This window comes from Streptomyces sp. NPDC056373, assembly GCF_042262425.1.
Classification (GTDB): Bacteria; Actinomycetota; Actinomycetes; order Streptomycetales; family Streptomycetaceae; genus Streptomyces.
Window position 1 is genome coordinate 1 of the sequence record NZ_JBHJPX010000002.1, and the last position, 57,671, is coordinate 57,671.

The 57,671-nt window shown below is 71.7% G+C and carries 43 protein-coding genes and 1 pseudogene (1 of these 44 running past the window's edge); 14 read left to right on the top strand and 30 right to left on the bottom strand.

The genetic code is table 11. The annotated features are described in order from the left end of the window. Positions 1 to 134: 134 nt before the first annotated feature. The 5 genes from ACFCXS_RS04005 to rpsO form a co-directional block, all read right to left on the bottom strand. Complete coding sequence (locus ACFCXS_RS04005) at positions 135 to 590, bottom strand: hypothetical protein (RefSeq protein WP_376641525.1); 456 nt, start codon at positions 588 to 590, stop codon at positions 135 to 137. 13 nt (positions 591 to 603) lie between these two features. After that, positions 604 to 1,356: a 4-hydroxy-tetrahydrodipicolinate reductase gene (dapB, locus tag ACFCXS_RS04010; RefSeq protein ID WP_376641980.1), complete on the bottom strand. Its 753-nt coding sequence runs from the start codon at positions 1,354 to 1,356 to the stop codon at positions 604 to 606. A 28-nt stretch (positions 1,357 to 1,384) separates the two neighbouring features. Continuing rightward, on the bottom strand, positions 1,385 to 2,764 hold the full coding sequence (locus tag ACFCXS_RS04015; RefSeq protein ID WP_376641526.1) for a M16 family metallopeptidase: 1,380 nt from the start codon (positions 2,762 to 2,764) through the stop codon (positions 1,385 to 1,387). Continuing rightward, positions 2,761 to 4,977 carry a polyribonucleotide nucleotidyltransferase gene (locus tag ACFCXS_RS04020; RefSeq protein WP_376641527.1) on the bottom strand — a complete coding sequence of 739 codons (2,217 nt, stop codon included), beginning with the start codon at positions 4,975 to 4,977 and terminating at the stop codon, positions 2,761 to 2,763. Before ACFCXS_RS04020 ends, ACFCXS_RS04015 begins: the two co-directional genes overlap by 4 nt. Before the next feature lie 291 nt (positions 4,978 to 5,268). Continuing rightward, a complete protein-coding gene (gene rpsO / locus ACFCXS_RS04025) occupies positions 5,269 to 5,556 on the bottom strand; it encodes a 30S ribosomal protein S15 (RefSeq protein ID WP_003993372.1) in 288 nt (95 codons plus the stop codon). Positions 5,557 to 5,824: 268 nt separating this feature from the next. Between rpsO and ACFCXS_RS04030 the strand changes: the two genes are divergently transcribed. Then, positions 5,825 to 6,121, top strand: coding sequence for a DUF397 domain-containing protein (locus tag ACFCXS_RS04030; protein ID WP_376641528.1), 297 nt, complete (start codon positions 5,825 to 5,827; stop codon positions 6,119 to 6,121). 433 nt (positions 6,122 to 6,554) lie between these two features. Continuing rightward, positions 6,555 to 6,668: pseudogene (locus ACFCXS_RS04035) on the top strand (hypothetical protein); the annotation flags it as partial. Positions 6,669 to 6,691: 23 nt separating this feature from the next. On the opposite strand, the gene ACFCXS_RS04040 reads toward ACFCXS_RS04035, so the two are convergent. Continuing rightward, on the bottom strand, positions 6,692 to 6,832 hold the full coding sequence (locus ACFCXS_RS04040; RefSeq protein ID WP_376642000.1) for a hypothetical protein: 141 nt from the start codon (positions 6,830 to 6,832) through the stop codon (positions 6,692 to 6,694). Between the two features lie 631 nt (positions 6,833 to 7,463). Between ACFCXS_RS04040 and ACFCXS_RS04045 the strand changes: the two genes are divergently transcribed. The 6 genes from ACFCXS_RS04045 (at position 7,464) to ACFCXS_RS04070 (ending at position 16,870) form a co-directional block, all read left to right on the top strand. Next, positions 7,464 to 10,649: an AAA family ATPase gene (locus ACFCXS_RS04045; protein WP_376641981.1), complete on the top strand. Its 3,186-nt coding sequence runs from the start codon at positions 7,464 to 7,466 to the stop codon at positions 10,647 to 10,649. Between the two features lie 296 nt (positions 10,650 to 10,945). Further along, positions 10,946 to 12,799, top strand: a complete 1,854-nt coding sequence (locus ACFCXS_RS04050) for an ABC transporter substrate-binding protein (protein ID WP_376641529.1) — start codon at positions 10,946 to 10,948, stop codon at positions 12,797 to 12,799. Between the two features lie 18 nt (positions 12,800 to 12,817). Then, positions 12,818 to 13,867 (top strand): ABC transporter permease, encoded by a 1,050-nt coding sequence (locus ACFCXS_RS04055; RefSeq protein ID WP_376641530.1) that lies wholly within the window; start codon positions 12,818 to 12,820, stop codon positions 13,865 to 13,867. Then, positions 13,864 to 14,775 carry an ABC transporter permease gene (locus ACFCXS_RS04060; RefSeq protein WP_376641531.1) on the top strand — a complete coding sequence of 304 codons (912 nt, stop codon included), beginning with the start codon at positions 13,864 to 13,866 and terminating at the stop codon, positions 14,773 to 14,775. The genes ACFCXS_RS04055 and ACFCXS_RS04060 overlap by 4 nt, the downstream gene beginning before the upstream one ends. Further along, entirely contained in the window at positions 14,772 to 15,863 is a 1,092-nt protein-coding gene (locus ACFCXS_RS04065; RefSeq protein WP_376641532.1) for an ABC transporter ATP-binding protein, read from the top strand. The genes ACFCXS_RS04060 and ACFCXS_RS04065 overlap by 4 nt, the downstream gene beginning before the upstream one ends. Further along, entirely contained in the window at positions 15,860 to 16,870 is a 1,011-nt protein-coding gene (locus tag ACFCXS_RS04070) for an ABC transporter ATP-binding protein (RefSeq protein ID WP_376641533.1), read from the top strand. Before ACFCXS_RS04065 ends, ACFCXS_RS04070 begins: the two co-directional genes overlap by 4 nt. A gap of 58 nt (positions 16,871 to 16,928) precedes the next feature. Here ACFCXS_RS04070 and ACFCXS_RS04075 read toward each other — a convergent pair whose 3' ends face one another. The 9 genes from ACFCXS_RS04075 to rimP form a co-directional block, all read right to left on the bottom strand. Next, the gene (locus ACFCXS_RS04075; RefSeq protein WP_376641534.1) at positions 16,929 to 17,882 is read right to left on the bottom strand and encodes a bifunctional riboflavin kinase/FAD synthetase; all 954 of its coding nucleotides are present in this window, start codon (positions 17,880 to 17,882) and stop codon (positions 16,929 to 16,931) included. Between the two features lie 170 nt (positions 17,883 to 18,052). After that, positions 18,053 to 21,694 (bottom strand): trypsin-like peptidase domain-containing protein, encoded by a 3,642-nt coding sequence (locus tag ACFCXS_RS04080; RefSeq protein WP_376641535.1) that lies wholly within the window; start codon positions 21,692 to 21,694, stop codon positions 18,053 to 18,055. Between the two features lie 255 nt (positions 21,695 to 21,949). After that, the gene (gene truB, locus ACFCXS_RS04085; protein WP_376641536.1) at positions 21,950 to 22,855 is read right to left on the bottom strand and encodes a tRNA pseudouridine(55) synthase TruB; all 906 of its coding nucleotides are present in this window, start codon (positions 22,853 to 22,855) and stop codon (positions 21,950 to 21,952) included. Continuing rightward, positions 22,852 to 23,304, bottom strand: a complete 453-nt coding sequence (gene rbfA / locus ACFCXS_RS04090; protein ID WP_376641537.1) for a 30S ribosome-binding factor RbfA — start codon at positions 23,302 to 23,304, stop codon at positions 22,852 to 22,854. The genes truB and rbfA overlap by 4 nt, the downstream gene beginning before the upstream one ends. 32 nt (positions 23,305 to 23,336) lie before the next feature. Continuing rightward, positions 23,337 to 23,630: a DUF503 domain-containing protein gene (locus ACFCXS_RS04095; protein ID WP_362246655.1), complete on the bottom strand. Its 294-nt coding sequence runs from the start codon at positions 23,628 to 23,630 to the stop codon at positions 23,337 to 23,339. Positions 23,631 to 23,763: 133 nt separating this feature from the next. Next, on the bottom strand, positions 23,764 to 26,883 hold the full coding sequence (gene infB / locus ACFCXS_RS04100) for a translation initiation factor IF-2 (RefSeq protein ID WP_376641538.1): 3,120 nt from the start codon (positions 26,881 to 26,883) through the stop codon (positions 23,764 to 23,766). Between the two features lie 145 nt (positions 26,884 to 27,028). Further along, positions 27,029 to 27,325, bottom strand: coding sequence for a YlxR family protein (locus tag ACFCXS_RS04105; RefSeq protein WP_078955822.1), 297 nt, complete (start codon positions 27,323 to 27,325; stop codon positions 27,029 to 27,031). Between the two features lie 102 nt (positions 27,326 to 27,427). Beyond that, positions 27,428 to 28,426 carry a transcription termination factor NusA gene (nusA, locus tag ACFCXS_RS04110; protein WP_376641539.1) on the bottom strand — a complete coding sequence of 333 codons (999 nt, stop codon included), beginning with the start codon at positions 28,424 to 28,426 and terminating at the stop codon, positions 27,428 to 27,430. Positions 28,427 to 28,428: 2 nt separating this feature from the next. Next, on the bottom strand, positions 28,429 to 28,926 hold the full coding sequence (gene rimP, locus ACFCXS_RS04115; protein ID WP_376641540.1) for a ribosome maturation factor RimP: 498 nt from the start codon (positions 28,924 to 28,926) through the stop codon (positions 28,429 to 28,431). 228 nt (positions 28,927 to 29,154) lie between these two features. Between rimP and ACFCXS_RS04120 the strand changes: the two genes are divergently transcribed. The 3 genes from ACFCXS_RS04120 to ACFCXS_RS04130 are packed head-to-tail and all read left to right on the top strand — an operon-like array spanning position 29,155 to position 31,097. Then, positions 29,155 to 29,688: a hypothetical protein gene (locus ACFCXS_RS04120; protein WP_376641541.1), complete on the top strand. Its 534-nt coding sequence runs from the start codon at positions 29,155 to 29,157 to the stop codon at positions 29,686 to 29,688. Beyond that, positions 29,685 to 30,149: a ferritin-like domain-containing protein gene (locus ACFCXS_RS04125; RefSeq protein ID WP_376641542.1), complete on the top strand. Its 465-nt coding sequence runs from the start codon at positions 29,685 to 29,687 to the stop codon at positions 30,147 to 30,149. Before ACFCXS_RS04120 ends, ACFCXS_RS04125 begins: the two co-directional genes overlap by 4 nt. 48 nt (positions 30,150 to 30,197) lie before the next feature. Then, positions 30,198 to 31,097 (top strand): aminoglycoside phosphotransferase family protein, encoded by a 900-nt coding sequence (locus tag ACFCXS_RS04130; protein WP_376641543.1) that lies wholly within the window; start codon positions 30,198 to 30,200, stop codon positions 31,095 to 31,097. Between the two features lie 347 nt (positions 31,098 to 31,444). Here ACFCXS_RS04130 and ACFCXS_RS04135 read toward each other — a convergent pair whose 3' ends face one another. From ACFCXS_RS04135 to ACFCXS_RS04165, 7 genes are all read right to left on the bottom strand, one after another. Continuing rightward, positions 31,445 to 33,145, bottom strand: coding sequence for a proline--tRNA ligase (locus ACFCXS_RS04135; protein WP_376641544.1), 1,701 nt, complete (start codon positions 33,143 to 33,145; stop codon positions 31,445 to 31,447). Positions 33,146 to 33,251: 106 nt separating this feature from the next. Continuing rightward, on the bottom strand, positions 33,252 to 33,782 hold the full coding sequence (locus ACFCXS_RS04140) for a GNAT family N-acetyltransferase (RefSeq protein ID WP_376641545.1): 531 nt from the start codon (positions 33,780 to 33,782) through the stop codon (positions 33,252 to 33,254). A 92-nt stretch (positions 33,783 to 33,874) separates the two neighbouring features. Then, positions 33,875 to 34,723, bottom strand: coding sequence for a GNAT family N-acetyltransferase (locus ACFCXS_RS04145; RefSeq protein WP_376641546.1), 849 nt, complete (start codon positions 34,721 to 34,723; stop codon positions 33,875 to 33,877). A gap of 177 nt (positions 34,724 to 34,900) precedes the next feature. Beyond that, positions 34,901 to 36,058: a flavodoxin-dependent (E)-4-hydroxy-3-methylbut-2-enyl-diphosphate synthase gene (gene ispG / locus ACFCXS_RS04150; protein WP_376641547.1), complete on the bottom strand. Its 1,158-nt coding sequence runs from the start codon at positions 36,056 to 36,058 to the stop codon at positions 34,901 to 34,903. A 168-nt stretch (positions 36,059 to 36,226) separates the two neighbouring features. Continuing rightward, complete coding sequence (locus ACFCXS_RS04155) at positions 36,227 to 37,519, bottom strand: RIP metalloprotease (RefSeq protein ID WP_376641982.1); 1,293 nt, start codon at positions 37,517 to 37,519, stop codon at positions 36,227 to 36,229. 8 nt (positions 37,520 to 37,527) lie between these two features. Then, entirely contained in the window at positions 37,528 to 38,784 is a 1,257-nt protein-coding gene (gene dxr / locus ACFCXS_RS04160) for a 1-deoxy-D-xylulose-5-phosphate reductoisomerase (protein WP_376641548.1), read from the bottom strand. Positions 38,785 to 38,880: 96 nt separating this feature from the next. Further along, complete coding sequence (locus tag ACFCXS_RS04165) at positions 38,881 to 40,821, bottom strand: acyl-CoA dehydrogenase family protein (RefSeq protein ID WP_376641549.1); 1,941 nt, start codon at positions 40,819 to 40,821, stop codon at positions 38,881 to 38,883. A gap of 350 nt (positions 40,822 to 41,171) precedes the next feature. Between ACFCXS_RS04165 and ACFCXS_RS04170 the strand changes: the two genes are divergently transcribed. Continuing rightward, the gene (locus tag ACFCXS_RS04170) at positions 41,172 to 42,194 is read left to right on the top strand and encodes a LacI family DNA-binding transcriptional regulator (protein ID WP_376641983.1); all 1,023 of its coding nucleotides are present in this window, start codon (positions 41,172 to 41,174) and stop codon (positions 42,192 to 42,194) included. A 192-nt stretch (positions 42,195 to 42,386) separates the two neighbouring features. Continuing rightward, the gene (locus ACFCXS_RS04175) at positions 42,387 to 44,429 is read left to right on the top strand and encodes a TIM-barrel domain-containing protein (protein ID WP_376641550.1); all 2,043 of its coding nucleotides are present in this window, start codon (positions 42,387 to 42,389) and stop codon (positions 44,427 to 44,429) included. A 56-nt stretch (positions 44,430 to 44,485) separates the two neighbouring features. Here ACFCXS_RS04175 and ACFCXS_RS04180 read toward each other — a convergent pair whose 3' ends face one another. The 8 genes from ACFCXS_RS04180 to ACFCXS_RS04215 form a co-directional block, all read right to left on the bottom strand. Further along, positions 44,486 to 45,100, bottom strand: coding sequence for a chorismate mutase (locus ACFCXS_RS04180; RefSeq protein ID WP_376641551.1), 615 nt, complete (start codon positions 45,098 to 45,100; stop codon positions 44,486 to 44,488). A 35-nt stretch (positions 45,101 to 45,135) separates the two neighbouring features. Continuing rightward, positions 45,136 to 45,849 carry a hypothetical protein gene (locus tag ACFCXS_RS04185; RefSeq protein WP_376641552.1) on the bottom strand — a complete coding sequence of 238 codons (714 nt, stop codon included), beginning with the start codon at positions 45,847 to 45,849 and terminating at the stop codon, positions 45,136 to 45,138. A gap of 34 nt (positions 45,850 to 45,883) precedes the next feature. Beyond that, positions 45,884 to 48,076 (bottom strand): glycoside hydrolase N-terminal domain-containing protein, encoded by a 2,193-nt coding sequence (locus tag ACFCXS_RS04190; RefSeq protein WP_376641553.1) that lies wholly within the window; start codon positions 48,074 to 48,076, stop codon positions 45,884 to 45,886. Beyond that, positions 48,073 to 50,052, bottom strand: a complete 1,980-nt coding sequence (locus ACFCXS_RS04195) for a beta-galactosidase (protein WP_376641554.1) — start codon at positions 50,050 to 50,052, stop codon at positions 48,073 to 48,075. Before ACFCXS_RS04195 ends, ACFCXS_RS04190 begins: the two co-directional genes overlap by 4 nt. Further along, positions 50,049 to 52,256 carry a WD40/YVTN/BNR-like repeat-containing protein gene (locus ACFCXS_RS04200; protein ID WP_376641555.1) on the bottom strand — a complete coding sequence of 736 codons (2,208 nt, stop codon included), beginning with the start codon at positions 52,254 to 52,256 and terminating at the stop codon, positions 50,049 to 50,051. The genes ACFCXS_RS04195 and ACFCXS_RS04200 overlap by 4 nt, the downstream gene beginning before the upstream one ends. Positions 52,257 to 52,389: 133 nt before the next feature. Then, positions 52,390 to 53,325 carry a carbohydrate ABC transporter permease gene (locus tag ACFCXS_RS04205; RefSeq protein WP_376641556.1) on the bottom strand — a complete coding sequence of 312 codons (936 nt, stop codon included), beginning with the start codon at positions 53,323 to 53,325 and terminating at the stop codon, positions 52,390 to 52,392. Further along, positions 53,322 to 54,365, bottom strand: coding sequence for an ABC transporter permease (locus ACFCXS_RS04210; RefSeq protein ID WP_376641557.1), 1,044 nt, complete (start codon positions 54,363 to 54,365; stop codon positions 53,322 to 53,324). The genes ACFCXS_RS04205 and ACFCXS_RS04210 overlap by 4 nt, the downstream gene beginning before the upstream one ends. A gap of 26 nt (positions 54,366 to 54,391) precedes the next feature. After that, positions 54,392 to 56,083 (bottom strand): extracellular solute-binding protein, encoded by a 1,692-nt coding sequence (locus tag ACFCXS_RS04215; protein ID WP_376641558.1) that lies wholly within the window; start codon positions 56,081 to 56,083, stop codon positions 54,392 to 54,394. Between the two features lie 322 nt (positions 56,084 to 56,405). Between ACFCXS_RS04215 and ACFCXS_RS04220 the strand changes: the two genes are divergently transcribed. After that, a protein-coding gene (locus tag ACFCXS_RS04220; protein WP_376641559.1) for a glycoside hydrolase family 3 C-terminal domain-containing protein crosses the window boundary here: on the top strand, positions 56,406 to 57,671 show its 5' portion. Its footprint extends 1,572 nt past the window's final position; only the first 1,266 of its 2,838 coding nucleotides appear in the window; it begins with the start codon at positions 56,406 to 56,408; its stop codon lies off the right edge, out of view.

Sequence of the window (57,671 nt, forward strand, 5' to 3'; positions counted from 1 at the left end):
TACTTTTTTCGCTTGTTTTATTTTGGTTTGTCCCTTTTTTGGATCTGGCGGGGGGGGCGGTCGGTTTTTCACGGTCCGGCCCCTCCGTCATGAGTGGGCAGCCCTACCAGCCGCTGTCATGGGCGGGCAGAGGTTCAAGCTGCTTCCGGCTGCTTGCCGTCGTGCAGGGCGATGGCGCGCTGCATCGCCTTGCGGGCGCGCGGGGTGTCACGGGCGTCGTGGTAGGCGACGGCGAGGCGGAACCAGGTGCGCCAGTCGTCGGGGGCGTCCTCCGTCTCGGCCTTGCGCCTGGCGAAGACCTCGTCGGCCGAGTCGCGGTCGATGCGCCCGCTGGGGGTGCGCCGCAGTTCGTCGACGGGCAGACCGCCCTCGGCGTCGAGTTCGGCGGCGAGTTGATCGGCCCTGCGGGCGAACTGCGTGTTCTTCCACAGGAACCACATGCCGATGACCGGCAGGATCAGCACGGCGACACCGAAGGTGACGGTGAGGGGCGTGCCGATCTCGATGAGCAGGACGCCGCGGCTGCCGACCAGGACGAAGTAGACGACCAGGACGGCGGCGGTGAGGGCGTAGGTGAGCTTCGCGCGCATGACGGTCAGGGGCTCAGTTCAGGTCCAGGAAGTGTTCCAGGCCGAACGTCAGGCCCGGGGTGCTCACCACGCGGCGGGCGCCGAGCAGGATGCCCGGCATGAAGCTGCTGTGGTGGAGCGAGTCGTGCCGGACGGTGAGGGTCTCGCCCTCGGCGCCGAGCAGGACCTCCTGGTGGGCCAGCAGGCCGCGCAGCCGGACGGAGTGCACGGGGATGCCGTCGACGTCCGCGCCCCGCGCTCCGTCGAGGGCCGTCTCCGTGGCGTCGGGCGCCGGGGCCGCACCCGCCTCGGCACGAGCCGACGCGATGAGCTGGGCCGTGCGCGTGGCGGTGCCCGACGGGGCGTCGACCTTCTTCGGGTGGTGGAGCTCGATGACCTCCACCGACTCGAAGTACGGTGCCGCGATCTGCGCGAACTTCATGGTGAGGACGGCGCCGATGGAGAAGTTCGGCGCGATGAGCACGCCCGTCTCCGGGGAGGCGGACAGCCAGCCGTTCAGCTGTGCGAGGCGCTCGTCGGTCCAGCCGGTCGTGCCGACGACCGCGTGGATGCCGTGACCCACGCAGAAGTCGAGGTTGGCCATGACCGAGTCGGGCGTGGTCAGTTCGACCGCGACCTGGGCGCCGGATTCGGTCAGCGTCTCCAGCTCGTCGCCCCGGCCGAGGGCGGCGACCAGTTCCATGTCCTCGGCGGCTTCGACGGCCCGGACGGCTTCCGAGCCGATCCGGCCCTTGGCGCCGAGGATCGCCACGCGCAGCTTGCTCATCTCTTGTGCTTCCTTCACCAGGGGATTGTCAGGCGACGGCGTCGTTGAGGCGGGTCGCCTGTTTGTCCTTCAGCGGGCCGATGACCGACAGGGAGGGCCGCCGTCCCAGGATCTCGCGGGCGACCTCGCGGACGTCGTCCGGGGTGACCGAAGCGATCCGGGAGAGCATGTCGTCGACGGACATCTGCTCGCCCCAGCACAGCTCGCTCTTGCCGATACGGTTCATCAGCGCGCCGGTGTCCTCCAGGCCGAGGACCGTGGACCCCTGGAGCTGACCGATCGCACGCCCTATCTCGTCGTCCGAGAGGCCGTGCCGGGCGACCTGGTCGAGCTCGTCGCGGCAGATCTTCAGCACGTCGTGCACCTGCGAGGGCCGGCAGCCGGCGTAGACGCCGAACAGGCCGCAGTCGGCGAAGCCGGAGGTGTACGAGTACACGCTGTAGGCCAGGCCGCGCTTCTCGCGGACCTCCTGGAAGAGGCGGGAGGACATGCCGCCGCCGAGGGCGGTGTTCAGCACGCCCAGGGCCCAGCGGCGCTCGTCCGTGCGGGACAGGCCCGGCATGCCGAGCACGACGTGCGCCTGCTCGGTCTTGCGGTCGATCAGCTCGACGCGGCCCGCGGTGCGCAGGGCGCGCGTGCCGCTGCGCGGAGCGACCGGGTCGGCGGCCGGCTCCTTGAAGGCACCCGCCTTCTCGAAGGCGCTGCGGACCTGCCGTACGACCTTGGCGTGGTCGATGTTGCCGGCGCAGGCGACGACCAGGTGGGTCGGGTCGTAGTGCTTCTTGTAGAAGCGGCGGATGCGGTCGGCGGTGAGGGCGTTGACCGTGTCGACCGTGCCGAGGACCGGGCGGCCGAGGGGGTTGTCACCGAACATCGTGTGCGCGAACAGGTCGTGCACGCAGTCGCCCGGGTCGTCCTCGGTCATGGCGATCTCTTCGAGGATCGCGCCCCGCTCGACGTCGACGTCGTCCTCGCGGATGAGCGAGCCGGTCAGCATGTCGCACACGACGTCGATGGCCAGCGGCAGGTCGTTGTCGAGCACCCGTGCGTAGTAGCACGTGTACTCCTTGGCCGTGAAGGCGTTCATCTCGCCGCCGACCGCGTCGAGCGCGGCGGAGATGTCGAGGGCCGACCGGCGGCCGGTGCCCTTGAAGAGCAGGTGCTCCAGGTAGTGCGTGGCGCCGTTCAGGGCGGGCGTCTCGTCGCGGGAGCCGACGTGCGCCCAGATGCCGAAGGTCGCGGAGCGGACCGAGGGCTGGGTCTCGGTGACGATGCGCAGACCGCCGGGGAGGGTGGTCTTGCGGACCGTGCCGATGCCGTTCTCACCCTTGATCAGGGTTTGGGTACGGGCGACGGCCCGCGCCTCCGAGGAGGTGCGGGCCGTCGCCTGGAAGCCGCGGGACGTCACTTGTCGCCGTCGTCCTTCTTCTCGTCGCCGTCTTCGCCCTCGATGACCGGGATCAGGGAGAGCTTGCCGCGGGAGTCGATCTCGGCGATCTCGACCTGGACCTTGGCGCCCACGCCGAGCACGTCCTCGACGTTCTCCACGCGCTTGCCGCCGGCGAGCTTGCGGATCTGCGAGATGTGCAGCAGGCCGTCCTTGCCGGGCAGCAGGGAGACGAAGGCGCCGAAGGTGGTCGTCTTCACGACCGTGCCCAGGTAGCGCTCGCCGACCTCGGGCATCGTCGGGTTGGCGATGCCGTTGATCGTGGAGCGGGCGGCCTCGGCGGCCGGGCCGTCGGCGGCACCGATGTAGATGGTGCCGTCGTCCTCGATCGTGATCTCGGCGCCGGTGTCCTCCTGGATCTGGTTGATCATCTTGCCCTTGGGGCCGATGACCTCGCCGATCTTGTCCACGGGGATCTTGACGGTGATGATCCGCGGGGCGTTCGGGGACATCTCGTCCGGCGTGTCGATCGCTTCCATCATCACGTCGAGGATGTGGAGGCGGGCGTCACGGGCCTGCTTGAGGGCCGCGGCCAGGACGGAGGCCGGGATGCCGTCCAGCTTGGTGTCGAGCTGGAGGGCGGTCACGAAGTCCTTCGTGCCGGCGACCTTGAAGTCCATGTCGCCGAAGGCGTCCTCCGCACCGAGGATGTCGGTGAGGGTGACGTAGTGCGTCTCGCCCTCGATCTCCTGGGAGATCAGGCCCATGGCGATACCGGCGACGGGGGCCTTCAGCGGCACACCGGCGTTCAGCAGCGACATGGTGGAGGCGCAGACCGAGCCCATGGACGTCGAGCCGTTGGAGCTCAGCGCCTCGGAGACCTGGCGGATCGCGTAGGGGAACTCCTCGCGCGTCGGCAGGACCGGCACGAGAGCGCGCTCGGCGAGGGCGCCGTGGCCGATCTCGCGGCGCTTCGGGGAGCCGACGCGGCCGGTCTCGCCGGTGGAGTACGGCGGGAAGTTGTAGTTGTGCATGTAGCGCTTGCGGGTCACCGGGGAGAGGGTGTCCAGCTGCTGCTCCATGCGGAGCATGTTCAGGGTGGTGACGCCCAGGATCTGGGTCTCGCCACGCTCGAACACCGCGGAGCCGTGGACCCGCGGGATGGCCTCGACCTCGGCGGCAAGGGTGCGGATGTCGGTGACACCGCGGCCGTCGATGCGCTTCTTCTCCTTGATGACGCGCTCACGGACCAGGGTCTTGGTCAGCGAGCGGTACGCGGCGGAGATCTCCTTCTCGCGGCCCTCGAACTCCGGCAGGAGCTTCTCGGCGGCGAGACCCTTGACGCGGTCGAGCTCGGCCTCGCGCTCCTGCTTGCCGGCGATGGTCAGCGCGGAGGCGAGCTCCGGGCGGACGGCGGCGGTGAGCGCCTCCAGGACGTCGTCCTGGTGGTCGAGGAAGATCGGGAACTCGCCGGTGGGCTTGGCGGCCTTGGCGGCGAGGTCCGACTGGGCCTTGCAGAGGACCTTGATGAAGGGCTTCGCGGCCTCGAGACCGGCGGCGACGACCTCCTCGGTCGGCGCCTCGGCGCCGCCCTCGACCAGCTTGATGGTCTTCTCGGTGGCCTCGGCCTCGACCATCATGATCGCGACGTCGCCGTCCTCCAGGACGCGGCCCGCGACGACCATGTCGAACGCGGCGTCCTCGAGCTCGGTGTGCGTCGGGAAGGCCACCCACTGGCCGCGGATCAGCGCGACGCGGACGCCGCCGATCGGGCCGGAGAAGGGCAGGCCGGCCAGCTGCGTGGACGCGGACGCGGCGTTGATCGCGACGACGTCGTACAGGTGGTCGGGGTTGAGCGCCATGATCGTGGCGACGACCTGGATCTCGTTGCGCAGGCCCTTCTTGAAGGAGGGGCGCAGCGGGCGGTCGATCAGGCGGCACGTGAGGATGGCGTCCTCGGAGGGACGGCCCTCACGGCGGAAGAAGCTGCCGGGGATCTTGCCGGCGGCGTACATCCGCTCCTCGACGTCCACCGTGAGGGGGAAGAAGTCGAGCTGGTCCTTGGGGTTCTTGGAGGCGGTGGTGGCCGACAGCACCATGGTGTCGTCGTCCAGGTACGCCACGGCGGAGCCGGCGGCCTGCTTGGCCAGGCGGCCCGTCTCGAAGCGGATGGTGCGGGTACCGAAGGCGCCGTTGTCGATGACGGCCTCGGCGTAGTGGGTCTCGTTCTCCACTAGCGTTATCTCCTCGTCTTCGTCCCGTCGCTGCCCGTGTGGCAGGGGGACGGTCGCGGAGAAGCGCTCCGGGCTGTGCGGGCCGGTCTTCGATCGAAGCACCCGGGATTCACTTCCCCCGGGGGCCACTACCGAGGACCGGCGGCGGCTAGGTGCGCCTCTCCTCTTCTTGTTGTGCTGTGTCGTCCGTATTGCGTTGTGCTACCACACTACAAAGCAGTGGTGACACTCCGCACGTACAGCAAAGGGAGCGGTCCCCTTTCCTTCGGGAACCGCTCCCCTCACGGCGTCTTACTTGGCGCCCGCCGCACCGCGGCGGATGCCGAGGCGGTCGACCAGCGCACGGAAGCGCTGGATGTCCTTCTTCGCCAGGTACTGGAGAAGGCGGCGACGCTGACCCACGAGGATCAGCAGACCACGGCGGGAGTGGTGGTCGTGCTTGTGGGTCTTGAGGTGCTCGGTCAGGTCCGAGATGCGGCGCGAGAGCATGGCGACCTGGACCTCGGGGGAGCCGGTGTCGCCCTCCTTCTGGCCGAACTCGGTGATGATCTGCTTCTTCGTAGCGGCGTCGAGCGGCACGCGTACTCCTCGTAGTCTGTGGTGGCCACCGAGTGCCCCCGGTCTGTGTCTCGGGGGAGCTTCCATGACTCGGAAGGCGGGGATCCGCTGAGCGCGGCCTCCAGAGCGCTGGGCTCCGGGGGTGCGTACACAAACGGCCGTCGACCAGGGTACCAGGCGAGCGGGGTCCCCTTTGCCCTGGTCTCGCGAACCTCCGGGCCGGAGCGGAGGGGGCCACTAGGGTGAGCAGATTCGGATCGTTCGTACGTCGGGAAGGGGTCGCTGCGGCATGGCGGAGACGGCTGAGGAGATCAAGGCACGCAAGGAGCGGGAGCGGGACGAGCTCTACGCCCTCGACATCTCCGGTGTCGAGTGGCACAGCGCGCCGGGCACCGAGGCGCACGAGGAGCGGGTCGAGATCGCCTACCTGCCCGAGGGGGCCGTGGCGATGCGGTCCTCGCTCGACCCGGACACGGTGCTGCGCTACACGGAGGCGGAGTGGCGGGCGTTCGTGCTGGGGGCTCGGGACGGGGAGTTCGATCTGGAGCCGGGGGCGCACACCGGGGGGCTCGAAGCCGGGCGGTAGGGATCGTGGTGGACGAAGAGGGGCGCGCCGGCGAACGGCCGCCCCTCTTCTCATGTCTCCCGCGCGTCAAGGAGACCGCGTTCTCGTGACCTCAAGGCGGCCGCTGCGCAAGGTGGTTCACGACTCTTCACATGCATCGCCCTTTTTCTTCACCGAAGTGCGTGCCGTATACGTCACTTCCGGGCACCTTCTGGGCAGGTTGTGACGCGACGGACAGCTGCTCGGGGGCGGACGGGCCTGCCGGGGCGGGCCTTGTGGTGATTAGGCTGGGAGAGGGCGCGCCGTCAGAACCCGTGGTAGGCGTCGGCGTCCCAGGGGGAAGGCGGGGGAGCCTGTGGAGCGGACGACCTCGGACGACCCTCGATACGCCGCAAACGACGTCGCACGACTGCGTACGACGTCGGACGACAAGCAAGGGTCGCCCCAGCACGGCATGAGGGTGCTCGACCACACCAGGAGGAACACTGTGAGCAGCGATCGGGACGGGATCCGCGGGGGCTGGGCGACACCCGGCGATGACCAGCCCGACGCGGAGTCCGCATCGGAGATGACGGGCGAGTTCACCATCGACTACGCCCCGCCCGCCTGGTACACGCAGAACGCCTCGGGGAGTTCGTCCTCGGGGCAGGGGGCGGGGGCGTCCGAGGACTCCAGCGCCTCGGGGGCGCCCGGTTCCGGGCCGGGGGCTTCCGGTGTGCCTGGTGGTCCCACCGGGCCGAAGGGGCCCGTGCCGCCGCTGCCCGGGCTGACCCGGCCGGCGCACGCCAATCCTGGCGGTGGGCCTTCGTCCCTGCCGACCTCGCTGCCGGGGCAGAACTCTGCACCGGCTCCGGCGCCCGGGGCGCCCTTCACTCCTCCCGCGCCGGCTCCCACTCCGGGCGCCCCGTTCACGCCTCCCGCGCCCGCGCCGGGTGCGCCTTTCGCGCCTCCGGCGCCGCCCGCGCCTTCTTCGGGGGGGCCTTCGGCCGTGCCCAGGCTTCCGATGGGGAGCGGGTTCGAGCCGCAGGGGCCGTCGCACGAGGACCGGTCTTCGGGGCAGGCCGAGGCGCCCGCGGGAGATCCCGCGCCGGACGCTGCCTCCCCTACGGCCGTGCCGCACATCCCCGTCGGCGGGTACCGGTCGCAGTGGACGCCGCCGGCGTCGCCGCAGGCCCCGGCCGTTCCCGAGACCCCGGCGACTCCGCCTGCTGCTCCCGCGACTCCGCCCTTCGCTCCGGCACCTTCGGCCACTCCCGAGGCTTCGAGTGCTCCCCAGGCTGCGAGTACCCCCGAAGCTTCGGCTGCGGCGGCTTCCGGTGATGCCGCGGAGCCGGAGAACGGCGATCTGGAGAGCGGTGCGACCATGCGCTTCTCCGCCGTCGCGCTGAAGCGGGAGATCGAGGAGCGTGCCGCTGCGGAGGCGGCCTCCACGCCCGACGCTCCGGAAGGGCCCGAAGACACCGACGCCCCCGACATCACCGAGGCGAAGGACGCCGGCGAAGCCGGTGACGGTGTTCGTGCCGAGGGCGCGGAGGACGGCACGCCCGGTGTGCAGGTGGACGACTCCGCCGTGGTTTCGGATTACGCGCTGGACGTGGACTCCTTCACCGACGTGCCGCCCGTCGACGAGGCCGAGTCGGAGAACACGCGGGCGGAAGCGGAGGATGCAGCCCCTGACGAGGCCTTGGAGCCGCAGGTCGCAGCGCCCGCAGTCGCTGAGGCCGAGGACACCGAGCCCCAGGACGCCGCCGAGTGGGAAGACGCGGAGTCCTCGGACGCCGACGCCGGCCAAACCGAGGCCGAACAGGCACAGACCGAGGACGGGCAGCGCGCGGACACCGAGTCCGAGGACCCGAAGTCCGAGGACGCGCAGCCGGAAGACGCACAGCCCGAGCCCGCCATGCCCAGCTTCGACGAGCCTGTGGACGCGGTACCGGCGGCCGGGGCCGCGCACGAGGACGAGGACTCGGTGGCGCCCGTTGCCGAGCCGGCCGACGCGCCCCCCGCCGACCACGCGCCCGCACAGAGTGAGCCCGCGGACGCCGTACCGGCCGCCCCGGCAGCCCCCGACGTCCCCCACAGCACGCCGTCCGACGTCACTCCCCCGCCCCCGCCGGGCATGCCGCCGCTGCCGCCGTCGTACCAGCCGGCCGCTCCGGCCCCGGCGAGCGAGTGGCCCGCCCAGCCGCAGCAGCCGACGCAGCCCTCGGACCCGAACGCGCCCGCCCAGCCGCAGCCGGCGGCCGCACAGGGACAGCCCCAAGTGCCGCAGCAGCCCTCCGCACAGCAGCCGCCGTTCCAGCCGCAGGCGCCGCAGCCCGCGCCCGCCGCGTGGCACCAGCCTGCCGCGCCGACGCCGCCCGACCAGCAGCCCGCGCAGCCCACACCGCAGCCCGGCGGCTACGGCTTCCCGCAGCAGGGCACCCCGCCCACTGCCCCGCCCGCTCCGCAAGGCGCCTACGGCTTCCCGCACCCCGGCGCGCCCACCCCGGCCGCACCCGGCCCCCAGGGCGGCTACGGCTTCCCCCAGCAAGGCACTCCGCCCACCACCCCGCCCGCTCCGCAAGGCGGTTACGGCTTCCCGCAGCCGGGCGCTCCGGCCCCGGGCCCCCAGCAGCCTCCGGTTCAGCAGCCCCAGAGCGCGCCGGCCCCCACGCCCGCTCCGCAGGGCTCCTACGGCTTCCCGCACCCCGGCGCACCGACCCCGGCCGTACCCAATCCCCAGGGCAGCTACGGCTTCCCCCAACAGGGCACCCCTCCCACCCCCGAGAGCGCCTACGGCTTCCCGCACCCCGGTGCCCAGCCGCCGCACCAGCAGGACCCGCCGCAGCCTCACATTCCCCCGCAGGCCCAGCCCCAGCCCCAGCCCCAGCCCGAAGGCCACTCCCCGCAGCCCGACGCGTCGGGGCAGCCGCAGCAGCCCGTCGACCCTCGTACCGGCGCCGCCTGGCCGCAGCCCATGCAGCACGACCAGCGGCAGCCGACCAACCCCGGGGCCGCGCCGCTCGGTTACACCGCTGCCGTGGAGCTGTCGTCCGACCGGCTGCTCAACAGCAAGAAGCAGAAGGCTAAGAGCAGCCGTCCGGCGGCCGGTGGCGGGCGGTTCAAGATCGGCGGCAAGAAGGAGGAGGCCGAGCGGCAGCGCAAGCTCGACCTGATCCGTACGCCCGTGCTGTCCTGCTACCGGATCGCGGTGATCAGCCTCAAGGGCGGTGTCGGCAAGACGACCACGACCACCGCGCTCGGCTCCACGCTCGCCACCGAGCGGCAGGACAAGATCCTCGCGATCGACGCCAACCCGGACGCGGGCACCCTCGGGCGCCGGGTACGGCGGGAGACCGGGGCCACCATCCGTGACCTCGTCCAGGCGATCCCGTACCTCAACTCGTACATGGACATCCGCCGGTTCACGTCGCAGGCGCCCTCCGGCCTGGAGATCATCGCCAACGACGTCGACCCCGCCGTGTCCACGACCTTCAACGACGAGGACTACCGGCGCGCGATCGACGTGCTGGGCAAGCAGTACCCGGTGATCCTCACCGACTCCGGTACCGGTCTGCTGTACAGCGCCATGCGCGGTGTGCTGGACCTCGCCGACCAGCTCATCATCATCTCGACGCCGTCCGTGGACGGTGCGAGCAGCGCGAGCACGACGCTGGACTGGCTGTCCGCGCACGGGTACGCCGACCTCGTCTCACGGTCCCTCACCGTCATCTCCGGGGTCCGCGAGACCGGCAAGATGATCAAGGTCGAGGACATCGTGTCGCACTTCGAGACGCGCTGCCGGGGTGTCGTCGTCGTGCCCTTCGACGAGCATCTGGCCGCCGGTGCCGAGGTCGATCTCGACATGATGCGGCCGAAGGTGCGGGAGGCGTACTTCAACCTCGCCGCGATGATCGCCGAGGATTTCGTCCGCCACCAGCAGGCGCACGGTCTGTGGACCTCCGACGGCAACCCGCCGCCGGTCGCGGCGCCGCCGCTGCCCGGTCAGGCCGTGCCGGGTCAGCCCTACGCCCAGCCGGGACAGCCTCCCTACCCCGGTCAGCAGCAGCCGGCTCCCGGCCAGCCGGGCCCGTACCCGCAGCAGCCGCAGCCCGGGCAGCCCTCTCCCCAGCCGGGTCAGCCTCCGTACTCCGGCCAGCAAATCCCCGGCCAGCCAGGCGCGTACCCGCCCCAGCCGCCGCAGCCGCAGCCCGGGCAGCCGTACGCCCAGCCAGGGCAGCCGTACCCGCAGCCCGGCCAGCCCTATGCCCAGCCCGGGCAGCCCCCGGCCCAGCCCGGGCAGCCGTACCCGCAGGCAGCCGGCCAGCCGCCCTACCCGCACCCCGGGCAGCCGGGACAGCCTGAGCAGCCCGGGCAGCCGGCGGCCCACCCCGGCCAGCCGTACCCCCAGCCCGGTCAGCCCCCGGCCGCTCCCCCGCAGCCGGGCTACGGCTACCCCCAGGCCGGGCAGCCTGGCTACGGCTACCCCCAGCCGGGGCAGCCCGGGCAGCCGGGCCACCCGGCCCAGCCGGACGGGCAGACCCCGCCGCCGCCTCCGACGCAGTAGTCGCCTCACCCGATCGGCCCCTTCTCAGGGGCCGATCGCCATTTCGGCCCGCGCCGCTTCTCCCCGGCGCGGGCCTCGGCGCGTTCAGGGACGAATTCCGTTGCCAGGCCCTGGCCAGGGGCGCGTCAGTGGTCTCGACCAATGGGTGCGGAAAGCTCGCCAATTCGTTATTTCCGCAGGCCACAAGGGGTGAATGCGCCGTTGACGGTGAAGAGGGCCGCTGGTACACACACATCACGCATCTGACAGCTGATCAACCCGTCCTTCCCGTCCGAGCGATGACGCGAGGTCCGACCATGGGCACGAACGATCAGAAACGCAGCCTCCCGAACGGCCTCCGGCTCGTCGCCCTGGCCGGGGCGGCCGCGCTCACCCTCACCGCCGGTCTCGCGACCCCGCTCGCCCCGGCGCCCCAGCAGGCCCGGGCGGCCGACGACGGCAAGAAGGTGCTGACCGTCGCCGTGGCGCAGAGCGTGGACTCGCTCAGCCCGTTCCTGGCGGTCCGGCTGCTCAGTACGAGCATCCACCGGCTCATGTACGAGTACCTGACGAACTACGACCCCAAGGACAACCGCGCCATCGCGGGCCTGGCCACCAAGTGGGAGCCGTCGCCGGACAAGCTGACCTGGACCTACACGATCCGCGACAACTCCACGTGGTCGGACGGCGAGCAGGCCACCGCCGAGGACGCGGCGTGGACGTTCAACAAGATGATGACCGACACCGGCGCGGCCACGGCGAACGGCAGCTACGTCGGCAACTTCAGGAAGGTGACCGCGCCCAGCCCCACCAAGCTGGTCATCGAGCTGAAGAAGCCGCAGGCCACGATGGCCGCGCTGGACGTGCCGATCGTGCCCAAGCACGTGTGGGAGAAGGTCTCGGACTTCTCCGAGTTCAACAACGACAAGACCTTCCCCGTAGTGGGGAACGGGCCGTTCGTGCTGAGCGGCTACAAGGCCGACAGCTACGTCCGGCTCAAGGCGAACAAGAGCTTCTGGCGCGGGTCGCCGAAGTTCGACGAGCTGGTCTTCCGCTACTACAAGGACCAGGACGCGGCCGTGTCGGCGCTGCGCAAGGGCGAGGTGTCCTTCGTCGCCGGGTCCCCGTCCCTGACGCCCGCTCAGGCGGAGTCGCTGAAGGGCGCGGACGACATCCAGGTCAACGACGCTCCCGGCCGCCGTTTCTACGCCCTCGCCACCAACCCGGGCGCGAGGGCCAAGAACGGCGAGAAGTTCGGCGACGGCCACCCCTCCCTGCTGGATCAGCGGGTGCGCAACGCGCTGTTCCGGGCCGTGGACCGCGAGGCCATCATCGACAAGGTGTTCCGGGGCCACGCCGTCGAGGGTGAGGGCTACATCCCGCCGCGCTTCCAGGACTACTTCTGGAAGCCCTCCGCGGACCGGAAGCTGGCGTACGACCCGGCCGAGGCGGCGCGGCTGCTCGACCAGGCCGGGTACAAGAAGAACGGCGACGGCAAGCGCGTCGGCAAGGACGGCAAGCCCATCACCTACCGCGTGCTGTGCCACGCCACCGACCCCAACGACAAGGCGGTCGGCAAGTACCTCCAGGAGTGGTGGGGCGAGCTCGGCATCGGCGTCCGGCTCGACTGCCTGGACAACGTGACCGACCCGTGGCTGGCCGGCAAGTACGACCTGGCGTTCGACGGCTGGTCGGTGAACCCGGACCCGGACTTCGTGCTGTCCATCCACACCTGTGGTGCGCTGCCGGCGACCCCGAAGGACACGGGCGCGACGGACAACTTCATCTGCGACAAGAAGTACGACGAGCTCTACGCCCGGCAGCTCACCGAGTACGACCCCGCCAAACGGGCGGACATCGTCAAGCAGATGGAGTCGCGGCTGTACGACCTCGGGTACATGAACGTCATGGCGTATCCGAACGCGGTCGAGGCCTTCCGGACGGACCAGATCAAGTCGATCACGACCATGCCGGCGAAGGCGGGCAACATCTACGGCCAGGACGGCTACTGGAGCTGGTGGTCGGCGGTCCCCGCGGACTCCGGCGGCTCCTCCGACACCGCGTCCTCGACGGGTGTCGTGGTCGGGATCGTCGCGGGTGTCGTGGTCCTCGGCGGGCTCGGCGTCTTCGCGGCGATGCGGCGGCGGGCCACCGCCGAGGAGCGCGAGTGAAGCGGCGAGCGGGTACTCATGACCGCTGACGCGACCCCCGCGCTGGTCGAGGACGAGCAGCGGACGGCGGCAGGCCCACGGGTGCGCAAGAGCTCCGCGTACCCGCGGTACCTGGCGGGCAAGCTGGCCGGTGCCGCCGTGTCGCTGCTGGCCGTCCTCGTGACCAGCTTCTTCCTCTTCCGGCTGATCCCCGGCGACCCGGTGAAGACCATGACGGGCGGCCGTCAGGTGTCGGCGGAGCAGCTGGCCGCCTATCGCGAGGAGTTCGGGCTCGATCTGCCGTTGTGGCAGCAGTTCACCGACTACTGCGGCAAGGCGCTCACGGGTGACTTCGGGACGTCGTACCAGTTCCGGGCCCCCGTCATCGACAAGATCACCGAGGCACTGCCGAACACCCTGCTGCTCACGGGGACGGCCTTCGTCCTCTACACGGCACTGGGCATCTTCCTCGGCACCCGCTCCGCGTGGCGGCACGGCAGGCTGGGCGACCGCCTCAACACGGGCCTCGCGCTGACGCTGTACTCCATCCCGTCCTTCTGGCTGGGGCTGCTGCTGATCATCGTGCTGTCGGTGGGCATCGGCCCGCTGCCCGGCATGTTCCCGACCGGCGGCATGGAGTCGGGCGGCGAGCAGGGTTTCGCCCACGTCCTGGACGTGGCGCACCATCTGGTGCTGCCGGTGGTGACGCTGGTGGCGGTGGAGTACGGGCAGACGCTGCTGGTCACGCGGTCGGCGCTGCTGGACGAGATGGGCAGCGACTATCTGACGACCGCGCGGGCCAAGGGGCTGCGCGACGACCTCGTACGCCGTCGGCACGCCGTGCCGAACGCGCTGCTGCCGACCGTGACCCTGATCTTCATCAACCTCGGCCGGACGGTGGCGGGCGTGATCCTCGTGGAGACGGTGTTCTCCTGGCCGGGGCTCGGCGGGCTGTTCTACCAGGCGCTGAGCGTGCCCGATCTGCCCTTGGTGCAGGGCCTGTTCTTCGTGTTCGCCGCCGCGGTGATCCTGATGAACACCCTCGCCGACCTGGTCTATCCGCTGCTGGACCCCCGGGTGGCCCGATGACGACGACCGAGACGGCCCCGAGCCCGCGCGCCCTGGCCCGGCAGCGACGCAGGGCCTCCGTGTCCCGCTTCTGGCGGCAGTACCGCTCCGAGCGCGCGGGGCTGTACGGGCTGACCGCGCTGTCGCTGTGCGCGCTGCTGGCGCTGTTCGCGCCGCTGTTCGTCGGCTCCGACGTGAGCAGCGTGACCGACGCTCCGGGGCGTCCGATGCAGAGCCCGAGCACCGAGTTCCCGCTCGGCACCGACCAGTTCGGGCGTGACCTGCTGGGCCTGGTGATCTGGGGTTCGCGGGTGTCGCTGCTGGTCGGGCTGCTCGCGGCGGTGCTGTCGGTGGCGATCGGCACCCTGATCGGGGTGACGGCGGGGCACTTCAGGGGCTGGTACGCGACGGTGATGATGCGGATCACCGACTGGTTCCTGGTCATGCCGACGCTGGTGCTCGCGATCGCCCTGGCGACCGTGATGTCCCGTTCGCTGACCACGACCGTCGTGGCGATCGGCGTGACCACCTGGCCGACCACGGCCCGGCTGGTGCGCGCCCAGACCCTCGCGGTGGAGACCCGGCCGTACATCGAGCGGGCGCAGGCGCTCGGCGGGGGCCACTGGCACATCATGTCCCGGCACGTGCTGCCGAACGTGATGCCGCTGGTGCTGGCCCAGACGACCCTGATCATCTCCTCGGCCATCCTCGCCGAGGCGACGCTCGCCTTCCTCGGCCTGGGCGACCCCACGGTCGTGTCGTGGGGCGGACTGCTCCAGGACGCGAGGGAGGCGGGCGCGGTCAGTGCCGGGGACTGGTGGTACCTGGTGCCGCCGGGCATCGCCATCGCCGTGGTGGCGCTGGCGTTCACGCTGTGCGGCCGGGCTGTGGAGGCCGTCCTCAACCCCAGGCTGGGGGTGTCGCGTTGAGTCTGCTCGACGTCAGGAACCTGACCGTGACGTACGCGGGCGGGGCGGCCGCCGTGCGCGGGGTGGATCTGCGGCTGGACGCGGGCCGCAAGCTCGGCCTGGCCGGCGAGTCCGGTTGCGGCAAGTCGACGCTGGCGCTGGCCCTGCTGCGGCTGCTCCCGGCGGGCGCCCGGATCACCGGGGAGGTGCTCCTCGACGGCGAGGACGTGCTGGCCATGAAGTGGGGCCGGGTCCGGGCGGTCCGCTGGGCCGGGGCCTCCGTCGTGTTCCAGGGCGCGATGCACTCCCTGAACGCCGTGCACCGCATCGGCGACCAGATCGCCGAGCCGATCCTGCTGCACCGGAAGGCCACTGCCGCCGGGGCGAAGAAGAAGACCGGCGAGCTGCTGGAGCAGGTCGGCCTGCCGGCCGCCCGCGCGGACGCCTACCCGCACGAGCTGTCCGGCGGCCAGCGCCAGCGCGTCATGATCGCCATGGCACTGGCCTGCGACCCGCGGCTGGTCATCGCCGACGAGCCGACCACCGCCCTCGACGTGATGATCCAGGCCCAGATCCTCCGGCTCATCGAGCAGCTGGTCGCGGACCAGGACCTCGGCCTGATCATGATCAGCCACGACCTGGCGGTCCTCGCCGACACCTGCGACCGGCTGGCGGTGATGTACGCCGGGCGGGTGGTCGAGGAGGGACCCGCCCGGCAGGTGTACGAGGACGCCCGGCACCCGTACGCCCGGGCCCTGTCGGCCGCGTTCCCGCGGATCGGCGACCCGGCGTCCCGGTTCGCCCCGCAGGGGCTCGCGGGCGACCCTCCGGACCCGGCCGCGCTGCCGTCGGGGTGCACGTTCCATCCCCGGTGCCCGGTGGCCCTGGAGTCGTGTTCGGGGGAGGACCCGGCGCTGCGCGCGGCGGGACCGGAGCGACGGGCGGCGTGTGTGCTGGTCGGGCCGCCGGGAGCCGAGGCCCGCGAAGAACGCACGACGACGGCACCCGGGGACCGGGGGAAGGACCCGGCCGACGGGCCGGGAACCCTTGAGGAGCGGTCGGCCGAGGGCCCGCAGGCCCTGGAGGAAGCGAGGCGCAGCACGCCATGACGACGTCCCCCACGGCCCCCGAGGTCACCACGGTCCCGCTGCTGAGCGCCCGGGGCCTGCACGTCACCTTCCCCGGACGGCACGGCGGCCCCCGGGCCCGGGCGGTGGACGGGGTCGACCTCGACATCGGCCCCGGAGAGGTCGTCGCCCTGGTCGGCGAGTCCGGCTGCGGCAAGACGACCCTCGCCCGGAGTCTCCTCGGCCTGGTCCCACCGACGGCGGGCCGGGTCACCTTCGACGGCCGCCCGATGGAGTACTCCGGCCGGTCCCTCAAGGCGTACCGCAAACGCGTCCAGCTGGTCCTCCAGGACCCCAGCGGCTCCCTCAACCCCCGTCACACGGTGTACGACGCGGTCGCCGAGGGCCTGCGCATCCACGGCCACGACGGCGACGAACGGACAGCGGTCGCCGAGGCCCTGTCCCGGGCCGGACTGCGCCCCCCGGAGCGCTTCTTCCTGCGCTACCCGCACGAACTGTCCGGCGGACAGCGCCAGCGGGTGGTCATCGCGGGCGCGCTGGTCCTGGAACCCGAACTCCTCGTCGCCGACGAGCCGGTGGCGTCCCTCGACGCCTCGGTGCGCGGCGAGATCCTCGCCCTGTTGCTACGGCTGCGGACCGAACTGGGCCTGTCCGCCCTGGTCGTCACGCACGACCTGGGCCTGGCGTGGAACATCGCCGACCGGGTGGCCGTGATGTACCTCGGCCGGATCGTGGAGACGGGCGCGGTGGAACAGGTCCTGACGGCACCGAGGCATCCCTACACCCAGGCCCTGCTGTCCGTGCTCCCGGAGGCTCCCGGCGCCCCGGTGGTCCTCAAGGGAGAACCCCCGGACCCTTCGCGCGTACCGTCCGGCTGCCGCTTCCACGCCCGTTGCCAGGTTCTGGCGAGCGGCGAGGCGGAAGCGGCGGGCGTGGCGGACGCCTGCAGAAACAAGGATCTGGAGGTGCTGAGCGGGGGCGGGCAATCCCAGGTGGCGTGTCACTGGGCAGCTCGGCCTCGCCCCTGAGGGGCGCGGGGAACTGCGCGACAAGCCACGAAGCACCCGCAGACGGCCCACGAGAAGACTAGGCAGTCCCCTCGGCCGCCACCAACTCCCCGCACTTCTCCACGTCCCGGCCCATCTGCTCCAGCAACGCGTCCAACGTCTCGAACTTCGCCTGCCCCCGCACGAACGCCAGGAAGTCGACCGCGACGTGCAACCCGTACAGATCGAGCCCCACCCGGTCGATGGCGTACGCCTCCACCGTCCGCTCGGTCCCCTCGAACTGCGGGTTCGTCCCGACGGAGATCGCCGCCGGCATCGCCTCGCCCTGGGCGTGCAGCCAGCCCGCGTACACACCGTCGGCCGGAATGGCGGTGTGCGGCAGCGTCTCGACGTTGGCCGTCGGGAAACCGAGTTCCCGCCCGCGCTGGGCCCCCCGGACGACGACGCCCTCGACCCGGTGCGGACGGCCCAGGATCTCCGCCGCGCCCCGGACGTCGCCCTCGGCGACCAGCCGCCGCGTCAGCGTGGAGGAGAACGGCTCCCCGCCGCCCGCTTCACCCGTCACGTACAGGTCGACGACCTCGACCTCGAAGTCGTAGGTCTTGCCCTGCGTGGACAGGAACTCCACGTTCCCGGCGGCCTTGTGGCCGAAGCGGAAGTTCGGGCCCTCGACGACGGCCTTGGCGTGCAGCTTGTCCACGAGGACCTTGACGACGAAGTCGGCTGGCGACAGCTTCGAGAACTCGGTCGTGAAGGGGAGGATGAGCACCGCGTCCACGCCCAGGTCCGCCATGAGTTCGGCGCGGCGGTGGTGCGGGGCGAGCAGCGGCGGGTGGCTGCCGGGGCGGACGACCTCGCTGGGGTGCGGGTCGAAGGTCACGACGACGGCGGGCACGCCCAGTTCCCGGGCACGGTCCACGGCATGCCGGATGATCAGCTGGTGCCCGCGGTGCACTCCGTCGTAGGAGCCGATGGTGACGACGCTGCGCCCCCAGTCCTGGGGGATGTCCTCCAAGCCACGCCAGCGCTGCACTGTGCCTGCTCCTTGTCGAAAACTCGTCGAACTCGTGTCCGGTCGGTTGTCCGTCGTTGCCTCGTGCGCAGGTCTAAGGGTGCCATGCCGGGTGCCGCCTGCCCGCATCGGCATGGGCGCTGTGACAGGGCGCACGACACCGTACTGCGGTCCCGGTCCCGGAAGGCCTGTCACACGGAGGCGCCGGCGCCCGCCAGGTTCCCGATCATCCGGTGGGAGCTTGGCCCGACCAGCGCCTCCCACTCCCCGGGCGACCGGTCCAGCCAGGCGGCCACGCGGGCGGCGAAACCGGGCACGTGCCGGCCCAGGTCGACCAGGGCGCGATCGAAGCGGGTGGCGCCCTGAGGGGTGCGCACGAGGAGCAGTCCGACGCGGTGGACGAGGTCGCGCAGGTCGTCGCCGCCGTTGCGGGCGGCGGTGTGCAGCAGTGCTTCCAGGACGTCGGTGTCGTGCTCACGGGCGAGGAGGACGTCACGCAGTTCGCGGCGCAGCGGGCGCGAGGCGGGGATGCCGGGCGGGGTGAGGACGGTGGCGAGGACGCAGCGCAGCCGCACGTCCCCGTCCTCCAGCAGGCCGGTGACCAGGGGCAGGAGCACGGCCCGGGCGTCGGGGCCCCGGTCGAGCCGCTGGTCCGCGTAGGCGGCCACCTGCCCGGCGAGTTCCGGCCGCCCGCGCGCCACCCGGCACAGCAGCGCGGCGACCGGCCGGGCCAGACCCGGCGGCGTCGCGTCGGCGAGTGCGCGCAGCGCCTCCTCCGCGTCCGGCCGCTCCAGCCGGGCCGCGAAGGCGGCGAGGACCGGCTCGGGGTCGGTCACGAGGGCTCCGGCCAGTGCGTCCGGCGAGAACCGCGGGTCGCCCGCCGCGAAGTGCTCCAGCGCCCGCGGGAGGTAGCGGGCCCGGGTGTGGGGGTCCTGGACGAGGAGGGCGAGTGCGCCGCCGTGCAGGGCGCGGTCGGCGGGGCGGGCGAGCAGGGTGAGGGCCGCGTAGCGCAGGAGAGCCCGGTCGCCTCCTGTGCTCACGTGCGGCGCGACGCGCAGTCCGTGCGCGATCGCGGCGCTGCGCCGCGCGGGCCGCTCGTCGCGCGCCCACCGGTCGGCGGCCCGGCACACCGCCGACGGCTCCTCCTCGGCGAGCACGGCGAGCAGTTCGTCGGCCCGTGGGTGCGCGCGGTCGACGAGCACGTCCGTCAGTTCGTCCAGGGCGGGGTGGCGGTAGGTGTGCAGCAGCACCTGCGCGGCCGTGGCCACGGTCACGTGCGGGGTGGCGGGCAGCGGCTGCTCGTCGTCGAACCAGCGGACGAGCTGGGGTTGCACGGCGGTGGGGTCGCCGGTGAGGAGTCCGGCGACCGCGTCCAGGAACCGGGGCCCGGCCTCGCACGGCGGCCGGTCGGCATGGACCAGCCGGCGCAGCAGCGCGCAGCGCGCCTCCAGCGGAAGCCGTACGCCGGTCCAGAAGGAGGGTCCGAGCTCCTCCGGCACGGGCCGCTCCTGCAGTCGCCAGGCCACGATCCGGTCGGCGAGCAGCCGCAGCACGTCCGTGTACGGTGCCGCGTCGGGCAGGGCCGACAGGGTCCCGGCGAGCAGCCGTACGGCCCACCAGGATCGCGGGTCGGCGTCCAGCGCGTGCACCAGGTCGGCCAGGCGGGAGGTCAGGTGACCGGCGCCGTGCTGGCGGGCGAGGCAGAGCAGGGCCTGGACCACCGGCCCGATGCGGTGCCGCGGCACAGGGTCGGTCTGCGCGTCCTCGCCGCGGTGGACGAGGGCGTGCAGGGCCTCGTCGAGGTCGAGGTGCGTGCCCTGGAGCCAGTCGGCCAGTCCCTCGTGCGCGAAGCGGTAGCCGGGCCCGGCCGGAACGAGCAGGCCCTCGGCGAGCACGGCCGACGCCCAGCCGGAGCAGCCGCCCAGCCGCTCCGGCCCTCTGCCCCACGGGAACACCGCCTCGAACGCCGCCCGGTCCAGGTCCCCCTGCCCCGGGCCGAGGCCGCGCCGGGCGGCCTCGTGCACCTGCCCGGCGACCCCGGCCGCCAGGCGGCGTACGGCCGTGCCGTGCAGGCCGTTGCCCGTGGCCAGCCGGGTGGCGATGCGCAGTGACATCAGGTCCAGGTAGGCGGAGAAGACCTCGTCCCGGCCGACGGGGCCGGTGAGCAGGACCGGCGTTGCGGACGCGTCGGTGAGCTCGTCCCGGATCTCGGCGAGCAGGCGCAGGGTGAGGGGGTGCCGGGCGTCGGTGCCGGCGAGGGCGCCCTCGCCGATGCCGTACCGCAGCCGGGCCTCCCGGGCCTCGTCCTCGGTGAGGTCGCCGAGTCGTACGCACGCCGGACGGTGCAGCAGGCCGCACACCTCCTCCCAGTACTCCGGCCGGCAGGCCGTCACCAGCCGCGCTCCCGTCTCCGTGAGCCACCGCAGGGTCCCGCCCGCCCAGTCGGCCAGACGGCGGGCCACCGCCGGGGGCATCCCCTCGGGGTCGTCCAGCAGGAGCAGCAGGGGCCTGCCGACAGACCCGGCCAGGCGCGCGAGGCGTTCGGGGGTCATGTCCCCCGGGCCGGCCGGGGAGGGCAGGGCGTGCGGAGAGGAGGCCTGCGCGCCGGCCACGACGGGGACGGCCCGGGTGAGGGCCCTGCGGACCGCGTCCGCCACCGACGTGTCGTCGTCCCGCAGGTCGCAGCCACGCAGCCAGAGCGTGGGGTACCCGCTGCGGCCGCGGCGCGCGGCGAGCGCGGCGAGTTCGGTCGTACGACCGCTGCCGGGTGCCCCGACGAGGCCGGCGACGGCCGCCGTGCCTGCCGCGAAGGCGTCGAACTCGGCGGCCACACCCGCCCGTTCGACCGGCTCCGGGACTCCCGTCCCGCCGGGCGGACCGTCCAGAGCCGCCGATCCGCTGGTCAGTTCCAGCACCCCGGCGAGGTTCAGATCGGCCCCGAAGGCGGGGACCGTCGCGGCGTTCTCGGCGAGCAGCCCGGCGAGCGGGCCCACCGCTCCGCGGGCCCCCGCACGCAGCGGTACGGCGAACCCGACGTCACGATGGCCGGAGCTGAGCGCGGTGCCGAGGACTCCGACGACGGCGCCGGTCCCGGCGTCGAGCACGGGGCCGCCGGCCGCTCCCCCGCCCAGTCGCAGCGCGTCCCGCCCCGCCGTGCCGACCGCCAGCTCCAGCACGTCGTCGAGGCGGTGGAAACGGTCCGCGGCCGCATACGTCACGGAGGCCGGGCCGAGCACCCGCGCCTCGCGCCAGCCGCCCGCGGCGATCCGTACATAGGCGCCGGTTCCCGGCCCCTCCCGCACGGTCACGGGCATCGGCGCCACACCGAGCCCCTCGGTCCGTACGAGCGCCAGGTCCAGCGCGGGCAGCGGGGTGACGGCGTCGGCGGACACGACCCGGCGGCGGCCACCGGCCCCGTGCAGCACGAGCCGGGGCAGGCCGTCGACGGCCTCGTGGCTGGTGATCAGTGTGCCGTGGTGGTCGGCCAGGAAGCCGGTGCCGCGGGGGCGGCCGGCCGGATCGTGGACACGGACGAGACGGTCGCCGGGGACGGCCCCCACGTCATGTCCCGCTGTCCCGGGGCCGGGGAACGCCCGCCCCTCGGGCCCTGTTGTCCCGGGGCCGTGCACTGCCTCACCCTCGGGCCCCGCTGTCCCAGGGGCGAGGGGCGCCCTCCCCTCGGGCCCCGCCGTCCGGGAGCCCGGGACCGCCCCGCCCTTGTGCCCTGCCCCGGACCACGGCACCGCCCCGCCCTCGTGCCCTGCTGTTCCGGGGCGGTCCGGGGAGCCTTGTGGGCTGTCGTCCGTCTCCCGGGACCGGTTCCGCGACGCCATCGTCGAGCCTCCCCGCCGTACACCCGTGCCCTCGTGTTCGACAGTAGGGGCGGGATGATCAGCAGGACAGATCGCTCCGTGAAAGCGCCCCCTTCCGCTCCCCCGGTTCACTCCGAGCGCCCGCACAAACGGGTGAAGGAACGGGGGCGGCTGGATAAGCCTAGGGGTGGGGGAACCGAGGGGGACCGTGGAGCGGCGGCAGTGGAGGTACCCCGTGGCCGCCGCTCCACGGGCGGACACCCGCTCGGCGGTCCGTCAGGCGAAGACGGCCAGACTCCTGGCCTTGCCCCGCTGCTCCTCGACGAGCGCGAGGAAGCGGCCCTCCGGGTCGAAGACGGCGACGGGGCCGGAGCCCGCGTACGTCTCGGGCATCTCCAGCCGGACGCCGTTGGTGAGCAGCTTGGCCCGCCGGGCGTCGACGTCCCACCGGCGGAACGCGGCCGCGGCGGCCTCGGCCATCGGCATCACGGTCAGCTCCTCCTGGAGCTGGTCGAGGGTGCGGGCCGCGTCCAGCTTGTACGGGCCGACGCGGGTGCGGCGCAGCGCGGTGAGGTGACCGCCGACCCCCAGACCGGCACCCAGATCGCGCGCCAGGGCCCGGATGTAGGTGCCGGAGGAGCAGACGACCGAGACGACCAGGTCGAGGACGGCCGTGCCGTCGTCGGCGACGGCGTCCCGGACGTCGTACACGCCGAAGGACGAGACGGTGACCGGCCGGGCCGGGATCTCGAACTCCTCGCCCTCGCGGGCCCGCTTGTACGACCGCACGCCGTTGATCTTGATGGCGCTGACCTTGGAGGGCACCTGCATGATGTCGCCGGTCAGCGCGGCGACACCGGCGTCGATGGCGTCGCGGGTGACCTCGGAGGCGTCCACGGAGGAGGTGATATCCCCCTCGGCGTCGTCCGTGAGGGTGTTCTGCCCGAGCCGGATGGTGCCCAGGTACTCCTTCTCGGTCAGCGCGAGGTGGCCGAGGAGCTTGGTGGCCTTCTCGACGCCGAGGACGAGGACGCCCGTCGCCATCGGGTCGAGGGTGCCGGCGTGCCCGACGCGTCGCGTCCTGGCGATGCCGCGCATCTTGGCGACGACGTCGTGCGAAGTGAAGCCCGACGGCTTGTCGACGATGACAAGGCCGTCGGGCGTGGTGGGCTTCTGGGTCATTCGGTGCTGTCGTCCGTCTCGTCGGCCTCGTCGGGCTTGCGGTACGGGTCGGCCTCGCCGGCGTACTTGGCGCCCGCGGACGCCTCGCGCACCTTCTCGTCGGACTGGCGCGCCTTGTCGAGGAGGTCCTCGATGGTGCGGGCGTTGTCCGGCAGGGCGTCCATGACGAAGGTCAGGGTCGGCGTGAACTTCACACCGGCGGCCCGGCCCACCTCGGAGCGCAGGATGCCCTTGGCGCTCTCCAGGCCGGCTGCGGCCGCCACGCGCTCCTCGTCGTCCCCGTACACCGTGTAGAAGACGGTCGCCTCCCTGAGGTCACCCGTCACCCGGGTGTCCGTGATGGTGACGTGCGAGCCGAGCCGCGGGTCCTTGATCCCGCGCTGCAGCTTCTGGGCCACCACCTCTCGGATGAGGTCCGCCAGCCTTTTGGCGCGCGCGTTGTCGGCCACTGGTCCGTCTCCTTAAGTGCTTTCTTGTTGCTTCAGTCTTCGTCGCTGTGGAGCCTGCGTCGAACCGAGAGCAGTTCGATTTCGGGCCGCCCGGCGACGAGCCGCTCACAGCGGTCCAGTACGTCGGTGAGGTGCCCCGTCTCGCCCGAGACCATCGCGAGCCCGATCTCGGCCCGGCGGTGGAGGTCCTGGTTACCCGTCTCGGCCGCGCTCACCCCGTACTTGCGCTGGAGTTCGGCCACGATCGGGCGGACGACAGAGCGTTTTTCCTTGAGCGAGTGGACGTCGCCGAGGAGCAGATCGAAGGACAGAGTCCCCACATACATGTGTGTATCCGGATGTCCCGCCGGTTCGGGGTACGGGCGCCACGCTTCGACGCCGATACGGGAACCGTACACGCAACGGCCGGGGCCGATCGACGGAATAAGTCCCGCCGATCGGCCCCGATCGTGGCTCAGGTCAGACGCGCGGCTTCTCGCGCATCTCGTACGTCGCGATGACGTCGTCGACCTTGATGTCGTTGAAGTTGCCGAGGTTGATACCGCCCTCGAACCCTTCGCGGATCTCGGTGACGTCGTCCTTGAAGCGACGCAGACCCTCGATGTTGAGGTTCTCCGCGACCACCTTGCCGTCGCGGATGAGGCGCGCCTTGGTGTTGCGCTTGACCTCGCCGGAGCGGATGAGAACACCCGCGATGTTGCCCAGCTTGGACGACTTGAAGACCTCGCGGATCTCCGCCGTACCGAGCTCGACCTCTTCGTACTCCGGCTTGAGCATGCCCTTGAGGGCCGCCTCGATCTCCTCGATCGCCTGGTAGATGACCGAGTAGTACCGGACGTCGACACCCTCGCGCTCGGCCATCTGCTGCGCACGCCCGGCGGCGCGCACGTTGAAGCCGATGACGATGGCGTCGGAGCCCATGGCCAGGTCGATGTCGGACTCCGTGACCGCACCGACACCACGGTGCAGGACGCGGATGTCGACCTCTTCGCCGACGTCCAGCTGGAGCAGCGAGGACTCGAGCGCCTCGACGGATCCGGAAGCGTCACCCTTGATGATCAGGTTCAGCTGCTGGACCTCGCCGGCCTTCAGCACCTTGTCCAGGTCCTCCAGCGACACGCGGCGCGTGCGCTTGGCGAACGCGGCGTTGCGCTCACGGGCGGCGCGCTTCTCGGCGATCTGACGGGCCGTACGGTCCTCGTCGACCACCAGGAAGTTGTCGCCCGCACCCGGGACGTTGGTCAGGCCGAGGACCTGAACCGGCGTCGAGGGACCGGCCTCGGCGACGCTGTTGCCGTTGTCGTCGTGCATCGCCCGGACTCGGCCGTACGCGTCGCCGACCACCATGGTGTCGCCGACCCGCAGAGTGCCGCGCTGGACGAGGACCGTCGACACGGCACCACGGCCGCGGTCGAGGCGGGACTCGATCGAGATGCCCTGCGCGTCCTGGTGCGGGTTGGCCCGCAGGTCGAGCGAGGCGTCCGCGGTGAGGACCACGGCCTCCAGCAGGGAGTCGATGTGCAGACCCTGCTTGGCGGAGATGTCGACGAACATGGTGTCGCCGCCGTACTCCTCGGCCACCAGGCCGTACTCGGTCAGCTGACCGCGCACCTTGGTCGGGTCGGCACCCTCGACGTCGATCTTGTTGACCGCGACGACGATCGGGACCTCGGCCGCCTTGGCGTGGTTGAGCGCCTCGACCGTCTGCGGCATGACGCCGTCGTTGGCCGCGACGACGAGGATCGCGATGTCCGTCGACCGCGCACCACGGGCACGCATGGCGGTGAACGCCTCGTGACCCGGGGTGTCGATGAAGGTGATCTTGCGCTCTTCCTCGTTGACCTCGGTCGCGACCTGGTAGGCACCGATGTGCTGGGTGATGCCGCCGGCCTCGCCCGCGATGACGTTCGTCTTGCGGATGGCGTCGAGGAGCCGGGTCTTACCGTGGTCGACGTGACCCATGACGGTGACGACGGGCGGGCGGACCATCAGGTCCTCCTCGTCGCCCTCGTCCTCGCCGAACTCGATGTCGAAGGACTCGAGGAGCTCGCGGTCCTCCTCCTCCGGGCTGACGATCTGAACCGTGTAGTTCATCTCGTCGGCGAGGAGCTGCAGCGTCTCGTCGGAGACGGACTGCGTGGCCGTGACCATCTCGCCGAGGTTCATCATGACCGCGACGAGCGACGCCGGGTTGGCGTTGATCTTCTCCGCGAAGTCGGTGAGCGAGGCACCGCGCGACAGGCGAACGGTCTCGCCGTTGCCGCGAGGCAGCATCACACCGCCGACCGACGGGGCCTGCATGGCCTCGTACTCCTGGCGCCTCTGCCGCTTCGACTTGCGGCCACGACGCGCCGGACCGCCGGGACGGCCGAACGCACCCTGCGTGCCACCACGGCCACCGGGACCGCCGGGACGACCACCGAAGCCGGGACGGCCACCGCCGCCGGGACCACCGGGACGACCGGCGAAACCGCCGCCACCGCCACCGGGACCACCGGGACGACCGGCGAAACCGCCACCGCCGCCACCGGGACGACCGGCGAAGCCGCCGCCACCCGGGCGACCGCCGCCGCCACCGGGACGACCGCCGCCGCCGGGACCGCGGCCGCCGGGGCCACCGCCGCCGGGACGCGGGCCGGCAGCCGGACGCTGCGGCATCATGCCGGGGTTCGGACGCGGTCCGCCGGGACCGCCGCCGGGACGCGGGCCGCCGCCCTGCGGACGGGGCATGCCGCCCGGGGTCGGACGCGCGCCGCCCGGAGCCTGCGGACGAGGACCGCCGCCGGCACCCTGCGGGCGGGGACCGCCCTGGCCGCCCTGGCCCTGCGGACGCGGGGCGCCACCGGGCGCACCGGGGCCGCCCGGACGCGGGGCGCCGCCCGGACGGGGCGCCTGCGGGCGCGCCATGCCGGTGGAGCCGCCGGAGGTGAAGGGGTTGTTGCCCGGACGGGGACCCGCCGGACGGGCACCGGGACGCGGGGCGCCGCCACCCGGGCGCGGAGCGCCGGGACGGTCGCCGCGGTCACCACGGCCCTGGCCACCCTGACCGGGGCCGCCCTGACGGGGGGCACCGGGGCGCGGCGCCTGGCCGGCCGGACGCGGGGCGCCCGGACGCGGGCCGGAGCCCTGGCCCTGACCCTGGCCCTGAGAGGCGGCCGGTGCGGCGGGGGCCGCCGGGGGTGCCGTGAACTCGGGCGTGGTCGGAGCCGGGGACGCCGGGGCGGGCCGCGGCGCGGGCTTCGGGCCCGGGGTGGGACGGGGGCCGGGAGTGGCCGGCGCGGCGGGAGCCGCGGGCTTCTCGGCGGCCGGCTTGGGGGCCGGCGGGCGCGGGGCGGCCGGACGGGCGGCCTGCGCGGGAGAGGGGGCACCCGGCTTCGCCGGGGCAGCCTTGCGGGCGGGGGCGGGCTTGCCGCCTCCGCTGCCCTGCTGGAGGGCGTCCGTCAGCTTGCGTACAACGGGCGCTTCGATCGTCGAAGACGCCGAACGGACGAATTCACCGAGTTCCTGGAGCTTGGCCATGACGACCTTGCTCTCGACGCCGAACTCCTTGGCGAGTTCGTAGACCCGGACCTTAGCCACTTCGCTCCTTTGAGGTCCGGGTTGCGTCCGGACCGTCGCTAGTTCATGGGCGTACTCATCGCGTACTCATCGAGTGCTCATCGCAATCTCGACCTGCTTTCGACTCGCGAGGTACCTAGCCGCACGGGGTTCCGTGCGGCACGTCTTACCGTGTTGCCTGCTCGGCAACTGTCGTCTGCTCGACGTACTGGCGCAACGCCTTTGTGTCGAGCGGTCCCGGGACGCGCAGTGCCCTCGGGAACGCCCGGCGGCGTACCGCCTGGTCGAGACAGACCGGTGCGGGGTGTACGTACGCACCCCGGCCGGGCAGCGTACCGCGTGGATCAGGGACGCACGCGTCCTTGATCGCTACGATCCGCAGCAGTTCGGCCTTGGCCGCTCGCTCCCGACACCCCACACAGGTGCGTTCAGGGCATGCGCGGGCGCGCGTCCGGCCAGACACTGCTAAGTCTACCTCCCCGTACGCTCCTCACCCCTTTGGGGCAGGATTCGAACAGTTGCCGCGCATGAACCTGTCGTGATCTGAACGGCGCGCGGCTTGGATCTATTCCTCGGAGCCGGCCGCGGCCGGCTCGGTGTCCGGGCGGATGTCGATCCGCCAGCCGGTCAGCCGGGCCGCGAGGCGGGCGTTCTGCCCCTCCTTGCCGATGGCCAGGGACAGCTGGTAGTCGGGCACGGTCACCCGGGCCGACCGGGTCGCCATGTCCACGATCTCCACCTTGGAGACCCGGGCCGGGGACAGCGCGTTCGCCACCATGTCGGCCGGGTCGTCCGACCAGTCCACGATGTCGATCTTCTCACCGTTCAGCTCGGCCATGACGTTGCGTACACGGCCGCCCATGGGGCCGATGCAGGCGCCCTTGGCGTTCAGGCCCGAGCGGGTGGACCGTACGGCGATCTTCGTGCGGTGGCCGGCCTCGCGGGCGATCGCGGAGATCTCCACCGAACCGTCGGCGATCTCCGGCACCTCCAGGGCGAAGAGCTTCTTCACCAGGTTGGGGTGCGTGCGCGACAGGGTGACGGAGGGCCCGCGGACGCCCTTGGCCACCCGGACGACGTAGGAGCGCAGGCGCATGCCGTGCGGGTAGGTCTCGCCCGGCACCTGCTCCTGCACGGGCAGGATGGCCTCCAGCTTGCCGATGTCGACGAGCACGTTCTTCGGGTCGCGGCCCTGCTGGACCACTCCGGTGACGATGTCGCCCTCGCGGCCGGCGTACTCACCGAGCGTCGCGTCGTCCTCGGCGTCGCGCAGGCGCTGCAGGATGACCTGCTTGGCCGTGGTGGCGGCGATGCGGCCGAAACCGGACGGGGTGTCGTCGAACTCGCGGGCCTCCTGGCCCTCCTCGAGGTCGTCGGGGTCCTCCTTCGCCCACACGGTCACATGGCCGGTCTCCCGGTTGAGCTCCACGCGCGCGTGACGGCGGCTTCCCTCGGTGCGGTGGTAGGCGATGAGGAGGGCCGACTCGATCGCCTCGACCAGCAGGTCGAAGGAGATCTCCTTCTCCCGAACCAAGCCCCGCAGGGCGCTCATGTCGATGTCCACGGCTACGCCTCCTCTTCCTTCTTGTCCTTGCGGCTGAACTCGACCTGGACACGCGCCCGGACGACGTCGTCGAAGGCGATCCTGCGCGCGGTGGCCTTGCGGCCCTTCACGCCGGGCACCTCGGTGTCCACACCCTCGTCGTCGACCTTCAGGATCCTGGCGACCAGTTCGTCACCCTCGGCCAGCTGGAACTTCACCAGCCGGTCCGTGGCGCGGACGTAGTGGCGGTGCTCCGAGAGGAGGCGCTCCGCGCCCGGGGTGCCGACCTCGAGGGTGTACTCGCCCTCGCCCATCGCGTCCGTCTCGTCGAGCTTCGCCGAGAGCGCACGGCTCACATCGGCGATCTGGTCCAGGTCGGCGCCCGTGTCCGAGTCGACGACGACGCGCAGCACACGCTTGCGTCCGACGGAGTCCACCTCGATCTCCTCGAGATCCAGGCCCTGGGAGCTGACGAGCGGTTCCAGTAGCTCTCGCAGCCTCTCGCTCTGGGTGGTGCTCATCCGGGTGACTCCTCGGCCGCGTGTGCTGTTGTGGGATGGGTCGCGTGTCTGGTCAAAGGGTATCCGGTCGCGGGGAGTGTTGCCGTCCACCCGGTCACGAACGGTGCCGCTGAGTGATGCCGGACGCAGGCCCGGGTACCGTGATCACGGGCGTGCAGCCCTTGCGGTCCCTTCTCTCTCGAAGTGTTTCTCGAATGTTTCTCGACACGAGCCCCGAGGACGTCTGACGTGCCGTTCCCCCCATCGCCGCGTACCCGCTCGGGGCCGCGCAGAAGGAGTCTGCTCGCCGTCGCCCCGGCGGCCCTCGCCCTCTCGGGCTGCACCGGCGGGGACCCCGGCGGCCCGGCCGGGGACGGTACGGCTGCCGCCGACCGGGCACGCGCGCGTGCGGCGCGCGACAGCGAGGGGCTGGCGGAGCGCTACGACGCGGTGATCGCCGCCCGGCCGGGGCTCACGGGCCTGCTGGGGCCGCTGCGCGAGGAGGTCGTACGGCACGTGCAGGCGTTCGGCGGTGGCCGAAAAGCATCGCCTTCGGCGTCCCCGTCGGCTGCGGTGTCCGCGTCGGCCTCTCCGTCGCCGTCGACGGAGGTGCCGGGGAACGACAAGGACGCCCTCGCCGGGCTCGCCGCGGCGGAGCGGGAGCTCGCCGACCGGCGGGTGAAGGCGCTGGGCGGGGTTCCGGGCGAGCTGGCGCGGCTGCTGGCGTCGGTGGCGGCGGCCGGGACGGCGCATGTGTACCTGCTGACGAAGGGTGACGCGTGAGCGCGGAGAAGGACGGGGAGCTGCGGGCACTGCAGGCCGCGCTGGCGGCCGAGCACGCGGCGGTCTACGGGTACGGCGTCGTCGGCGGGAGGATCGGCGAGGGGCGGCGCACCGAGGCGGCCACGGCGTACGACGCCCACCGGGCGCGCAGGGACGCGCTGGTGCGCGAGGTCAAGGACCTGGGGGGCCGGCCGGTGGCCGCGTCGGCCGGTTACGCACTGCCCTTCCAGGTGCCGGACGCGGCGGCGGCCGTGCGGCTCGCCGCCGAGCTGGAGGACCGGGTGGCCGGGGTGTACGCCGACCTGGTGCGCGCGGCGGGCGGTGGGCGGCGGGCGCTGGCTGCCGAGGCGCTGCGGGAGGCGGCGGTGCGGGCGGTGCGCTGGCGCGGCGAGAGCGTAGCCTTCCCTGGGCTCGCCGAGCGGGCCGGCACGGCCCCGCCCTCGGCGGCGCCGACGGCGTGACCCGCGCAGGGCACGCACCGCGGACAGCACGAAGGGAACGACTCGCGCATGGTTTTCGAACCGCCGAAGCGTCTGGTGAGGGCGCTCGGTGAGACGGCGCCGGACGGTGACGACTGGCTGGAGAAGCTGCCCGAGGCGGCGCAGCAGGCCGTCGCGCTACGCGAGTTGACCGTGGAGCGGGTGCAGGTGCCCGGTGGGCGCAGCAGCCTGGTCGTGCTGGTGCGGGCGGCCGACGGGACGCCCGCCGTGCTCAAGCTGGCGCCGGGCCGGGCCCGTCCGGAGGCGGAGCGGGCCGCGCTCGTGCACTGGGCCGGGCGCGGTGCCGTACAGCTGCTCGAAGCCACGTCGACCGAGGGCGTGCTGCTGCTGGAGCGGCTGCATCCGGATGTGTCGGTGCGGTCGCTGCCGGAGGCGAAGGCGCTGCTGGAGGCGGCGGGAACGCTGCGGCGGCTGTGGGTGGAGCCACCCGCCGACTTCCCCTTCGAGACGGTCGCCGAACGGACCGGGCGGCAGGCCGAGGCGATGCGGGCGCGGGCCCGGGCCGTGCCCGAGGTGGCCGCGCTGGTCGAGCCGGCGCTGGCGGCGCGTGAGGAGTTGCTGGCCGCGCCGCCCGAGCACCGGCTGCTGCACGGCACGTTCCGGCAGAGCAAGGTGCTCGGCGGGGAGCGGATGCCGTGGCTGGCCGTGGGGCCCGACCCGGTGGTCGGCGAGTGCGCCTTCGATCTGGCGCGGCTGGTCCGGGACCGGGTGGAGGACCTGATCGCCCAGCCGTCCGGCCCGGCCACCACCCGGCGGCGGGTGAAGCGGCTCGCCGAGTCCCTCGACGTGGACCAGGAGCGGCTGCGGGGCTGGACGCTGTTCCGGGCCGTGGAGTCGGGCGTGCGGGCGGGGCGGGTCGGGCGGCCGCGGGATGCGGAGTTGTTGCTGGAATTCGCGGGGTGGCTGTAGGGCGCGGAACCGATCGGTGGGGTTCGGGGGACGGACCGCGGACCCGCCCTCCGGTTCGGCCCGACCCGGAACTCGGGATCGGCCCGGCCCGGAACTCGGGATCGGCCCGGGACTCGGGCTCGGCGCGACCCGGAACTCCTGTTAGAGCCGACCCGGGACTCGGGCTCGGCCCGACCCGGAACTCCTGTTAGAGCCGACCCGGAACTCCGGATCGGCCCGACCCGGGACTCGGGCTCGGCCCGGCCCGGGACTCCGGATAGGTCCGGCCCCGAAATCCGTCAGGTTCCTGCTTCGAAGGCCCGAGGGCCCGGGCGGACCGGAGCGGCGTCCGCCCGGCTCTCCCGGGGCTACGCCGTGAGGCGGGCGACGGCCTCCTCGACCGTCAGTTCCTCGCGCTCGCCGGTGCGGCGGTCCTTCAGTTCCACCACGCCGTCGGCCGCGCGCCGGCCGGCCACGAGGATCTGCGGTACGCCGATCAGCTCGGAGTCGGTGAACTTGACGCCCGGGGAGACGCCGGGGCGGTCGTCGACCAGGACTCGGACACCGGCCGCGGCCAGCTTCTGGGAGATGTCCAGGGCCAGTTCGGTCTGGAGGGCCTTGCCGGCGGCGACCACGTGGACGTCGGCCGGGGCGACCTCGGCGGGCCAGCACAGGCCCTTGTCGTCGGCGCTCTGCTCGGCGAGGGCGGCCACCGCGCGGGAGACGCCGATGCCGTAGGAGCCCATGGTGACGCGGACCGGCTTGCCGTTCTGGCCGAGGACGTCGAGCTTCAGGGCGTCGGCGTACTTGCGGCCCAGCTGGAAGATGTGGCCGATCTCGATGGCGCGGTCGAGGACGAGGCCGGTGCCGCACTTGGGGCACGGGTCGCCCTCCTGCACGACGACGGCGTCGACGTACTGGTCGACCTCGAAGTCACGGCCCGCGACGACGTTCTTCGTGTGCGTGCCGGCCTGGTTGGCGCCGGTGATCCAGGCCGTGCCGGGGGCGACGCGCGGGTCGGCGATGTACGTGACCTTGTCCAGGCCCTGCGGTCCGACGTAGCCGCGGACCAGGTCGGGGCGGGCGGCGAAGTCCGTCTCGGTGACCAGCTCGACGGCGGCCGGGGCGAAGTGCGCCTCGACCTTGTCCATGTCGACCTCGCGGTCCCCGGGGACGCCGACGGCGACGATCTCGCCGTCGACCTTCACGAGGAGGTTCTTCAGCGTGGCCGAGGCCGGGACGCCGAGGTGGGCGGCGAGGGTCTCGATGGTCGGGGTGTCGGGGGTCGGGATGTCCTCGGCGGCCGGCACGCCGGAGGCGTCGACGGACGTCAACTCGTACGTGATCGCCTCGGTGTTGGCGGCGAAGTCGCAGTTCGGGCAGTCGGCGAAGGTGTCCTCGCCGGCCTCGGCCGGGGCGAGGAACTCCTCGGACTTGGACCCGCCCATGGCGCCCGCGGTCGCCGCGCAGATGCGGTAGTCGAGGCCGAGGCGCGCGAAGATCTTCTGGTAGGCCTCGCGGTGCAGGGCGTAGGACTTGGCGAGGCCCTCGTCCTCGGTGTCGAAGGAGTAGGAGTCCTTCATGAGGAACTCACGGCCGCGCAGGATGCCGGCGCGGGGGCGGGCCTCGTCGCGGTACTTGTTCTGGATCTGGTAGAGGATGACCGGCAGGTCCTTGTAGGACGACGCCTGGTCCTTCACCAGGAGGGTGAAGATCTCCTCGTGGGTGGGGCCGAGGAGGTAGTCGCCGCCCTTGCGGTCCTGCAGGCGGAACAGCTCGGGGCCGTATTCCTCCCAGCGGCCGGTGGCCTCGTAGGGCTCGCGCGGCAGGATGGCGGGGAGCAGGACCTCCTGGGCGCCTACCGCGTCCATCTCCTCACGGACGATCCGCTCGACGTTGGACAGCACCTTCTTGCCGAGGGGCAGCCAGCTCCAGATGCCGGCGGCGGTGCGGCGTACGTAGCCGGCGCGGACGAGGAGCTTGTGGCTGAGGACCTCGGCGTCGGCCGGGTCGTCGCGCAACGTCTTCGCCAACAACTGGGACATGCGCTGGACCGGTGCGTTTGCCATGGTTCCTCTGCTCCTGCTGCTGGGGGTCCCTCGCTCGAGCGGAGCCGAGAGCGGGGGAAGGTGATGGCAGGAGGTTATCCGGGGGGTGCGCGGCGGTGGAAATCGGTTATCCGCGGCGCAGCGGCAGAGGGGCGCCCATCACCGCGTACGGCTTCGGCGCGCTGGGGAAGAGGACCTGGCGGGCCAGGTCCTGGTAGCCGAGGGAGCGGTAGAGGGCGCGGGCCGGGCTGTCGGTGTCGATCGCGGAGAGGATCGACCGGGGTTCGTCGGCGCCGTCGGTGATCGTGGTGATGAGGGAGCGTCCGAGGCCGCGGTTCTGGTAGGCCGGGTGGACGTGCAGTTCGGTGATCACGAAGGAGTGGTCGAGCCAGGGGTCGTTGCGCAGTGCGCGGAGGTAGGGCTCGACGACGGTGGACCACCAGTGGGTACGGTCGTTGGGCATGCCGTAGACGAAGCCGACGAGCCTGCCGTCGGCTGTGGCGCCGAGGGCTCTCGCCCCCGGGTACGTCATGTGGCGCAGGACGATCTGGCGGCGGACCGCTACCTCGTCCGGGCCCAGGCCGAAGGCCACGGCTTGGACGGCCAGCGCCTCGTCTACGTGGGCGGAGAGGTCGAGTGGGCCGATCACCAGGTCCATGGCGGGGAGCCTACAGGGGGGTTGCCGTTCATGGCCGGGTGCGGGCTCGGACGTGGCTGGTCGCGCAGTTCCCCGCGCCGCTTCGGGGGCGTTCAGAACAGCACGCTCATGAAAGCTCCCACTTCCTCGAAGCCCACCCGCTGGTAGGCCCGCCTGGCCGCGGTGTTGAAGTCGTTGACGTACAGGCTCACGACCGGGGCGACATCGGCGAGGGCGTAGCGCAGGACCGCCGCCATGCCGGGGGCCGCCAGGCCCGTGCCCCGGTGTTCGGGGGCCACCCACACGCCCTGGATCTGGCAGGCGCGGTCCGTCGCGGCGCCGATCTCGGCCTTGAAGACGACCTTGCCGTCCGCGTCGAAGCGGGCGAAGGCGCGGCCGGAGCCGACGAGTTCGGCGACGCGTGCCTGGTAGAGCAGGCCGCCGTCGCCGGCCAGCGGGGAGACGCCGACCTCTTCGGTGAACATGGCCACGCACGCCGGCATGACCGTCTCCATCTCGTCCTTGCGGACGCGACGGACGTAGGGGTCCGGGGTGACGTCGGCCGAGGGGCGGTCGGTGACCATGAGCGGCTGGTGGCGGCGGACGTCGCGGGCCGGGCCCCACTGGGGTTCCAGGAGGCGCCACAGGTCGGAGGTGGCGCCGGAGGGGCCGACGATGGAGGAACAGCGGCGACCGGCCCGGCGGGCGCGGTCGGCGAAGGCGCGGACGGCGCGCGGGCCCGCGCAGATCGGGACCAGGTTGGCGCCGGCGTAGCAGAGGGAGGCGAGTACGCCGTCCTCGTACCAGCCCCACATCTCACCGCCGAGCCGCCACGGGTCGAGTCCGGCGATCTGAACGCGGGACGTCACGAAGGCGTTCGCGACCGGCTCGCGGTCGAGGACGGCGAGCGCGGCGTCCAGGTCGCTCGGTTCGAGGACCCGTGAGGTGGTCTGCGTCAACACGTGCGGGCCTCACGAACTGGGGTTGCTGGTCCCCGCACTATAGCTGCGCTGCTCGGGTGAGACGCCTCGGAGCCCGGGAGCGACGGTAGGAGGGCGTACGCGGGAGCATCGGGGCCGTTCGCGCAGTTCCCCGCGCCCCCGGAAGAGCGGGGCGCGGGCACCGACGTCGCCAAGTGGTCAGCCCGCGACCGCCACCGACGGCTCGCCCGAGGTCACGCCGTCCTTCTCCATCTGCTCGGCCAGCTTCATGGCCTCCTCGATGAGGGTCTCCACGATCTTGGACTCGGGGACGGTCTTGATGACCTCGCCCTTGACGAAGATCTGGCCCTTGCCGTTGCCGGAGGCGACGCCGAGGTCGGCCTCGCGGGCCTCGCCGGGGCCGTTGACGACGCAGCCCATGACGGCGACGCGGAGGGGGACGTCCATGCCGGTGAGGCCGGCCGTCACCTCTTCGGCGAGCTTGTAGACGTCGACCTGGGCGCGGCCGCAGGAGGGGCAGGAGACGATCTCCAGGCCGCGCTCCTTGAGGTTCAGGGACTCCAGGATCTGGATGCCGACCTTGACCTCCTCGGCGGGGGGCGCCGAGAGCGAGACGCGGATCGTGTCGCCGATGCCCTGGGAGAGGAGCGCGCCGAAGGCGACCGCCGACTTGATCGTGCCCTGGAAGGCCGGGCCCGCCTCCGTGACGCCGAGGTGCAGCGGGTAGTCGCACTGGGCGGCGAGCTGCTTGTAGGCCTCGATCATGACGACCGGGTCGTTGTGCTTGACGGAGATCTTGATGTCGCGGAAGTCGTGCTCCTCGAAGAGGGACGCCTCCCACAGGGCCGACTCGACGAGGGCCTCGGGGGTCGCCTTGCCGTACTTCTGGAGCAGGCGCCGGTCGAGGGAGCCGGCGTTGACGCCGATGCGGATCGGGGTGCCGTGGTCCCGGGCCGCCTTCGCGATCTCCTTGACCTTGTCGTCGAACTGCTTGATGTTGCCGGGGTTGACGCGGACGGCGGCGCAGCCCGCCTCGATCGCCGCGAACACGTACTTCGGCTGAAAGTGGATGTCCGCGATCACCGGGATCTGCGACTTGCGCGCGATGGTCGCGAGCGCGTCGGCGTCGTCCTGGGTCGGGCAGGCGACGCGGACGATCTGGCAGCCGGAAGCGGTCAGTTCGGCGATCTGCTGCAGCGTCGCGCCGATGTCCGAGGTGCGCGTCGTGGTCATCGACTGCACCGACACGGGGGCGTCCCCGCCGACGGCCACGGTCCCGACCTGGATCTGGCGGCTCTTCCGGCGCTCGGCGAGCTTGGTCGGAACGGACGGCATGCCGAGAGAAATCGCAGTCATCTGCTGTGCAACCCCAAGTCGTGGATCAAGGTCCGGTCCCGTGAGCAGCGGGCTCCGAGATTCGAGATTACGGCACATGCCTCGGGGCGAGCACATCCCACCCGCCGGGCCACTCGATGGGGGGCGGCCCGGCGAAAAGTCTGCCGGGCCGCCGTGAACGCCGTATGACTAGGAGATTTTCACCGGGTTCACCACGTCCGCGATCAGCACCAGGATCGTGAAGCAGATGAAGATCCCCGCGACGACGTAGGCGACCGGCATGAGCTTCGCCACGTCGAAGGGGCCCGGGTCCGGCCTGCGCAGCACCTTGGCCGTGTTGCGGCGCAGCGACTCCCACAGCGCGCCCGCGATGTGACCGCCGTCGAGCGGCAGCAGCGGGAGCATGTTGAACAGGAACAGCGAGAGGTTGAAGCCGGCGACCAGCATCAGGGCCATGGCCAGCTGCTGGGTGGGCGGGATGTCGAGGGTGAAGATCTCACCGCCGACGCGGGCCGCGCCGACCACGCCCATCGGGGAGTCGGCCTCGCGCGGGGCTCCGTCGAAGGCCGCGTTCCACAGGGCCGGGATCTTGCCGGGGAGGGCGGCGAGGGAGTCGACGGCCTCGCCGATCCGGTCGCCCATCCAGGTCACGGACTCGCCGAAGTCCTGCTTGACCACACCCGTGGCGGCGCTGAAGCCGAGGAATCCGGCCTGGACGTACTGCCCCTGGACGATCTGGCCGCTCGCGTCCTTCCTGGCGACCTGGTTGGTGGCGATCTTCGCGTGCAGGGTGAGGTCCTGGCCCTTGCGGTCGACGACGATCGGCACCTCCTTACCGGGGGTGGCGCGGATCAGGTCGGACAGCTCGTTCCAGTCGTCGGTCTTCACCCCGTTGAAGGAGACGATCTTGTCGCCCGCCTTGAGGCCCGCCGCGGCGGCGGGGGCGGCCGGGTCGCCCTTCCCGCACTTGTCGCGGTTCTCGTTCTGCGCGATGACGCACTGCGAGACCGAGCTGACCGTGGTGGTCTGCTGGGTGATTCCGAAGCCCATCAGGACCGTGAGGAACAGCGCCACCGCCAGGATCAGGTTCATGAAGGGGCCCGCGAACATGACGATCACGCGCTTCCAGGGGGCGCGCGTGTAGAACATGCGCTTCTCGTCGCCCGGCTGGAGTTCCTCGTAGGCGGCGGTGCGGGCGTCCTCGATCATGCCGCGCCACGGGGAGGTGGAGCGGGCTTCCATCCGGCCGTCGGGGCCGGGCGGGAACATGCCGATCATGCGGATGTAGCCGCCGAACGGGATGGCCTTGATGCCGTACTCCGTCTCGCCCTTGTTGCGCGAGAAGATCGTGGGCCCGAAGCCGACCATGTACTGCGGCACACGGATGCCGAAGAGCTTGGCGGTGGACAGGTGCCCCAGCTCGTGCCACGCGATCGAGACGAGCAGGCCGACCGCGAAGAGGACTATGCCGAGGATGAACATCAGGGTCGTCATGCACGGGCCTCCGCCGTCTGTGCCGCCAGTTCCCGGGCCCGGGTCCGCGCCCAGGTCTCCGCTTCGAGGACGTCCGACACGGTGAGCGGAGTTCCCGTACGCGGCGTGCCGTGCTCCTCGACGACCCGGGTGACGGTGTCCATGATCCCGTCGAAGGGCAGTGCCCCCTGACGGAAGGCCTCCACGCTCTCCTCGTTGGCCGCGTTGAACACCGCCGGGGCGGTGCCCGCGAGCTGGCCCACGTGCCGGGCGAGGTTCACCGAGGGGAAGGCCTCGTTGTCGAGCGGGAAGAACTCCCAGGTCGAGGCCTTGCTCCAGTCGAAGGTGGGCGCCGCGTCGGGCACCCGCTCGGGCCAGCCGAGGCCGATGGCGATGGGCCCGCGCATGTCGGGCGGGGTCGCCTGGGCCAGTGTCGATCCATCCGTGAACTCAACCATCGAGTGGACATACGACTGGGGATGCACGACCACCTCAATGCGGTCGAAGGGAATGTCGTAGAGGAGGTGTGCCTCGATGACCTCCAGGCCCTTGTTGACGAGGGTCGCGGAGTTGATCGTGATGACCGGGCCCATGGCCCAGGTGGGGTGGGCGAGGGCGTCCTCGACGGTGACGTTCGCCAGCTCGGCCTTGGTGCGGCCGCGGAAGGGGCCGCCGGAGGCGGTGACGACGAGCTTGCGGACGTCGGCGCGGGTGCCGGCGGCCAGGGCCTGGAAGAGGGCGGCGTGCTCGGAGTCGACCGGGATGATCTGCCCGGGCTTGGCGAGGGCCTTGACCAGCGGCCCGCCGACGATGAGTGACTCCTTGTTCGCCAGCGCGAGGGTGCGGCCCGCCTCCAGGGCGGCCAGGGTCGGGGCGAGTCCGATGGAGCCGGTGATGCCGTTCAGGACGGTGTGGCAGTCGGACGCCGCCAGGTGGGTGGCCGCGTCCGGGCCGGTGAGGAGCTCGGGGAGCGGCTCGCCGGGGCCGTACTGCGCGGTGAGCGCCTCGCGCAGGGCCGGTACGACGTCCTCGCGGGCGACCGCGACCGTCCGCACCCGCAGCCGGTACGCCTGCTCGGCGAGGAGGGCGATCCGGCCGCCGTTGGCCGAGAGGCCGGTGACCCGGAACCGGTCGGGGTTGCGCAGCACGAGGTCGATGGCCTGGGTGCCGATGGACCCGGTGGAGCCGAGGATCACCACGTCCTTGGGGCCGTCGCCCGCCACGGGGTCGTAGACGAGGTGCGGATCGGCGAGGGGGGCTGGACTGTCGCTCATTGCTCCATTGTTGCCGTAAGGCCGGTGTGTGAGGACAGCGCATCCCCTTCCCGGGGGCGCGCGCCACACCTGTGCACGCCCCCGGGAGGGCCGGACCTATCGGATCGGCCGGTGGACGTTCTCCTTCCGGGACGGCCCCGGTGTCGCGTCCGCGATCCAGGGACCCTCGCCCGACGGGTCGACGATGCCCTGCTCCAGCCACTCGTACGTGCCGGACAGGACGCCCTTGACGACCTTGCGGTCGAGGTGGTCGGTGTTGGTCCACAGGCGGGTGAAGAGTTCCTCGATCCGGATGCGGGACTGGCGGCAGAAGACGTCGGCCAGCTGGTAGGCCTCGCGGCCGTGGTCGCCCTGGCCGCGCAGGAGCTCCGCCCGCACGCAGGACGCGCTCATGGCGAACAGTTCGGCGCCGATGTCGACGATCCGGCCGAGGAAGCCCTGCTTGGACTCCATCCGGCCCTGCCAGCGGGACATGGCGTAGAAGGTGGAGCGGGCGAGCTTGCGGGCGGTGCGCTCGACGTAGCGCAGGTGGCCGGAGAGGTCCACGTCGTGTCTGAACTCGCCGTAGGAGGCGGGGAGCTGACCGGGGCCGGCGACCAGTTTCGGCAGCCACTTGGCGTAGAAGACGCCCGCGTTCGCGCCGGCCCTGGCCTTGTCGCCCAGGGACTTCCCGGGGTCGATGAGGTCACCGGCGACCGACAGGTGGGCGTCGACGGCCTCGCGCGCGATCAGCAGGTGCATGATCTCGGTGGAGCCCTCGAAGATGCGGTTGATGCGCAGGTCGCGCAGCAGCTGCTCGGCCGGGACACCGCGCTCGCCGCGGGCCCGCAGGGAGTCGGCCGTCTCGAATCCGCGGCCCCCGCGGATCTGGACCAGCTCGTCGGCCATCGTCCAGGCCATCTCGGAGGCGTACAGCTTGGCGAGGGCGCCTTCGATGCGGATGTCGTTGCGGTCCTCGTCGGCCATCTGGGAGGCCAGGTCGGTCACGGCCTCCAGGGCGAAGGTGGTGGCCGCGATGAAGGAGATCTTGGAGCCGACCGCCTCGTGGTGCGCGACGGGCTTGCCCCACTGCTCGCGGGCCGCCGTCCACTCCCGGGCGATCTTCAGGCACCATTTGCCGGCCGCGACGCAGGAGGCCGGCAGCGACAGGCGCCCGGTGTTGAGGGTGGTCAGGGCGATCTTCAGGCCCTGGCCCTCCTCGCCGACGCGGTTGGCGGCGGGGACGCGGACCTGGTGGAAGCGGGTGACGCCGTTCTCGATGCCGCGCAGGCCCATGAAGGCGTTGCGGTTCTCGACGGTGACGCCCGGCGAGTTCGTCTCGACGACGAAGGCGGTGATGCCGCCGCGGTGGCCCTCGCTCTTCGGGACCCGGGCCATGACGACCAGCAGGTCGGCGACGACGCCGTTGGTGGTCCACAGCTTCACGCCGTCCAGGACGTAGTCGTCGCCGTCCGGGATCGCCGTGGTGGCCAGGCGCGCCGGGTCGGAGCCGACGTCGGGTTCGGTGAGCAGGAAGGCGCTGATGTCCGTACGGGCGCAGCGCGGCAGGAAGCGCTCCCGCTGCTCCTGGGTGCCGAACAGCTTCAGGGGCTGGGGCACGCCGATCGACTGGTGCGCGGAGAGCAGCACGCCGATCGCGGGGCTCGCGGAGCCGGCCAGGGCGAGCGCCTTGTTGTAGTACACCTGCCCGAGGCCGAGGCCGCCGTACTTGGTGTCGATCTTCATGCCGAAGGCGCCGAGCTCCTTCAGCCCGTCGATCACCTCGTCGGGGATCCGGGCCTCGCGCTCGATGAGGGCCCCGTCGACCTTGGTCTCGACGAAGTCGCGGAGCTTGGCGAGGAACTCCTCGCCGCGCTCGGCCGCCTCGCCGGCCGGGAGGGGGTGGGGGTGGATGAGGTCGAGCCGGAAGCGGCCGAGGAACAGCTCCTTGGCGAAGCTGGGCTTGCGCCAGTGCTGTTCCCGGGCGGCCTCCGCCACCTCACGGGCCTCCCGCTCGGTGACGGCGGGACGGGACGAAGGAGTGGTGGAAGCGGACATGAGGGGCACCTCGCCGCAACTAGAAGATGGAGGACCGTTTCGTTACCGACCAGTGCTACTGGATCGTTGGTACCCGAATCCGGACGCTCCCACCAGTCCTCGCGCGTCCGTTCAGCCGAAGGGGGGCCGAGCACCCCCGGCACTTGTCGCGCGCCTGACGACGGTGTTGCATCGAAGTGCCGTCCCGGTGGCGGCTCCGGTCCCGCGAGGGCTTCGGCGAAATCCGCATCGAAGCGCTTCGACGACCTATGGACACCCACACCTGCTGGGGCTACTGTCGAACCACCCTCACACCCCTTACTCATCAACGCGCACTGTCGAAGCGCTTCACAAAGAACTTGGAGAGCTGGATGGTCACCCTCGCCGAGGTCGCCCAGCACGCCGGAGTCTCGGCGAGCACGGTGAGCTATGTCCTCAGCGGCAAGCGGTCCATCTCCGCGAACACCCGGCAGCGGGTCGAGCGGAGCATCCGCGAGCTCGGGTACCACCCGAACGCCGGGGCCCGCGCCCTGGCCAGCAGCAAGTCGAACATCATCGCGCTCATGGTCCCGCTGCGCACGGACATGTACGTGCCGGTGATGATGGAGATCGCCATCGCCGTGGCGACCTCCGCCCGCGCCCACGGGTACGACGTGCTGCTGCTCACCGGCGAGGAGGGCCCCGACGCGGTGCGCCGCGTATCCGGCAGCGGGCTCGCCGACGGCATGATCCTCATGGACGTCGAACTCGACGACGAGCGGCTGCCCTTGCTGCGCGCGACGGACCAGCCGTCCGTGCTGATGGGGCTGCCCGCCGACACTTCGGGTCTGACCTGCGTCGATCTGGACTTCTGGGCGACGGGCGCGCTGTGCGTGGAGCACCTGGCCAAGCAGGGGCACCAGGACATCGCCGTCATCGGGGAGGCCCCGGCCGTCTACGAGCGGCACACGGGCTTCGCCGAGCGCACCCTCGAGGGGCTCAGGTCGCGTTCCGCCGAACTGGGCGTCCGGCTGCTGCACCGGCCGTGCGAGGGCGGGTACGACGCGATGGCGGTCACCCTCGCCCGGATCCTCGACGAACGCCCCGGCACCTCGGGCCTGATCGTGCAGAACGAGTCGGCGGTCGAGCCGCTGCTCGCGCTGTTGCGGCAGCAGGGCCGGGCCGTGCCGGAGGACGTGTCGGTGGTCGCGATCTGCCCCGACCAGGTCGCGACGCAGGCCTCGGTGCGGCTCACGTCGGTGGCCATCCCCGCGCAGGAGATGGGCCGGCACGCGGTGGACCACCTGGTCGCCAAGCTAGAGGGGCGCGGCAGCGACGAGGTCGTGCTGATCGCGCCCGAGCTGACGGTACGGGGGAGCACGGGCCCGGCACCGAGCCGGCCGCGGCACCGATAAGCACGACCGGGCACGACCAGCACTGCCGGTACCGCCACGCAACCCTTGGCGCGACGGCCGTGGGCACGGCCGTCGTGAGCACCCATGCCCCCGGCCGCCTCGAAGTCACACCGGCCTCGCGCATCGCACGCCTCGAACACGCCCCTCAGGGCACCCCCATGTCCGCACTCCTCCAGGAGCACAGGAGCACGCGTGAATCAGCCTGCCGAAACCCAGCCCCAGGTGAGTCTGGCGCAGTCCTCCCCCACTGTCGGCACGTTCCGTGAGCGGGGCGGTGCCCTGGAGTGGAGCGGCCGCCAGGAGACCCTCCGGATCGAACCGTGGGGTCCGGACGCGGTCCGGGTGCGCGCCCGGCTCGGCGGTCCGGTCCTGGAAGGACTCCCGGGCGCCCTGCTCGACGAGGCCCCCGCGACACCGTCCACGGTGAAGACCGAGGACGGCACCGGTCTGCTGACCGTCGGCGCACTCACCGTCGAGGTGAGCGCCGAGGGCCTGATCCGCTTCCTGCGGACCGAGGACTCCGAGGAAATCCTCGCCGAGGACCGCGCCCACTTCTGGTGGCCCGGCTCCCGCCTGTACACGGCGGTCGGCAACGGCCACCACCGCCTGGAGCAGCGCTTCGCCGCCTACGACGACGAGAAGCTGTACGGCCTCGGCCAGCACCAGCACGGGCGTTTCGACCAGAAGGGCCTGGTGCTGGACCTGGTCCAGCGCAACGCCGAGGTCGGCATCCCGGTGCTGACCTCCAGCCGCGGCTACACGCTGCTGTGGAACAACCCGGCCATCGGCCGCGTGGAGCTGGCCCACAACGGCACGCGGTGGGTCGCCGACTCGGCCCGGCAGATCGACTACTGGATCACGGCGGGCGACCCGGCCGCCGGCCAGCGCCGCTACAGCGCGGTGACCGGCCGCAGCCCCATGCTGCCCGAGTGGGCGGCGGGCTTCTGGCAGTGCAAGCTGCGCTACCGCACCCAGGACGAACTCATGGCGGTGGCCCGGGAGTACAAGCGGCGGGGACTGCCCATCTCCGCGATCGTCTGCGACTTCTTCCACTGGACGCACCTCGGCGACTGGAAGTTCGACCCGAAGGAGTGGCCCGACCCCGCGGCGATGGTGCGGGAGCTGGAGGAGCTCGGCATCAAGCTCGTGGTGAGCGTCTGGCCGTCGGTGTCGCCGCTGAGCGAGAACCACCCGGTGCTGGAGCAGCGCGGCTGGTTCATCGGCACCCAGTACGGTCCGATGGCGCACGCCGACTGGCCCGACAAGGAGGTCGCCTCCACGGTGCAGGTCGCCTTCTACGACGCCACCAATCCGGAAGCCCGGGAGTTCGTGTGGTCGAAGGTGAAGGAGAACTACCTCGACCCGTACGGCATCACGGCGTTCTGGCTGGACGCGTGCGAGCCGGAGCTGAAGCCGGGCTTCCAGGAGAACCTGCGCTACTGGGCGGGACCGGGCCTGGAGGTCGGCAACGCCTACCCGGCGGAGAACGCCCGCACCTTCTACGAGGGCCTGGCCGCCACCGGCGAGGAGGAGATCGTCACCCTCAACCGCTCGGCGTGGGCGGGCAGTCAGCGCTACGGCGCCGCCCTGTGGTCCGGTGACATCGGCACGGACTTCCCGACCCTGCGCCGCCAGATCGCGGCCGGCCTCAACACGGCGCTGTCGGGCATCCCGTGGTGGAACACGGACATCGGCGGCTTCCACGGCGGCGACCCGGACGACCCTGCGTACCGGGAGGTGATGGTCCGCTGGTTCCAGTTCGGCGCGCTGTCCCCGCTGATGCGGCTGCACGGCTTCCGCGACCCGGGCATGCCGCTGGGCCCGGCGATGACGGGCGGCCCGAACGAGGTGTGGTCCTACGGCGAGGAGGCCGGGGCGATCCTGGAGCGGTACCTGCGGCTGCGCGAGCGGCTGAAGCCGTATGTGCTGGACGTGATGCGGGCGGCCCACGAGGAGGGCCTGCCGGTGATGCGGCCGCTGTTCCTGGAGTTCCCGGACGACCCGGGAGCCTGGTCGGTCGACGACTCCTACCTGTTCGGTCCCGATCTGCTGGTCGCACCGGTGCTGACGGCCGGCGCCACCGCCCGTACGGCGTACCTTCCCGCGGGGGCGTCGTGGACGGACGCGTGGACGGGTGAGACGTACGGGGGCGGGCGGACCGTGACGGTCGACGCCCCGCTGGACCGGATCCCGCTGTTCCTGCGGGACGGGGCGGAGTTGCCGATCGCGGCATGACCCCAGGTGTGCGGCCGGTCCCCGCGAGGGCAGGGACCGGCCGCGTTCTCATCAGGTCAGCGGCAGACGGAGGGCAGCGCGCGGGCCAGGGCCCGGGTGTGCAGGGCGTCGAGGTGCTTCTCGTGGTGGACTTGGAGACCAGCGAGCGCCAGTTCGGGGCGGCAGGTGAGGGCGCCGCGGTCCGCGGAGGTGCCGGCGAGGGCTTCGACGAGCGCGCCGGTGACCTGGTTGATCTTCTGCCGTACGACGTTCAGGTCCGGCTTGGTCGTCGGGGCCTCGCCGGGATGGTCGGTCCAGCGCTGGAACAGGCCCCGCTGGACGACCTTGTTGGCCTCGATCTGGTCACGGAAGATCGCACGGATCTCGTCCGGGTCGGCGCCGAGCTGCTGGGCCCGGTCGCCCACGTCGTCGAGGACCTGCTGTTCGCGGGCGGGGTCGTCGATGGGGCTGTCGGTGCCCCATTTGGCGGCGGCGACCAGGTCGGCGGTGGCCAGGCGTTCGGCGGCGAGCTCGACGACGGAGTGCAGAGGGGACAGGGAGCGGGCGGCGGCGCGGGGGGCCGTCGTGGTGCCGGAGAACGGAACCGCGACCGCGGAACCCGTCGCCGTGAGGACGACGGCCGCGGTCGCGGTCACGGTGATCAGGGCACGTCGGAGGGGGGTGGTACGCATGCCCCCATCAAACCCGACGTTTCCCCATGATCAGGTCAACTGCTGCTCACGGTCAGGTTGTTGGTGGTGAAGTTCAGCCCGCCGGACGACGAGGTGACCTCGTAGCCGAACTGCACGTCACCGATCGTCTCGTTGCCCATCCACTTCTTGGTGTCCTTGATCCACTTCAGGATCGACAGGATGTTCACGGTGCCGGAGCTGGAGTTGGAGGTGCGGATGAACGAGAACACCTCGTTGGAGCCGTTGGTGCCCTTGAACACGTTCCAGGAGTGGCCGCCGAGGCTGACGCTGCCCTGCGAGGTGCCGAGCGGGCCGACGGGTCCGGTCTTGTTGACCCAGAGCATGATCTCGTAGTCGTGGTCCGTGTCCCAGATGTCGTAGGACGTGTTGTACGCGCCGGACGACGGGACGCTGACGTTGTAGCTGCTGGAGAGTGAGCCCAGCGAGGTGATCGGCTTGTTGATCGCCTTCGTCTGGTTCGGGTAGGACTTGATGCCGCCGGTGTTGGGGTGGTTGGCCCAGATCCCCCAGTTCGTGCCGGAGTTGGCCCAGATGCACTGGCTGCCGGCGCCGGAGCCCCAGATGTTGTTGTAGAGCGTGTAGCCGTTCAGGTTGGTCTGGCCCCACTGGTCGCAGGTGTTCCAGACGGCGGCGGAGGCGGGGGCGGAGGCGAGGCCGATCGTGGCGCCGAGCGCCAGGGCGGGAGCCAGCAGGGCCTTGGTGACCCTGCTCAGCGTGCTTGATGCCATGGTGTCCCTTCCATGGGTGGGGGGGTGGGGGGAACTACCACGCCCTCAGGGTGAGGACGTGGTCTTCTCCGGCGACCAGGTGGAGGGATTCTGCGCCGGAGGAAGTCCGCAGTTCGACGCGGTGGGTGCGGCCGGGTCTGATGACGGCGGTGGCACCGTCCCGCGTCCAGGTGAGGTCGAGCTCGGCCCCGAAGCGGGTGCGCACCCCGCGCAGGGCGCCCTCGGGGTACGTCGCCGGCAGCGCGGGCAGCAGGACCAGCCGGTCGGGGGTCGACCGGACGAGCATCTCGATCAGCACGGCGGGCAGGGTGTGCGCCGCGTCGGCGTTGTAGACGTCGCGGCCGGGGTAGTGCGCGCTCATCAGGGAGGCGTGGAAGAAGTCGCCGTCCAGGACCTGGCCGAGGGCCTGGGCGACACGGTCCGCGTCCCCGAGCCGGGCCGCGATCAGGGCATGGTGCAGATGCCCGTGCGCGGAGTCGTTCCCGGCGCCGCGCAGTTCGAGGGCGCGGTGGGCCGCGGCGGCGAGTCCGGGGCTGTCGTAGGGGGTGATCTCGTCGAGCGGCCACACGCCGTACAGGTGGCTGAGGTGGCGGTGGTCGTAGGAGTCCCCGAGGCCGGGCCACGCCCATTCGGCCAGGGCTCCGTCCTCGTTGATCCGGTGCGGCGGGAGCCGGTCGGAGAGGGCGCGCCAGCGGGCGGCGTCCGGAGTGTCCGGGTGGTAGGCCGCCGCCGTGCGCAGGGCGTGGCGGGCCGCGGAGAGGTCCATGGCGGCATTGACCGTGCCCCAGCTCGCGCCCACCGGGCGGTTCTCGGGCGAGTAGGAGGGCACGACGACGAGGTGGCCGTTCTCGTCGGTCCTGGTGAGGAAGTCCTCGTAGAACAGGGCGACTTCGGCGAGGGCGGCGGCGGTGCGGGGGTCGCGGGCGCCATGGGTCTCGTCGTGGTCGACGAGCGGCTTGAGCAGCCAGTCGGCGCCGGCGGTCCACAGGTGGAGCGGGTACTCGCGGCTGAAGTGGTAGGAGTGGCCGGACTCGCCGTCGGTGTGGGCGGGGGCGACGACGCCCCGGGCGCCGAAGATCACGCGGGCGTTGTCACGCCAGTCGGGCAGCAGACGCTGGATCAGCCTCGCGTGGGCCTCGGTGACCTCGGGGAGAGCCGCGGCGGCGGACGAGGCGGTCTGCAGGTTGAGGTTGGCGTCGTTGGTGAACGCGCCCGACCAGGCGGTGTTCCAGTCGCCGGTCCACAGCCCGGTCAGGCGGGGCGGGAAGAGGCCGCTCGCGGAGAGCAGGTGGTAGCGCCCGGCGGCGAAGAGGCGCTCCGGCAGGGCGGTGCTGCGTGGCCGCTCGAGCAGCTCCGTGCCCGGCCGGGCGCGGTCGGCGGGGTCGGCCGCGAGGTCGAGGGTGACGCGTTCGTAGGCGGTGCGGTGCAGGGCGGTGTGGCGTTCGAGCAGTTCGTCGTAGGCGGTGGGCAGGTCGCGCAGGGCACGGCCTTCGGCGACCACGTCGAGTTCGCCGGTGTGCCGGTGCACCCGGGTGAGGAGCAGCACGGACCGGGCGCCCTCGATGTGCGCGCCCGGGGGCACGAGGGTGGTCGTGCCCCCGGTGACGACGATCTGGGTGACGCCGGTGCAGGCCCGGTCGCTGTCCGGGTAGCGGGCGCGCAGGCTGAGCAGAGCGCCCTCGGGGGTGAGGACCGCTCCGTGGCCGATGCCCAGTCGGGCGGGGGCACCGGGCAGCCGGGGGTCGAGGTCGACGGCGAGGGTGAGACCGGGTCCCGCGACGTGCTGGACGATGACGTCGTCGGCGCGGGAGACGAAGACCCGGCTCACCCGGCCGGCGCAGGTCGCGCTCACCACTCCGGTGGTGAAGTCGACGTCCCGGCGGTAGTCGTGGCCGCCGTCCGGGGGCCCGGCCAGCCGGACCTGGAAGGCGGGGTGGAAGGGCTGCACCCACTGCAGGGGGCGGCCGTCCGTGAAGTCCTCGGCGGCGGTCGTGTCGCCCGCCAGGAGGCGGTCCTGCAGCCCGGGCAGGCCGTCGGCGAGCTGCGGGGGCCGGGGGTCCCGGCCGCCGGGCCGCACCAGGGTGTGATGCGTGACGACGACCCGTTCGGCGTGCGGAGGGCCGAACACCAGGGCACCGTGCCTGCCGTTGCCGCTGAGGAAGCCGTCCTCCCAGCGGGCGGCCGGCAGTGGCTCCCAGGTGCCGTGGACGGGCCCGGAGCCGGTCATGGCCGCAGCACCGCCGCCCCGTGGCGGCCGAGGGTGACCCGGTCGGTGACGTCCGTTGCGGTCAGCAGGTCGTGGTGGGTGCCGGGCACCTCCACGGTCACCGGCTCGCGGCCGTGGTTGAGCAGGAACAGCACCTCGCCCCGGCGTACGGCCTCGACGTGCCCGGGCAGACCGTCGAGCTCCGGCCGGACGCCCGCGCCTGCGGCGATCGAGGCCAGCAGGTCGCGCAGCGCCTCGGGCTCCGGGAGCGTGGAGACGTACCAGGCGCGGCCCTTGTGCAGGACGGCCGGCATGCCGTCGAGTTCGCCGCCCTTGTAGCAGGTCGTGCCGTCGGGATCGGCGGGCTCGATCTCCTCGGACCACAGCGTGCCCCGGAAGCCCTCGCAGGCCACGGTCTCCCCCGCGTCCAGCGGCCACCATTCGTGCAGCGTGCGGATGCCGAACAGGGCGCGCAGCCGGGCGTCCATGCCCCCGGGCCGCACCCGGTCGTCCTGGTCGGCGACACCGGTCAGGAAGCCGCAGACGAGGGTGCCGCCCTGCCGCACGTAGGCGAGGAGGTTGTCGATCGCGGCGTCCGTGAGGGCGTACAACTGCGGTACGACGACCAGCGGATACCGCGTCAGGTCGTGCTCGGGGTGGGCGAAGTCGGTGGTGAGGTGGATCTGCCACAGGGCCCGGTGCCAGGCACGCAGCACGTCCGGGTACTCCACCTGGCTGGAGAGGCGGCCGTCCTGGGCACCGGCCCACCAGGAGTGCCAGTCGTGCAGGACGGCGACGCCCGCGGTGAGGTGCCGGCCGGTCACCTCGGGGGCGATGCGTTCCAGGTCGGCGCCGAGCCGTTTGACCTCCTGGTACGTGCGGCCCTCGGCCCCCGCGTGGCTGACCATGCCGGAGTGGAACTTCTCCGCGCCCTGCCGGGACTGGCGCCACTGGAAGTAGCAGACGGCGTCGGCGCCCCGGGCCACGGCCTGCAGGGACCACAGCCGGTTGAGGCCGCGGGGCTTGGGGTGGTTCACACCCCGCCAGTTGACCGGCCCGGCCGCCTGCTCCATCAGCATCCAGGGCCCGCGGGCCTGGGAGCGGGTCATGTCCTGGACGAGGGCGCCGTACTGTGCGCCGAGCGGATCACGCGGGTCGGGGTAGAGGTCGACGGAGACGACGTCCTCCTCCTCGGCCCAGCGCCACGCGTCCTGCCCGAACCACAGCGGCATGAAGTTGCTGGTGACCGGCAGATGCGGGGTGTGCCGCCGGACGATGTCCCGCTCGGCGGTGTAACACTCCAGGAGCATGTCGGAGGTGAACCGGCGGAAGTCCAGGACCTGGCCGGGGTTGCGCAGGTAGTGGGGCAGCCGGGGCGGCAGGATGCCGTCCCAGGTGTCGTAGCCCTGGCTCCAGAAGGCGGTGCCCCAGGCCTCGTTGAGGGCGTCGAGCGTGCGGTGCTTCTCGCGCAGCCACCGTCGGAAGGCGGCAGCTGCCTCGTCGCCGTGGTCGTAGGTGCAGTACTCGTTGTTGATGTGCCACATGGTGAGGGCCGGGTGGCCGGCGTAGCGGGCGGCCAGGTCCTCGGTGATGGCGGCGGCGTAGCGCCGGTAGGTGGCGCTGGAGTGCGAGAAGTGCTGCCGGCCGCCCCACCACTCGGTGCGGCCGTCCTCGGTGACGGGCAGGGTGTCGGGGTGCAGCCGGCCCATCCAGGGCGGGGGCGAGGAGGTGGGGGTGGCGAGGACGACGCCGATGCCGTTGTCGTGCATCAGGTCCATCACCGTGTCCAGCAGGCCGAACTCGCGTGCCCCCGGTTCCGGTTCGAGCGTCGACCAGGAGAACACACCGAGGGTGACGGAGTTGACGCCGGCGTCCTTCATCAGCCGGACGTCCTCGTGCCAGGTCTCCTCGGGCCACTGCTCCGGGTTGTAGTCGCCGCCGAAGAGGAGCCGGCCCCGGGTGGCGTCGCCCGGCCCGGGCCGTTTCCCCTCGCTCATCGGACGGGTTCCCCGTACTGCACGCCGCGTCCGTTGCTGGCGATGTACACGCGGCCGTACACGCGCGGGTCCCCGGTGACGGCGGCTCCGATCCAGCCCCACTGGTGCCGGTCGTCGTTGATCCGCGTCCAGGTCTTCGCCTCGTCGTCGGAGCGGTAGACGGCCGTGATGGTCTCCGTGGCGCCGACCATGTAGATCGCCGGGTAGGAGGCGCCCTCGGCGGCCTTGCCGAACCCGAGCGTGTACGAGGCCCAGCAGCTGCTCACCTTGGTGAAGGTCGCGCCGCCGTCGGTCGAGCGGTACAGCCCGTTCCACTTGAGGCTCAGCCACAGGTCACCGGAGCGCCCCGGCGCCGCGACCAGCTGGAACTCGCTGTCGCCGGAGTTCAGGCCGGTGGCCCGGGCGGTGAAGGTCCGGCCGCTGTCGGTACCGGCGAAGAGCGTGCCGGTGGTGGTGTCGAAGGCGTAGAAGCGGGCCGGGTCGACGGGGTCGGCGACGGGCACGGCGCCCTTGGGGAAGGAGCCGGTCTCGGACCACGTGACGCCGTTGTCCGCGGAGCGGTAGCCCGGGTTGGCCGTGCCGAAGGACCACAGCAGCACGCTGCCGTCGGCGTTGGTGGCGATCGGGCCGGGCGCGGACTTGGCGACGGGGGGCTGGGTCGCGAAGGGGGCCCAGGTCCTGCCGCCGTCGTCGGAGAAGGCGCCGTTCCCGTGGTCCCCCCAGCCGGACCGGACCACGTAGGACGGTCTGGCCGCGGCCATCGACAGGCCTGTCGCCGTGCTGAACACCGGGTTCGACGCCATGCCGCGCGCGGGGGACGCCGTGAGCCGCTCGTGGTACATCACGCCGATGTCCCCGCAGCCGCTGAGCAGGTGCGCCTTGCCGGCCGGGGGCGAGATCAGATGCCGTACGGACGCCTCCTCCACTCCGCGGATCTGCGGGGCCCAGTGCTTGAGGTCACGGGTGCCGTAGAGGGTGGCGCCGGTGCCGTACACGACGTGCCGGGAGTCGAACGGGTCGAGCCCGACGGCCTGGATCCACCAGCCGAACTTGGGCTTGTCGGCGCCGAAGGTGAGGTAAGGCGTCTCGGAGACGTCGAGGACGGCCTTTTCCTTGAGGGACGTCCAGGTGCGGCCGCCGTCGGTGGTCCGGTACAGGGTGTCCACCAGCGACCAGCGGTTGTTGGTGGCGACGACGACGGTGCCCGGGCGCCGGGCGTCGACGGCGATGCCGCCGTAGGCGAAGGTGTCGGTCCCGCCGTCGCCCGTGGGCCCGCCGGGCTTCGCCGGGGTGACCTCGGTCCACTTCCCGGTCGCCGTCCGCAACTTGTGCACGCTGCCGTCGGTCTGGCCGTTGGGGCCGGGGGCGTCTCCGTAGGTCACGTACAGCTCGCGGGTGTGCCGGTCGTACGCGGCCCGGACCGGCACCCTGGCGGCGGTGCCGGTGGGCTGCCCGGGGACGGCCTGCCAGGTGGTGCCGTCGGACGTGCGGTACAGACTGGGCTTTTCGGCGGTGCCGTCGGAGTCACCCCAGCCGGCGTAGACGCTGCGGCCGGCGGCGACCAGGAGGGTGATGCCCTGGCCGGTGGCGCCCGGGGCGGCCGGGAAACTCACGGCCTGCCAACTGGCGCCCCGGTCGGTCGACTTGAGCAGCCCGTCGTGCCGGGTGCCCAGCCACAGGGTGTCGCTGTCCCGCGGGTCGACGAGCAGCCGTTCACCGCAGCCGCGGCCGTCCTCGTTGGCCCCGAGCTTCACGGTGAGGTCGGTGCGCTGCCAGGTGGCCCCCCGGTCCTCGGACCGCAGCACGGCGCCGTTGCCTGCCCAGGACTGTGTGTACGTGCCGAGGGCGAGGTAGACGCGGTTCGGGTGTGCCGGGTCGACGGCCATGGCCTCCACGCCGAGCAGGTTCCAGTCGTCCCAGCCGATGTGGTCGGTCAGCGGGATCCACCGGTCGGCCCGGTCGTCCCAGCGGTAGGCGCCTCCGATGTCGGTGCGGAGATAGGCGAGTCCCTCGACGGAGGGGTGGAACAGCACGCCGGTGACGAATCCCGTGCCGCCCTGGACGGCGTTGCGCCAGCGGTATCCGCTCTGCGCGGGGGTGGCGGCGGCCCGGGCCTGCCCCTGGGTCAGCGGCAGGGAGACGGCCGCGGCGGCGGCAGCGGTCCCGGCGAGAACGGCACGTCTGGAGAGGCTGGACGCATGCATGACACACACCTCGTCGTTGTGTGAGGTTGGGGGGAGGGAAGCGCCCTGAAGGGGCGCGGGGAACTGCGCGACCGGCCACAACGCTGCCCGCGGCCGCCGGACGACAGGAGCACCCACCGGGTGGGCGTCGGGCTCAGCCCTTGACGGCCCCGGTGAGCATGCCCTTCCTGAAGTGCTTCTGGACGAAGGGGGACAGCACGGCGACCGGCAGCAGGGCCATCACCATCACAGCCATCTGCACCGCCAGCCCCGACAGCTGTCCCGTCTTGATGGCCTGCCCCAGTCCCACCGGGGCCTCCTGCTTCTGCACCAGCTGGATCATGACGTTCTGCAGCGGCATCATGTCCTGGTCGTTCAGGTACAGCGACGCGTTGAACCAGGCACTCCAGTACCCGACGGCGTAGAAGAGCGTGATCACCGCGATCACGGCCCGGGACAACGGCACGACGATCTGCCACAGGATCCTGAAGTCACCGGCGCCGTCGATGCGTGCGCTGTCGACGAGTTCCTGCGATATCCCCATGAAGAACCCGCGCAGCACGAGGATGTTGAACACGCTCACCGCACTGGGCAGGATGAGCGCCAGATAGGTGTCCGTCAGCCCGAGGGTCTGCACCAGCAGGTACGTCGGGATGAGCCCGGCGCTGAAGAACATCGTCGCCAGCAGCGTCATCAGGATCCAGCGGTGCCCCAGCGACCCCGTCCGGGACAGCCCGTACGCGCACAGGACGGACACGGTCATCGAGAACAGCGTGCCGAGCAGGGTCACGAGAAGGCTGATGATCGTGGCCCGGGTGACCTGGCCGCCGCTCAGCAGTTCCTTGTACGCGACGAAGGTGATCCCCTTGGGCACCATCACCAGCCCGCCGGCCTCGTCGATGGTCCTGCGCGACGACAGGCTCGTCACGACGACGATCCACAGCGGGAAGAGGATGGCGAGGCAGGCCAGCGACAGTGCCAGGCCCTTGCCCGCGAGGCCGGCCCTGGACGGCTCCTCCTCCCAGGCCGGCCGGGGCGGGGCCTGCCACCGGCCCGGCTCGCTCACGGTTTTGTCGATGACGGCGGTCACTTCTTGTACACCCCCTGCTCGCCCATGAGATGGGCCACCTTGTTCGCGACGAGGACCAGTCCGAGGCTCACGACACCCTTGATCAGACCGGCCGCGGCCGCGTAGCTGAAGTCCTGGTTGCGCACGCCGTTCCACCACACGAAGGTGTCGAGCACCTCTCCCGCCCCCGGCCCCACGGCGTCGCGCTGCAGCAGGATCTGCTCGAAGCCGACGGTGAGGGCGTCACCGACGCGCAGCACCAGCAGCAGAGCGATCACCGGGCGCAGTGCGGGGAGGGTGACGTGCCACATCCGGCGCCAGCGGCTCGCGCCGTCCATCGCCGCGGCCTCGTAGAGGTCGGGGCTCACCGAGGCGAGCGCGGCGAGGAAGACGATGATTCCCCAGCCGACGTCCTTCCAGATGCTCTCCGCGGTGATCAGCAGGGGGAAGGTGCCCGGGTTGGTCATGATGTCGAGACCGTCGTACCCGTTCTGCCGCAGCAGTTGGGAGAGGATTCCCGCGCCGCCGAAGAGCTGCTGGAAGACGGCGATGACCAGCACCCAGGAGAAGAAGTGCGGCAGGTAGAGCACGGCCTGCGCGACCGCCCGCACCCGGGGCCTGATCACGCTGTTGATGAGCAGCGCGAGCAGGATCGGGATCGGGAAGAACAGCACGATCTGGAGGAAGAACAGCACCAGGGTGTTCTGGACGGCGTTCCAGAAGGCCGAGTCCTCGAAGATCCGCTGGAAGTTCTCCAGGCCCACGAAGGGACTGTTCAGGATGGAGACGGCGCCGTTGTCGCTGATGTACGGGTCGTACTCCTGGAACGCGACGACGTTGCCGAGGATCGGCACGTAGTTGAAGAGCAGGATCAGACCCAGGGCCGGCAGGGTCATCAGAAGCAGCAGCCGGTCGCGTCTGAACCTGACCTTGAGGCTCAGCCTGCCCGTCGGGCGCTCGCCCGCGGAGCCGGTGGCACCGCCGGGGGCCACCGGGTTCCCGGGGCGCGGAATCTTCGTTGTCGCCTCGGCACTGCTGCGAGGCACCGTGCTGTGGGACACGGCCTTCTCCTTGCCTCGAACCCGGGTCAGTTGGCCGCGCTGCCGTTCTCGTCGAGGATCTTCTGGTACCAGTCGCGCAGCTTGTCGCCGCCCTTGCTCTTCCAGTCGGAGACGAACTGCTGCATGTCGCTGATCTTCTTGCGGCCGCGGACGATGTCGTCCTCCAGCTGCTCGGCGTCGTTGGAGAGGTTCGTGTACCGGGCGGGCTCGGTGATCTGCATGCCCCAGAAGGAGGACTTCCTGGCGAAGGCGCCCATCCGCTGCTCCCACTCGACCTGGCCCTTGGCGACGTCGGGGAAGTCCGGGTGGGCGAGGGTCGCGGCGGGGCTCGCGACCATGACGTAGGCGTTCATCACCTCGATGTTGCCCTTGTCGGTCTTGACGGGGACGCCGTCCTTGACTGTGTAGTGGGTGCCTTCGACGCCGTAGTTGGTCATCATGTACTCCTTGGTGCCGTACGGCGCCGCGGTGACGTTGGCGACGGCCAGCACGTCGCGGATGACCGACTCGGAGGCCTTCTTGTTGACGAAGGCGAAGATGCCGGCGGGCTGTTCGGCCCACAGGCTGGGGTCGCCGCCGTCGTGGCCCCAGACGTCCATGCCCCAGATCTTGAAGTCGGGGTTCTGAGTGGCCTGTTCAGCGGTGCGGCCCCACCACTGGGAGATGTTGTTGGGGTAGATCAGGAACTCGCCCGCCGCGAACTTGGGGCCCGCGTCGGGGGCGTTCTTGCCCATCATGGAGTCGGGGTGGACGACCCCTGCGGCGAAGAGCTTGCGGGACCACTCCAGCGCCTCGAGGAACTCCTCGGTCTCGATGCGGTTGACGAGCTTGCCGTCGACGAGGTTCCAGCCGAGCGGCTTCTCACTGCCCGAGAGCACACCGAAGGCCTGGAAGGCGGTCCACTTCATGTCCAGGCAGGCCCAGCGCTTGGCCTTGGCGTTGGTGATCTCCTTGGCCAGGGCCATGAACTCGTCGCAGGACTTCGGGACTTCGTAGCCCTCCTTCTCGAAGATGTCCTGCCGGTACAGCGGCACCATGGAGGGGGCGGACGGCGCCGGCATCGGCAGGCCGCGCAGCTTGCCGCCGAAGATGGAGCGCCGCCAGGCGTCGGTCGGGATCGCCGCGAGGTTCGGGTACTCCTTGACCTTGTCCCCGGAGAGGTGGGGGCCGAGGTCGGCGAACTTGCTGATGATGGCGCTGGGTATCTTGCCGCCCATGTTCCAGCCGGGCACCACCACGACGTCCGGGACGTCGCTGGAGGCGAGGACCGCGCCGAGCTTCTGGTCGTAGGTGTTGCCGTCCTGGTTCTGCCAGAAGACGTCGACGCCGATCAGCTCGTTCATCGCCTTGTAGTAGGCGTTGTTCTGCTTCGGCGGCGAGCCCCAGAACGGCGCCATGACGGTGACCTTGCCGCCCTTGCCGAGCTTCTTCGACACCGAGGTCTTCAGGCCGGCGAGGTCGAGCTTGCCGGTGAACCCGAGCGCGGAGCCGTTCTTCGACGGGATGTCCGGCTTCACCACGTTGCTGGCCACGTACGCGGGCAGGATCTTCTGGGCGTCCTTGCCCGACGTGGTGCCGTCCCGCGACCCACCCTCCGACCCGCCGCAGGCGGCGAGCAGCGGCATCCCGCCCGCCACGGCCGCGGTGGCGACCGCGGTGGAGGCGAGGAAACTTCTCCGGCTCGGTCCGGAGGAGGCGGAGGCGGCGTTCGGCGTCATTGCTTCAACCCTTCGTGGCGCACCAGGACACCCGGCGGAGAGCCGTCGGCTGTGGTGTCTCGAGTGGAACTGGCTGAGCGGAAGCGGGACTCCGACCAGAGGAATCTCTGCAGTCGAAGCGCTTCGATGTTGCTGTGAGGTTAAGTGAACACCCATAGGTGCACAAGGGTCGTTCCCAAACTTCCTCACCGGCATCAGAAGGGACCATTCCTCATGCCGGGCTTGAAGTGACGTCGCCCGTCCCTTGACACCCGGGGCGTCTCCGACCAGCATCGAAGCGCTTCGAAAGCGCCTCGCCGATCCATCGCAAGGGGATCCCCACGTGACCGTACACACGCCACCCATCGCACCGTTCCGTGATCCGCGGCTGCCGTTCGCGAAGCGCGTCGACGATCTGCTGGGGCGACTCACCCTCGACGAGAAGATCTCCTTCCTGCACCAGTTCACGCCCGCCGTCGACCGGCTCGGCGTCGCCGCCTTCCGCACCGGCCAGGAAGCGTTGCACGGCGTGGCGTGGATGGGCCCGGCGACGGTGTTCCCGCAGGCTGTCGGCCTGGGCGCGACCTGGAACCCGGAGCTGGTGCGGCGCGTCGGCGACGCGGTGTCCAAGGAGGTCCGCGCGATGCGCGCCAAGGACGACCGGGTCGGCCTGAACGTCTGGGCCCCGACGGTCAACCTGCTGCGCCACCCCCTGTGGGGCCGCAACGAGGAGGGCTACTCGGAGGACCCGAAGCTCACCTCGGCGATCGCCACGGCCTACACCCACGGTCTGCGCGGTGACCACCCCACCTACTGGCGCACCGCGCCCGTGCTGAAGCACTGGCTGGCCCACGACAACGAGACCGGCCGCGCCACCACATCGAGCTCGGTGCGCCCGCGTGTGCTGCACGAGTACGACCTGCGGGCCTTCCGCGAGACCGTCGAGGCGGGCGCGGTGGCCGGGGTGATGCCGGCGTACAACCTGGTCAACGGCCGCCCCAACCACGTCTCCCCGTACCTGGCCGAGCACCTGCGGACCTGGACCGACGAGGACCTGCTGGTCTGCTCGGACGCGGGGGCGCCGAGCAACCTCGTCGACGCCGAGCACTACTTCGGCACCCACGAGGAGGCCACCGCCGCCTCCCTCGTCGCGGGTGTCGACAGCTTCACCGACCACGGCACGGACTCCTCGCAGATGGTGGGGCGGCTGCGCGGGGCCCTGGAGCGCGGCCTGCTGACCGAGGCCGATCTGGACACGGCCGTCCGCCGCCAGCTCTCCGTGCGTTTCCGGCTCGGCGAGTTCGACCCGGAGCACGACCCGCACGGCGCCACCGGCGAGTTCGACACCCCGGCGCACCGGGCCCTCGCCCGGGAGGCGGCCGAGCAGGCGATCGTGCTGCTCAAGAACGACGGGGTGCTGCCGCTCGCCCCGGACACCCGGATCGCGGTGGTCGGGCTGCTCGCCGACGAGTGCAAGCTCGACTGGTACAGCGGCACCCTCATCCACCGCTCGACCCCGCTGGAGGGCCTGTACGAGCGGTTCGGCGCGCAGCGGGTGGAGTTCGCCGAGGGGGTGGACCGGGTCCGGCTGAGGACCTCCGCGGGCGCG

Excerpts from the sequence above, each read along its gene's own strand:
- ACFCXS_RS04005 (WP_376641525.1), bottom strand. The coding sequence starts at position 590 with ATGCGCGCGAAGCTCACCTACGCCCTCACCGCCGCCGTCCTGGTCGTC.
- dapB (WP_376641980.1), bottom strand. The coding sequence starts at position 1,356 with ATGAGCAAGCTGCGCGTGGCGATCCTCGGCGCCAAGGGCCGGATCGGC.
- ACFCXS_RS04030 (WP_376641528.1), top strand. The coding sequence starts at position 5,825 with ATGGCGGAGACGGCTGAGGAGATCAAGGCACGCAAGGAGCGGGAGCGG.
- ACFCXS_RS04045 (WP_376641981.1), top strand. The coding sequence starts at position 7,464 with ATGCGCTTCTCCGCCGTCGCGCTGAAGCGGGAGATCGAGGAGCGTGCC.
- ACFCXS_RS04050 (WP_376641529.1), top strand. The coding sequence starts at position 10,946 with ATGGGCACGAACGATCAGAAACGCAGCCTCCCGAACGGCCTCCGGCTC.
- ACFCXS_RS04055 (WP_376641530.1), top strand. The coding sequence starts at position 12,818 with ATGACCGCTGACGCGACCCCCGCGCTGGTCGAGGACGAGCAGCGGACG.
- ACFCXS_RS04060 (WP_376641531.1), top strand. The coding sequence starts at position 13,864 with ATGACGACGACCGAGACGGCCCCGAGCCCGCGCGCCCTGGCCCGGCAG.
- ACFCXS_RS04070 (WP_376641533.1), top strand. The coding sequence starts at position 15,860 with ATGACGACGTCCCCCACGGCCCCCGAGGTCACCACGGTCCCGCTGCTG.
- ACFCXS_RS04080 (WP_376641535.1), bottom strand. The coding sequence starts at position 21,694 with ATGGCGTCGCGGAACCGGTCCCGGGAGACGGACGACAGCCCACAAGGC.
- truB (WP_376641536.1), bottom strand. The coding sequence starts at position 22,855 with ATGACCCAGAAGCCCACCACGCCCGACGGCCTTGTCATCGTCGACAAG.
- ACFCXS_RS04095 (WP_362246655.1), bottom strand. The coding sequence starts at position 23,630 with ATGTATGTGGGGACTCTGTCCTTCGATCTGCTCCTCGGCGACGTCCAC.
- rimP (WP_376641540.1), bottom strand. The coding sequence starts at position 28,926 with ATGAGCACCACCCAGAGCGAGAGGCTGCGAGAGCTACTGGAACCGCTC.
- ACFCXS_RS04130 (WP_376641543.1), top strand. The coding sequence starts at position 30,198 with ATGGTTTTCGAACCGCCGAAGCGTCTGGTGAGGGCGCTCGGTGAGACG.
- ACFCXS_RS04135 (WP_376641544.1), bottom strand. The coding sequence starts at position 33,145 with ATGGCAAACGCACCGGTCCAGCGCATGTCCCAGTTGTTGGCGAAGACG.
- ACFCXS_RS04140 (WP_376641545.1), bottom strand. The coding sequence starts at position 33,782 with ATGGACCTGGTGATCGGCCCACTCGACCTCTCCGCCCACGTAGACGAG.
- ispG (WP_376641547.1), bottom strand. The coding sequence starts at position 36,058 with ATGACTGCGATTTCTCTCGGCATGCCGTCCGTTCCGACCAAGCTCGCC.
- ACFCXS_RS04155 (WP_376641982.1), bottom strand. The coding sequence starts at position 37,519 with ATGTTCATCCTCGGCATAGTCCTCTTCGCGGTCGGCCTGCTCGTCTCG.
- dxr (WP_376641548.1), bottom strand. The coding sequence starts at position 38,784 with ATGAGCGACAGTCCAGCCCCCCTCGCCGATCCGCACCTCGTCTACGAC.
- ACFCXS_RS04165 (WP_376641549.1), bottom strand. The coding sequence starts at position 40,821 with ATGTCCGCTTCCACCACTCCTTCGTCCCGTCCCGCCGTCACCGAGCGG.
- ACFCXS_RS04170 (WP_376641983.1), top strand. The coding sequence starts at position 41,172 with ATGGTCACCCTCGCCGAGGTCGCCCAGCACGCCGGAGTCTCGGCGAGC.
- ACFCXS_RS04180 (WP_376641551.1), bottom strand. The coding sequence starts at position 45,100 with ATGCGTACCACCCCCCTCCGACGTGCCCTGATCACCGTGACCGCGACC.
- ACFCXS_RS04185 (WP_376641552.1), bottom strand. The coding sequence starts at position 45,849 with ATGGCATCAAGCACGCTGAGCAGGGTCACCAAGGCCCTGCTGGCTCCC.
- ACFCXS_RS04190 (WP_376641553.1), bottom strand. The coding sequence starts at position 48,076 with ATGACCGGCTCCGGGCCCGTCCACGGCACCTGGGAGCCACTGCCGGCC.
- ACFCXS_RS04195 (WP_376641554.1), bottom strand. The coding sequence starts at position 50,052 with ATGAGCGAGGGGAAACGGCCCGGGCCGGGCGACGCCACCCGGGGCCGG.
- ACFCXS_RS04200 (WP_376641555.1), bottom strand. The coding sequence starts at position 52,256 with ATGCATGCGTCCAGCCTCTCCAGACGTGCCGTTCTCGCCGGGACCGCT.
- ACFCXS_RS04215 (WP_376641558.1), bottom strand. The coding sequence starts at position 56,083 with ATGACGCCGAACGCCGCCTCCGCCTCCTCCGGACCGAGCCGGAGAAGT.